At 64.6% G+C, this 47,048-nt stretch carries 47 protein-coding genes and 1 pseudogene; 16 read left to right on the plus strand and 32 right to left on the minus strand.

Annotated features, from left to right (window positions below; all coding sequences use genetic code 11):
* Together GSQ89_RS11630 and GSQ89_RS11635 are read right to left on the minus strand one after the other, a co-directional pair.
* Nucleotides 1-486, minus strand: a 486-nt coding sequence (locus GSQ89_RS11630; RefSeq protein ID WP_158925176.1) for a hypothetical protein, incomplete at its 3' end; no start/stop codon positions are given.
* A gap of 1 nt (nt 487) precedes the next feature.
* Nucleotides 488-760 carry a hypothetical protein gene (locus GSQ89_RS11635; RefSeq protein ID WP_158925178.1) on the minus strand — a complete coding sequence of 91 codons (273 nt, stop codon included), beginning with the start codon at nt 758-760 and terminating at the stop codon, nt 488-490.
* Between the two features lie 348 nt (nt 761-1,108).
* Here GSQ89_RS11635 and GSQ89_RS11640 point away from each other — a divergent pair, with 348 nt between their 5' ends.
* The 6 genes from GSQ89_RS11640 to GSQ89_RS11665 all read left to right on the plus strand — a co-directional run bounded on the left by GSQ89_RS11640 (nt 1,109) and on the right by GSQ89_RS11665 (nt 7,666).
* On the plus strand, nt 1,109-1,885 hold the full coding sequence (locus GSQ89_RS11640) for an OmpA family protein (protein WP_158925180.1): 777 nt from the start codon (nt 1,109-1,111) through the stop codon (nt 1,883-1,885).
* Nucleotides 1,882-3,024 (plus strand): flagellar motor protein MotA, encoded by a 1,143-nt coding sequence (locus GSQ89_RS11645; RefSeq protein WP_158925182.1) that lies wholly within the window; start codon nt 1,882-1,884, stop codon nt 3,022-3,024. Before GSQ89_RS11640 ends, GSQ89_RS11645 begins: the two co-directional genes overlap by 4 nt.
* A 6-nt stretch (nt 3,025-3,030) precedes the next feature.
* A complete protein-coding gene (locus GSQ89_RS11650) occupies nt 3,031-4,332 on the plus strand; it encodes a peptidoglycan -binding protein (protein WP_158925184.1) in 1,302 nt (433 codons plus the stop codon).
* Nucleotides 4,333-4,768: 436 nt separating this feature from the next.
* Nucleotides 4,769-4,999, plus strand: coding sequence for a helix-turn-helix domain-containing protein (locus GSQ89_RS11655; RefSeq protein ID WP_158925186.1), 231 nt, complete (start codon nt 4,769-4,771; stop codon nt 4,997-4,999).
* An 84-nt stretch (nt 5,000-5,083) separates the two neighbouring features.
* Entirely contained in the window at nt 5,084-6,253 is a 1,170-nt protein-coding gene (locus GSQ89_RS11660; protein ID WP_158925188.1) for an iron-containing alcohol dehydrogenase, read from the plus strand.
* Between the two features lie 42 nt (nt 6,254-6,295).
* Nucleotides 6,296-7,666 carry an aminotransferase gene (locus tag GSQ89_RS11665; protein ID WP_158925190.1) on the plus strand — a complete coding sequence of 457 codons (1,371 nt, stop codon included), beginning with the start codon at nt 6,296-6,298 and terminating at the stop codon, nt 7,664-7,666.
* On the opposite strand, the gene GSQ89_RS11670 is transcribed toward GSQ89_RS11665, so the two are convergent.
* The 3 genes from GSQ89_RS11670 to GSQ89_RS11680 form a co-directional block, all read right to left on the minus strand.
* Complete coding sequence (locus GSQ89_RS11670) at nt 7,659-8,996, minus strand: ParA family protein (protein ID WP_158925192.1); 1,338 nt, start codon at nt 8,994-8,996, stop codon at nt 7,659-7,661. The two genes, GSQ89_RS11665 and GSQ89_RS11670, sit on opposite strands and share 8 nt — an antisense overlap.
* Nucleotides 8,993-9,331: a hypothetical protein gene (locus GSQ89_RS11675; protein WP_158925194.1), complete on the minus strand. Its 339-nt coding sequence runs from the start codon at nt 9,329-9,331 to the stop codon at nt 8,993-8,995. The genes GSQ89_RS11670 and GSQ89_RS11675 overlap by 4 nt, the downstream gene beginning before the upstream one ends.
* A gap of 179 nt (nt 9,332-9,510) precedes the next feature.
* Entirely contained in the window at nt 9,511-10,428 is a 918-nt protein-coding gene (locus GSQ89_RS11680; protein ID WP_158925196.1) for a retroviral-like aspartic protease family protein, read from the minus strand.
* Nucleotides 10,429-10,533: 105 nt separating this feature from the next.
* Here GSQ89_RS11680 and GSQ89_RS11685 point away from each other — a divergent pair, with 105 nt between their 5' ends.
* Together GSQ89_RS11685 and GSQ89_RS11690 are read left to right on the plus strand one after the other, a co-directional pair.
* Nucleotides 10,534-11,097, plus strand: coding sequence for a chromate transporter (locus GSQ89_RS11685; protein ID WP_158925198.1), 564 nt, complete (start codon nt 10,534-10,536; stop codon nt 11,095-11,097).
* Complete coding sequence (locus tag GSQ89_RS11690) at nt 11,094-11,618, plus strand: chromate transporter (protein WP_158925200.1); 525 nt, start codon at nt 11,094-11,096, stop codon at nt 11,616-11,618. Before GSQ89_RS11685 ends, GSQ89_RS11690 begins: the two co-directional genes overlap by 4 nt.
* On the opposite strand, the gene GSQ89_RS11695 is transcribed toward GSQ89_RS11690, so the two are convergent.
* The 7 genes from GSQ89_RS11695 to GSQ89_RS11725 form a co-directional block, all read right to left on the minus strand.
* Nucleotides 11,619-12,464 carry a DUF2189 domain-containing protein gene (locus tag GSQ89_RS11695; protein ID WP_158925202.1) on the minus strand — a complete coding sequence of 282 codons (846 nt, stop codon included), beginning with the start codon at nt 12,462-12,464 and terminating at the stop codon, nt 11,619-11,621.
* A gap of 186 nt (nt 12,465-12,650) precedes the next feature.
* Nucleotides 12,651-13,193, minus strand: coding sequence for a MerR family transcriptional regulator (locus GSQ89_RS11700; RefSeq protein ID WP_371734243.1), 543 nt, complete (start codon nt 13,191-13,193; stop codon nt 12,651-12,653).
* A 36-nt stretch (nt 13,194-13,229) separates the two neighbouring features.
* Nucleotides 13,230-13,541 carry an integration host factor subunit alpha gene (locus tag GSQ89_RS11705; protein WP_158925204.1) on the minus strand — a complete coding sequence of 104 codons (312 nt, stop codon included), beginning with the start codon at nt 13,539-13,541 and terminating at the stop codon, nt 13,230-13,232.
* A gap of 94 nt (nt 13,542-13,635) precedes the next feature.
* The gene (locus tag GSQ89_RS11710; RefSeq protein ID WP_158925206.1) at nt 13,636-14,607 is read right to left on the minus strand and encodes a beta-ketoacyl-ACP synthase III; all 972 of its coding nucleotides are present in this window, start codon (nt 14,605-14,607) and stop codon (nt 13,636-13,638) included.
* A gap of 12 nt (nt 14,608-14,619) precedes the next feature.
* On the minus strand, nt 14,620-15,720 hold the full coding sequence (gene plsX, locus GSQ89_RS11715) for a phosphate acyltransferase PlsX (protein ID WP_158925309.1): 1,101 nt from the start codon (nt 15,718-15,720) through the stop codon (nt 14,620-14,622).
* A gap of 64 nt (nt 15,721-15,784) precedes the next feature.
* Nucleotides 15,785-15,988: a 50S ribosomal protein L32 gene (rpmF, locus tag GSQ89_RS11720; RefSeq protein WP_158925208.1), complete on the minus strand. Its 204-nt coding sequence runs from the start codon at nt 15,986-15,988 to the stop codon at nt 15,785-15,787.
* A gap of 162 nt (nt 15,989-16,150) precedes the next feature.
* A complete protein-coding gene (locus GSQ89_RS11725; RefSeq protein WP_158925210.1) occupies nt 16,151-16,426 on the minus strand; it encodes a type II toxin-antitoxin system RelE/ParE family toxin in 276 nt (91 codons plus the stop codon).
* Between the two features lie 334 nt (nt 16,427-16,760).
* On the opposite strand from GSQ89_RS11725, the gene GSQ89_RS11730 reads away from it, so the two are divergent.
* A complete protein-coding gene (locus GSQ89_RS11730; protein WP_158925212.1) occupies nt 16,761-17,072 on the plus strand; it encodes a type II toxin-antitoxin system PrlF family antitoxin in 312 nt (103 codons plus the stop codon).
* Between the two features lie 10 nt (nt 17,073-17,082).
* Nucleotides 17,083-17,568: a type II toxin-antitoxin system YhaV family toxin gene (locus GSQ89_RS11735; RefSeq protein ID WP_158925311.1), complete on the plus strand. Its 486-nt coding sequence runs from the start codon at nt 17,083-17,085 to the stop codon at nt 17,566-17,568.
* Nucleotides 17,569-17,605: 37 nt separating this feature from the next.
* Here the strand turns inward: GSQ89_RS11735 and GSQ89_RS11740 are convergent, their stop codons facing one another.
* The gene (locus GSQ89_RS11740) at nt 17,606-19,309 is read right to left on the minus strand and encodes a long-chain fatty acid--CoA ligase (RefSeq protein WP_254073174.1); all 1,704 of its coding nucleotides are present in this window, start codon (nt 19,307-19,309) and stop codon (nt 17,606-17,608) included.
* 107 nt (nt 19,310-19,416) lie between these two features.
* Between GSQ89_RS11740 and GSQ89_RS11745 the strand changes: the two genes are divergently transcribed.
* Nucleotides 19,417-21,198, plus strand: a complete 1,782-nt coding sequence (locus GSQ89_RS11745; protein ID WP_254073175.1) for a M3 family oligoendopeptidase — start codon at nt 19,417-19,419, stop codon at nt 21,196-21,198.
* A gap of 114 nt (nt 21,199-21,312) precedes the next feature.
* On the opposite strand, the pseudogene GSQ89_RS11750 reads toward GSQ89_RS11745, so the two are convergent.
* The 3 genes and pseudogenes from GSQ89_RS11750 to GSQ89_RS11760 all read right to left on the minus strand — a co-directional run.
* Nucleotides 21,313-21,576 (minus strand): annotated as a pseudogene (locus GSQ89_RS11750) (GxxExxY protein); the annotation flags it as partial.
* 368 nt (nt 21,577-21,944) lie between these two features.
* On the minus strand, nt 21,945-22,178 hold the full coding sequence (locus GSQ89_RS11755; protein ID WP_158925216.1) for a hypothetical protein: 234 nt from the start codon (nt 22,176-22,178) through the stop codon (nt 21,945-21,947).
* On the minus strand, nt 22,175-22,762 hold the full coding sequence (locus GSQ89_RS11760; protein ID WP_216856120.1) for an RNA polymerase sigma factor: 588 nt from the start codon (nt 22,760-22,762) through the stop codon (nt 22,175-22,177). The genes GSQ89_RS11755 and GSQ89_RS11760 overlap by 4 nt, the downstream gene beginning before the upstream one ends.
* Before the next feature lie 113 nt (nt 22,763-22,875).
* Between GSQ89_RS11760 and GSQ89_RS11765 the strand changes: the two genes are divergently transcribed.
* On the plus strand, nt 22,876-23,709 hold the full coding sequence (locus GSQ89_RS11765; protein ID WP_158925218.1) for a protein-L-isoaspartate O-methyltransferase: 834 nt from the start codon (nt 22,876-22,878) through the stop codon (nt 23,707-23,709).
* A 313-nt stretch (nt 23,710-24,022) separates the two neighbouring features.
* On the opposite strand, the gene GSQ89_RS11770 is transcribed toward GSQ89_RS11765, so the two are convergent.
* Nucleotides 24,023-24,223, minus strand: a complete 201-nt coding sequence (locus GSQ89_RS11770) for a hypothetical protein (protein ID WP_158925220.1) — start codon at nt 24,221-24,223, stop codon at nt 24,023-24,025.
* 585 nt (nt 24,224-24,808) lie between these two features.
* The gene (locus GSQ89_RS11775) at nt 24,809-24,973 is read right to left on the minus strand and encodes a hypothetical protein (RefSeq protein WP_158925222.1); all 165 of its coding nucleotides are present in this window, start codon (nt 24,971-24,973) and stop codon (nt 24,809-24,811) included.
* A gap of 258 nt (nt 24,974-25,231) precedes the next feature.
* Here GSQ89_RS11775 and GSQ89_RS11780 point away from each other — a divergent pair, with 258 nt between their 5' ends.
* Complete coding sequence (locus GSQ89_RS11780) at nt 25,232-25,933, plus strand: IS630 family transposase (protein ID WP_158925224.1); 702 nt, start codon at nt 25,232-25,234, stop codon at nt 25,931-25,933.
* A 36-nt stretch (nt 25,934-25,969) separates the two neighbouring features.
* Here GSQ89_RS11780 and GSQ89_RS11785 read toward each other — a convergent pair whose 3' ends face one another.
* The 3 genes from GSQ89_RS11785 to GSQ89_RS11795 form a co-directional block, all read right to left on the minus strand.
* Entirely contained in the window at nt 25,970-27,040 is a 1,071-nt protein-coding gene (locus tag GSQ89_RS11785) for an acyltransferase (protein WP_158925226.1), read from the minus strand.
* Between the two features lie 547 nt (nt 27,041-27,587).
* Entirely contained in the window at nt 27,588-28,004 is a 417-nt protein-coding gene (locus GSQ89_RS11790; protein ID WP_158925228.1) for a hypothetical protein, read from the minus strand.
* A gap of 276 nt (nt 28,005-28,280) precedes the next feature.
* Nucleotides 28,281-29,480, minus strand: coding sequence for a multidrug effflux MFS transporter (locus tag GSQ89_RS11795; RefSeq protein ID WP_158925230.1), 1,200 nt, complete (start codon nt 29,478-29,480; stop codon nt 28,281-28,283).
* 711 nt (nt 29,481-30,191) lie between these two features.
* Between GSQ89_RS11795 and GSQ89_RS11800 the strand changes: the two genes are divergently transcribed.
* Nucleotides 30,192-31,637: a L,D-transpeptidase family protein gene (locus GSQ89_RS11800; protein ID WP_158925232.1), complete on the plus strand. Its 1,446-nt coding sequence runs from the start codon at nt 30,192-30,194 to the stop codon at nt 31,635-31,637.
* 315 nt (nt 31,638-31,952) lie between these two features.
* Here GSQ89_RS11800 and GSQ89_RS11805 read toward each other — a convergent pair whose 3' ends face one another.
* From GSQ89_RS11805 to GSQ89_RS11825, 5 genes are all read right to left on the minus strand, one after another.
* A complete protein-coding gene (locus GSQ89_RS11805; protein ID WP_158925234.1) occupies nt 31,953-32,330 on the minus strand; it encodes a hypothetical protein in 378 nt (125 codons plus the stop codon).
* 140 nt (nt 32,331-32,470) lie between these two features.
* Nucleotides 32,471-33,496 (minus strand): DNA polymerase III subunit delta, encoded by a 1,026-nt coding sequence (gene holA / locus GSQ89_RS11810; RefSeq protein ID WP_158925236.1) that lies wholly within the window; start codon nt 33,494-33,496, stop codon nt 32,471-32,473.
* Nucleotides 33,496-34,035: an LPS assembly lipoprotein LptE gene (gene lptE / locus GSQ89_RS11815; RefSeq protein ID WP_158925238.1), complete on the minus strand. Its 540-nt coding sequence runs from the start codon at nt 34,033-34,035 to the stop codon at nt 33,496-33,498. Before lptE ends, holA begins: the two co-directional genes overlap by 1 nt.
* Entirely contained in the window at nt 34,032-36,665 is a 2,634-nt protein-coding gene (leuS, locus tag GSQ89_RS11820; RefSeq protein ID WP_158925240.1) for a leucine--tRNA ligase, read from the minus strand. The genes lptE and leuS overlap by 4 nt, the downstream gene beginning before the upstream one ends.
* 200 nt (nt 36,666-36,865) lie before the next feature.
* Nucleotides 36,866-37,558, minus strand: a complete 693-nt coding sequence (locus tag GSQ89_RS11825; RefSeq protein WP_158925242.1) for a hypothetical protein — start codon at nt 37,556-37,558, stop codon at nt 36,866-36,868.
* Nucleotides 37,559-37,747: 189 nt separating this feature from the next.
* Here GSQ89_RS11825 and GSQ89_RS11830 point away from each other — a divergent pair, with 189 nt between their 5' ends.
* Nucleotides 37,748-38,503, plus strand: a complete 756-nt coding sequence (locus GSQ89_RS11830; protein WP_158925244.1) for an MBL fold metallo-hydrolase — start codon at nt 37,748-37,750, stop codon at nt 38,501-38,503.
* Between the two features lie 99 nt (nt 38,504-38,602).
* On the opposite strand, the gene GSQ89_RS11835 is transcribed toward GSQ89_RS11830, so the two are convergent.
* Both GSQ89_RS11835 and GSQ89_RS11840 read right to left on the minus strand, forming a co-directional pair.
* Complete coding sequence (locus GSQ89_RS11835) at nt 38,603-39,517, minus strand: alpha/beta fold hydrolase (RefSeq protein ID WP_158925246.1); 915 nt, start codon at nt 39,515-39,517, stop codon at nt 38,603-38,605.
* Between the two features lie 82 nt (nt 39,518-39,599).
* Nucleotides 39,600-40,901 (minus strand): reverse transcriptase family protein, encoded by a 1,302-nt coding sequence (locus GSQ89_RS11840; RefSeq protein ID WP_158925248.1) that lies wholly within the window; start codon nt 40,899-40,901, stop codon nt 39,600-39,602.
* A 445-nt stretch (nt 40,902-41,346) separates the two neighbouring features.
* On the opposite strand from GSQ89_RS11840, the gene GSQ89_RS11845 reads away from it, so the two are divergent.
* Entirely contained in the window at nt 41,347-42,336 is a 990-nt protein-coding gene (locus tag GSQ89_RS11845) for a hypothetical protein (protein ID WP_158925250.1), read from the plus strand.
* Here the strand turns inward: GSQ89_RS11845 and GSQ89_RS11850 are convergent.
* The 4 genes from GSQ89_RS11850 to GSQ89_RS11865 all read right to left on the minus strand — a co-directional run bounded on the left by GSQ89_RS11850 (nt 42,267) and on the right by GSQ89_RS11865 (nt 46,722).
* Entirely contained in the window at nt 42,267-42,785 is a 519-nt protein-coding gene (locus GSQ89_RS11850) for a transcriptional repressor (protein WP_158925252.1), read from the minus strand. The two genes, GSQ89_RS11845 and GSQ89_RS11850, sit on opposite strands and share 70 nt — an antisense overlap.
* 115 nt (nt 42,786-42,900) lie before the next feature.
* Entirely contained in the window at nt 42,901-45,090 is a 2,190-nt protein-coding gene (gene katG, locus GSQ89_RS11855) for a catalase/peroxidase HPI (RefSeq protein ID WP_158925254.1), read from the minus strand.
* A 397-nt stretch (nt 45,091-45,487) separates the two neighbouring features.
* Entirely contained in the window at nt 45,488-45,856 is a 369-nt protein-coding gene (locus tag GSQ89_RS11860) for a nuclear transport factor 2 family protein (protein ID WP_158925256.1), read from the minus strand.
* Nucleotides 45,857-45,930: 74 nt separating this feature from the next.
* Nucleotides 45,931-46,722, minus strand: coding sequence for a squalene/phytoene synthase family protein (locus GSQ89_RS11865; RefSeq protein WP_158925258.1), 792 nt, complete (start codon nt 46,720-46,722; stop codon nt 45,931-45,933).
* Nucleotides 46,723-47,048: the final 326 nt, after the last annotated feature.

Below are 47,048 nucleotides of genomic sequence, written 5' to 3' on the forward strand. Positions count from 1 at the left end.
ATCCGGAAGGTCGGGCGACTGATCGGTCTGCTTGAGCCACGCCGCCCTGGCCGCGGGGTCATCCGGATCGAAGTGGATGTCCACCCGGACCCCATCGACCTTCCTGGTGAGTATGTTCAGGTACGAGTACAGCGGCACGGTGACGTGCAGCACGTTTGACGCCGACCACGCGACGAGGGGACGCTCGTCCACATAGCCTCCAGTGTCGACGCCGACCACCTGGATGTCTCGAAGTGGGGGTTTTGTTGCAATAAGCCGAACGCCAACCACGACGTCGGATCCCGCTAAAAACCCCACGTCGCACGTGGACTCCTCGTTGACCGCGAGCCACGCGCCACCTGGAGAGGGCAATCGATTGAGCACAACAGTCGTGCAACCCGGTTTCACCGCATCCCACAACATCGACAGACCATAAGCGACCGCCGTGAGTAGTCCGAGGGCCACCAGGCAGCCCGGGCGACGGTAGAAGCGCGGCGGCGATTTCATTTCAGGGCTTCGATTTCGCGATGAACTCGCCGGACTGATGGAGTTGATAACCAAGGTCGATGTTCTGAACGTTGCTTACTGGAAGATGGGTGTATACATTGTCCATCCGCCCGCTGTCTTTGAAATTACTGGTCATCGCCACCAGGTTTTCAGTCTCTAGAATTTCCTCTTTGGGTATCCCATTCGCAGCGGCGTCCTCACCTTCATGCACCAGCACCGCTCGGATCGATATCCGATTGTGCGCCGGTATTTTGTCCAATGGGTTATCGCTCATGACGCTACGTTTGGATGTTCCTCATACGTTCTTATCGTGCTTCATCGCTTCGGGCAAGCAATATTGCCATGGTTCGGGGTAATCGGGTGAACCCGAGCCCCTGCCAGCGGCCCTTGTCGCAGACTCCGGCCGATCGCCATCGGGCTGGTGTCTCCAGGCCAACCGTTCCAGCAATTGCCGTGGCAGGTGGCCCGGACTGCCGTCCATCCGCCTTCATCCGCTCCGGGTGCCATTCCTGGCTGGCAAAGCCACACAGTCTGGCGGGTCAGCGCGCGGCGGCCGCTTCATCCGATTGCTTACAGGATGGTTCATTGAACGGAACAGCGGGTTCCGCTACCAATCGTTTCCATGCGCCCATTGCCGATCCTAAGTGCCATTTTGCTGACCGCGGCAACCCCCGTATTCGCCCAGGTCACGGTCGATCTGCATGCCCTGCAGGCGCTGCCGGACCATCCGGCGGCCAGCCGTCCAGCCCGACCCATGCCCGCACCGGTTGTCCCGAAACACCCCACCGTCGCGACCCGGCAGGCACCCGCGACACCGGCGCCGCAGCCCGCAAAGCCGGAAAGCGCCCCGAAAACGGCTTCCGTCGCACCGGCCGCCCCGGCACCGCAGCCCACGATGCCGGAAAACGTCCCCAATACCGCCTCCATCGCACCGATCGCACCGCCACCGCCGGTCGCCGGCGCGAAACCGCCGACCCCACCGCCGGTTTCCGCCAAAGCCGCGACCGAGGCCGCGCCGACCACCACCGGTCTGCGCCTGACGTTCGCGCCGGGCGAATCCGACCTCAGCCCCGAGAGCAGCGCGTCGATCAAGCAACTGACCGCGGGCGGTCCACTGGGAGATATGACAACGTTCAACGTCCTGGCCTACGCGCCCGGCAAGGCGGACGATCCGTCCACCGCGCGCCGGGTTTCACTGTCCCGGGCGATGGCGGTGCGCAGCGCGCTGGTCGCCGATGGCGTGCCATCCGCCCGCATCTTCGTTCGCGCGCTGGGTGAGCAATTTGGAAGCGGCCCGCCCGACCGGGTGGACATCAGCGTGATGGGCGCCAACGCGCCCACCAGCACCAGTTCGGCCAGCACCAGTTCGGCCAGCACCCCCACGGCGGCTGCGCGATGACCCGCCCGTCCGGCTACCTGATCCGGATGCTGGTTTTCCTTTTGGCGGTCGGCACCGTCGCCGGGCTGTTGTCGCCCGTGCTGATCACCGCGTTCTACCATAATCCCGAGCTGAACAGCTTCATCCTGCTGGTCCTGTTGCTGGGGATCTGCTGGAACCTGCGTCAGGTGCTGCGCTTGCGGCCGGAAGTGACCTGGCTGGAAACCTACCAGACCGCGCGCAGCCGGCTGGCCGCCCTGCCCTCACCCAAGCTGCTGGCACCGATGGCCAGCATGCTGGCGATGCGCGAAGGCCGAACCAGCAACGAAACGCGGCACTTCACCCTGTCCGCGACCGCCATGCGCAGCCTGCTGGACAGCATCGCCTCCCGCCTCGACGAAAGCCGCGAGTTGTCGCGCTACATGACCGGTCTGCTGATCTTCCTCGGTCTGCTCGGGACGTTCTGGGGACTGCTGAACACGGTGACCTCGGTGTCGGACGTCATCGGCGGCATGACGCTGGGCAACGGCGACATGAACCTGATGTTCGACCAGTTGAAGACTGGCCTTGCCCGGCCGCTCGCCGGCATGGGAACGGCGTTTTCGGCCAGCATGTATGGCCTGTCCGGCGCGCTGGTGCTGGGCTTCCTGGATCTGACCGCCGGCCAGGCACAGAACCGATTCTTCAATGAACTGGAGGAATGGCTCGCCGGCCTGACGCGGCTGTCGTCCGGCATCCTGTCGGAAGGCGAAGGGTCCGTCCCGGTCTATGTCCAGGCCCTGCTGGAGCAGACCGCCGAGAACATGGAGAGCATGCAGCGCGTACTGGTGCAGGACGGGGAAAACCGATCCCAGGCCAACCAGGCCGTCAACACGTTGAACGAACGGCTGGGGGCGTTGGCCGACACCATGCGCGCCAATCAGCACCTGATGCTGCGGATCGCCGAGACGCAAACCGTGCTGGGACCGGCGTTGCAACGGCTGGGGGATCTGCAAGGCGGTGACGAGGTCAGCCGCGGCCATCTGCGCAATATCGAGATGGCTTTGCAGCGGCTGCTGGCGGAGAGCGAGCAAGGGCGGTCGCGGGCCACCACGGATTTGCGCAACGATTTGCGGCTGTTGACCCGCACGGTCGCCGCCCTGGCCGAACCGCCGCGGTAGCCGGACATGCCAGCGCGCATCCGCAGGCACGGCGGCAACGGACTGGATGCATGGCCCGGCTATGTGGACGCGCTGTCCACGCTGCTGATGGTCATCATCTTCGTCCTGCTGGTCTTCGTGCTGGCACAGGCCTTCCTGACCGTGGCGCTGTCCGGCCGCAGCCACGAACTGGACAAGGCCAACCAGCAACTCTCCGCGCTTGCCGACGAGTTGTCGCTGGAACGTGGAAAATCGTCGGAATTGCAGGTTTCCGTATCGCAACTCAGCCAGCAATTGGCGGCGAGCGCGGCGGCGCGTGACAAGCTGACATCGCAAGTCGCGGACGCGAACCTGCGGGTGCAGGCTGCGACCGTGGCCAACACGCGGCTGCAATCGCAGGTGACCACGGCCAATGGCCAGGCCAACGCTGCCCAGGCGCAACTGGCCGATGCGCAAAACCAGCTCGCCGAGATGAAAAAACAGATTGCCGACCTCGATCGGACGGTCTCGGTCGACAAGGACACGTTGCAAGCGAAACTGTCGGATCTGGCAACGCTGACGAACGAGGCCAAGGCGCTGGCGGCCCTGCGGGACGAACTGGAGAAGCAGGCCCAGGATGCCGCCGCCAATGCAATGACCGAGCAGCAACGGCGGCAGGCGGTCGAGTTGCAACTGGGCGATGAAAAGAAGTTCGGTGACAGCGCCCGCGCGCAGATCGCGCTGCTGAACCAGCAGATCGAGCAGTTGAAGAACCAGCTTTCGTCGATTGCGGCCACCCTGGATGTGACGCAGAAGCAGAGCAAGGACAAGGACGTTCAGATCGCCAACCTGGGCCAGAAACTGAACGTCGCGCTGGCGGCGAAGGTGGAGGAATTGCAGCAATACCGCAGCGAGTTCTTCGGCAAGCTGCGGACGCTTCTGGCCAACCGCTCCGGCATCACCATCGTCGGCGATCGCTTCGTGTTCCAGAGCGAGGTGCTGTTCCCCGTGGGCAGCGCCGACCTGAGCCAGGCCGGCGTGGCGCAGATGACGACACTGGCCGTGACGATCAAGGACATCGCGACGGAGATTCCACCCGATTTGCACTGGGTGCTGCGGGTGGACGGGCACACCGATCCACAACCGGTGAAGGGGGGACAATTTGCCTCCAACTGGGAACTATCGGCCGAACGTGCGATCACAGTGGTGAAGCTGCTGATCGCCGATGGCGTGCCGGCGGAGCACCTGGCAGCGACGGCGTTCGGTGAATACCAACCGTTCGGGACGGGGGATACGCCGGACGCCTATGCCAAGGACCGGCGTATCGAGCTGCGGCTGACGGACCGGTAAAAGGCCGCGGCCAGCCTCATTAAATCGGCCATTGTCGGCGGGGAATTGTCTGTGCCGCCGTCCTGCCGCATCGCATACCAGCGGCCGCTAAAATCAAAGGCGTGGATGGTGGGCCTTCGCCCACCATGACGGTTGCACGGCGGCTGGTATCATGGCCCAGAAAAGCTGAAGGCCCCGGACATAAGCCCGGGGCCTCCACATTGTTGTGACTGTCCGTTGCCGGACCGGAGTATTCTAAGCCGACGTCTTCGCGCCGGCGATCCAGGTCATGGCAAGGGTTGCCACCAAACAATGAGACACAGGATCACCTCCTTTCAGTTGTTGCTACGACCCCGGTAGTGTGCGCCCGATTCGCGCGATCTGGCAAGAAAATCAGGCAACACCTCAAAACCCGCCGTGCGGCGATCACGGGATCAGACCCGCATGACGCCCCAGAATGCTGGCGACCATCCCCGAGCCCAGCATCCACAATGGATTGCGTCCGGTGGCAAAAATGGACACCGCCGTGCCCGAGGAAATGACAACCGTCAGCAGGCTGGCGGATGAATCGGTGACGACCGTGGCGTTGGACCTGGACTACGGCAGTCCGGCGACGTTCACCGCCATGTTCAAGCGCATTCTCGGTGCCGCCCCGAGTCACTATCTATCGCCGATCGGCGTGGGATAACGTCGCCGATCCGGCGCGGGACGATGTTGTTCGGCGGCGTGGTTTCTGCTGGACTGCCGGCCAACGTTGAAGGAGGGAACACCGATGATCCGCGGCACCCATCGCTATCCGCCCATGGACCGGGTGATCTATGGCATCCCGCTGGCCGAGGCGTTGGCCGAGGAGGTCGCCCGTCTTGACGCCCGTGCGGTCTATGTCATGGCGAGCGGCACGCTCAATCGCGAGACGGATGTGATCGACGGCGTGCGCCGGGTGCTGGGCAACCGGCTGGCCGGGGTGTGCGCGAAAATTGGCGCCCACACGCCGCGCGTCGATGTGGTGGCGGCGGCGAATGAAGCTCGGGCCGCGCGCGCCGACCTGATCGTGACCGTGGGCGGCGGGTCGGTGACCGATGCGGCGAAGATGGTGGGGTTGTGCCTGGGCAACGACGTCAGCGCGCCGGAGCAGCTCGACCGGTTCCGCGCGATCATTACGGCGGATGGAAAAACCGAGCGGCCGCCGATCAAGGCGCCGGCGGTGCGGTCGGTGGATGTGCCGACGACGCTGTCGGCGGGCGAGTTCACACCGTTCGCCGGCTGCACCGATACCGTACGGCATGTGAAGGAAAGTTTCGGGCATGCGCTGATGATGCCGCAGGCGGTGATCCTCGATCCGGCGGTGACGGTCCACACGCCGGAATGGCTGTTCCTGTCGACAGGAATACGCGCGGTGGATCATGCGGTGGAGAGTTTGTGCTCGATCGCGCCGACGCCGTTCTCCGATGGGACTTCGTTGCAGGCGTTACGATTGCTGTCCGCCGGGCTGTCCGCGGTAAAGGCCAACCCGCAGGACCTGGAGGCTCGGTTGAACTGCCAGATGGGTGCGTGGATGTCGATCATGGGGTCGCATAACGGCGTGCCGATGGGAGCGAGCCACGGCATCGGGCACGTGCTGGGTGGCACGGCCAATGTGCCGCATGGGTATACGTCGTGCGTGATGCTGCCGCATGTGCTGCGGTTCAATGTGACCGCGAATGCGGACCGGCAGAAATGGGTCAGTGAGGCGTTGGGGCGGCCGGGGGACAGTGCCGGCGATGCGGTGGCGGCGCTGATCGCCGGGCTGGGATTGCCGGGGACTCTGCGTGATGTCGGGGTGAATCCGGAGCAGTTGGACGGGATCGCGGTTGGATCGATGCATGACCGCTGGGTGCATACCAACCCCAGAAAGATCGACGGACCGCCGGCGGTGCGGGCACTGCTGGACGCCGCCTGGTAGTTATATCAGCATGGCGGCTCACCCGACCGGGAGAGTCGCAGCATGACCTACCTCGCCCCCAATTCCGTCCAGGCGCGTGACATCGCGACCATCGTCCATCCGCAGACGAACCTGGTTCGCCATATCGCGGAGGGGCCGATGGTCATCGGATCGGGCCACGGCTGCTACGTCTACGACGACAACGGCACGCAGTATCTGGATACGGCGGCGGGGTTGTGGTGCGCATCCCTGGGCTATGCGTCGGAGCGGCTGGCCAAGGTCGCGTATGAGCAGATGCGCAAGCTGGGCTACTACCATCTGTATCGCGGCACGACACACGATGTGGCCGTCGACCTGGCGGAGAAACTGCTGTCCATCGCCCCGGTGCCGATGAGCAAGGTGCTGTTCCAGTGTTCGGGGTCGGAGGCGAACGATACGGCGCTGAAACTGGTGTGGTATTACCATCACGCCATTGGGAAACCGGAGAAGCGGAAGATCATCGGGCGGCGGATGGCGTATCATGGCAGCACGTCGGCCTCGATCAGCGCGTCGGGCAAGCCCGATATGCATGCGGATTTCGGGCTGCCGTTTCCGGGTTTCCTGCATACCGAATATCCGCACTACTACCGTCACCACAATGAGGGCGAGTCGGAGGAGCAGTTCGCGACGCGCATGGCCGATGCGCTGGAGCAACTGATCCTGCGCGAGGGTCCGGAGACGTGCGCGGCGTTTATTGGCGAGCCGGTGATGGGGGCGGGTGGCGGGCTGACGCCGCCCGCGACGTATTGGGAGAAGATCCAGGCGGTCATTCGGCGGTACGACATGCTGTTCATTGCCGATGAGGTGATCTGCGGGTTTGGCCGGACCGGCAATATGTGGGGCAGCCAGACTTATGATTTGCAGCCCGACATGATCTCCTGCGCCAAAGCGCTGTCGGCGGGGATGCAGCCGATCTCGGCGCTGATGATCAATGAGCGTGTGTTCGAGGCGATGCTGGATGAGAGCCGGAAGCTGGGGAATTTCGCGCACGGCTTCACCTACGCCGGGCACCCGGTAACGACGGCGGTGGCGATGGAGACGCTGCGTATCTACGAGGATATGGATATGCTGGGGCACGTCCAGCGGGTCGGGCCGTATCTGCAGGAGAAGCTGGGGACACTGGCCGATCATCCGCTGGTGGGCGAGGTTCGCGGTGTCGGGCTGCTGACGGGGATCGAGATGGTGGCCGACAAAGCGACGCGGGCGCAGTTCGATCCGGGGCGCCAGGTTGGGGCGACGGTGGACAAGCATGCTCGTAAGCATGGGCTGATCACGCGGTTCGTCGGCGATCGGGTGGCATTTTCTCCGCCGCTGATCATCACCGAGGCGGAAATCGATGAGGCGGTGACACGGATTACCCGGGCGATGGATGATACGTGGGCGGAGGTCAGGTAGAGAACGCCGTGATACCGAATGTCGCGGTTGCGGCCGCGGTCAATGCCATACGAAAGCCGCCTTCCAGATAGCGTCGATCATCTTTGATATTCAACCAGCCTCGCCGGGCGTAAAGGTAGAGCGGCAAGATCAACAGCACGCCATAAAGGTTGGATAAATATCCAGAAGATCCTGCGATAGCGGTACCGCCAAGGCACAGCATGGCTAAGGTAACACAGCCAACCGCCGCGACCCAGTACGAACCGCTGCGCAGACTGTAGGTCAGAAAGATGTCAAGGTCCTTTAACCAGTTAAGGATCGCCGCAACGAAGAGCCAGAGTACGAGAATTGCCGTAATGAAGAAGAACTGTGCAGAGTCCAACATTCCCGACAGCAGGTTTTGTTCGCGGTACGTTCGCGCGACAAGACCGATCGCCGCAAAGCCGATCAGCCGGAAAATGAAATTCTGATCGAGGATGCGCGGCCAGCGTCCCATGTAGTATCGACTGATCAGGCTGCCAACACGACCAACACGCATAGCCTTTGGCGGAAGGTACGATGCGTCCCTCGCCGCCAACAGATCGTGTAGCAGGAAGTTGGTTTTGATCGCCAACTGGGACGTGGGGTAGACCGTGGTCAGGAATGGTGTTTTCTCGAAACCTTTGGTCAGGTGCGGTTCGAACGGGTAGATCGCCAGCAGGTCGTTGCCGCCAAACTGATCACGCAGCAGGTCGTCGTAGAATTTCTGCAGAAATCGCGCACTGAATGCCGGAATGACCTTATTGAACACCAGCCGGATGTCGGGCTTTTTATCGGGCAGTTCGGCTGCCATCTGGCGGACGAAATTCAGTGTGCCGTACAGCGTTATCTTATCGGGTTCGGATACAAGAATACTGTGGGTGGCGATCGCACAGGCGGCGAAGGATGTGTTGTCGGGTCCCCCATGACAATCCAGGACGGCGATTTCACAGCCGCTTTGTTCGCAGAGACACATTATGAATGTGCCAAGGGCGTTTGACAGGGCCTGTACGTCCATGGCTTCGAGCGCGGCGGCAGAAGATTTTTCGATGTCGCCATACTCGACAGTGAACAGGTTTGCACCGACCGCGACGAGGTACCAGTCGCCAGCGGGCTGACAGCCCGTGAAAAGTTCGGGTGGCCGCACCTGTTCACGCCGCACCTTGGCCGCCGCCGAAGCAAACAGGCCGGTCAGGCCACGGTTGAAAAAATCCAGGTCGAGCAGCAGCGTTTTCCGACCCTGTGCCAGTTCGTTGGCGATTGCGACCGAGAGCATGGTCTTGCCGACCCCGCCCTTGCCGCTGACCACGGCAATGATGAGAGGCTTTGTCATCCTTCGTCGGCCTCGGCTTTATTGTTCTTGAGCCTCGGCCGTTTCGACGCTTTGCGATGATGATCGATCGCACCCTTGGCTTCCTGCAGGAAAACGGCTTCCTGTGTCGAGGATGGCAATCGAAGAAACGCGTAGACATAAAATGCAATTCCGAAAAGGAATACAGCGACCGATGATAGATACACGATGGCACCGATGACAGCCGCGAGTAAGACGCTGCTGGTTAACAGGTCATGTGAATAATATAACATTACCGTTGAAAATGAAGTCGAAGTCAGCAACACCGGATTTTTCACGGTACCCAATTGGGAAACGATTTGGCGTGGATTGTCCAACCTTCTTCATCCATAAAGGGGAGCAGTCGGTCAACAAGTCAAACCGATCTTCTTACTTTAAAGGGCGACGCCGAATGTGTATGTTACACTGCGTCGGGCGGGCAGGCAAGTTTATCCGCCAACCCGAGGGCCCGGCGTGGGATGAGGCGTGCGCTGTCTTGAAACCAAGCGCCTCGGCGCTACGGCACCGCCACGAACAACTGCCGCGTCGCGTAGGAAATCCAGACCCGCCGCTGTGCCAGCCAATCGGCGCCCAGCAGCATGTCGACGATCGGTGTCAGGTGGACCCCTGGGCCGGCCCAGATCACCGGCGCGCTGGTCGCCTGGCCGCCCACCTGAAGTGAGCGGAACGTATGGCGGTGCATCGTCACCACATGGGACCCAATACCACTGACCTGGTCTGCCGGATCATGCGCGAAGCCGCCCGGCTGCAACCCAAGCCGGAAGATACCGGGCGCGGCGACGAGACTCGCACTGGCGCCGGTATCCAGCAGGGCACGCAACGGCACGGCATCCAGCCTCACCGGCACGATCAGCGCATCCTGGTCCAGCAGACTGACCGGCACGGCGCTATAGCCACCCTGCCACGGCAGGAAGCGCCCGGCGCAGTCCTGCACCCGATAAAGCGTCACCTGCCGGTCGGGCAAATCCAGGTCCAGGTCGAACGACGCCAGAAAATCGCGCCCCAACGCGCCATCGATCACAAGGTCGCCGATGCGCGTCTGCGGGATAATGCCGACCGTCAGGCTGGTGTCGTGGTTCAACGTCCGGCGGACCAGGGGGACACCGCCCAATGTCAGGGTACGAGGATCGGCGTTCGGGCGGCTCTCGATCCCGCCGATGCCGCGCATGGTGGTACCCACCCATTCGTCACGTGCCACGTTCAGGCGGAGAGCCGCGGCCGCGGTGATGATCGACCGTTGGGCACCGGTGTCCAGGATCATGGTCGCGATGGTGCCGTTGACCGCCACCGGCACGGTGATCGTTCCGCCGACAACGTCCAACGCGACCGTGGCCTTGTTGTCCACCACACAGGCGGGCCGAGCGGCAACAGGCAGCAGCAGGCTGGCCAGCAGCAGAAGAATGCCTGTTTTCACGCCGATCTCCCCCGGGGTCTGCCGGACCATATGACGGTGGCGGCCAATCGGCCAACGCCATCGCGGGAATTGTCGAATCCTCACGGTATCGCTATCCATCGTCGCATGTCTGAAACGTCCTCCGATGTGCCGGCACGGCCCAACCCGACCGTGTTCGATCTGTTTGCCGGGTTTTTCATGGTGGGCATCTGCGGCTTCGGCGGAGTCCTGCCCTGGGCTCGGCGCATGATCGTGGAGCAGCGCAAGTGGCTGACCCAGCCCGAATTCACCGACATGCTGGGTCTGTGTCAGTTCCTGCCGGGCGGCAACATCATGAACGTGACCATCGCCCTGGGATCGCGATTCCGCGGCGTCGCCGGCGCGGCGGCCTGTTTCCTCGGGCTGATGACCGCGCCGGTGGCGATCGTGATCGGACTGGGCGTGGTGTATGACCGGTATGCCGATTTCCCGCCGGTGCATCGGGCGTTCGTCGCACTGTCGGCCGCCGCCGCGGCCTATCTGCTGGCGACCGCCTGGAAAATCGCCTCGCCGTTGCGCGGACGCCCGCTGGCCATCGGTGTCGCCGCCTTGACCTTCGTGGTCATCGCCGTGCTGCGGTTGCCGATGTTGGCGGCGATGCCGCTGCTGGCGATCGGGTCCACCCTGCTGCTGCGGCGGTTCCGGGCATGAGCACCCTGGCGCAACTGGCAGCGGTCTATGGACAGTTGTCTCTGCTGGCGTTCGGCGGTGCGAACGCGGTGATCCCGGAGATGCAGCGGCAGGTCGTCGATGTGCATCACTGGATGACGGGGCACGAGTTCGCGGCGCTGTACGCCCTGGCGCAGGCCGCACCGGGCCCGAACATGATGGTCGTCAGCCTGGTGGGATGGCAGGTCGGCGGCATCTTGGGTGCCTTGGTGACGACCTTATCGGTCGCAGTGCCGTCCTCCACACTGACGCTGGTGGTCAGCGGCGTGTGGTTCCGGTTCAAGGACGCGCCGTGGCGCAAAGCCATGCAGGCGGGGCTGCAACCGGTGACGGCCGGGCTGATCATGGCCAGCGCCGGGCTGCTGATCGAAAGCACCACCGTGGATTGGACAGCGGCGGCGGTCACCGTGGTAACCGCCTGCCTGTTCATTTTCACCAAGCTGCACCCGATGCTGATCCTGGCCGCCGCCGCGGTCGCGGGGGCGATCGGGCTGGCCGGCTGATCAGCCCACGGCCCGCCTGTACAGATGCCACGTGGCATGCCCCAGCACCGGCATGACCAGGATCAGGCCAAGCAACAGCGGGATCGAGCCGACCACCAGGCTGGCGACGATAATCAGTCCCCAGGCCATCATCGTCAGCGGGTTACGCATGACGACCCCGATCGACGTACGGATCGCGGTTTCCAGCGAAACATTCCGGTCCAGCAGGATGGGGAACGACACCACGCTGATCGTCCCTGCAATCACGGCCAGCACGAATCCCACGCCGATACCGACAATCGCCATTACCCAGCCCGCTCGGGTATAGAGCACGCTGTGCGCGAAGGCCGCCAGCGACACCGGGGGTTTCGGCCCCAGGGTCAGGTTGTAAACGGAGTTCGACAGCACCAGCCAGAACAGGAACATCACGATCAGCGTCGCGCCCAGCAACAGGATGCCGCCGATCGCGGGTGAGCGGAACACGCTGAACGCATCGGTCAAACCGGCGCTGAGCCCCAGTTCGCGCCGGCGGCTCATTTCGTTCAGGCCGACGGCGGCGAACGGCCCGACCAGGGCAAAACCGGAGGCCAACGGGAACACCAGCGGTAGCATGTCGTATCCCGCCGCCACGCGGGCCATCAACAAGCCGATCAGCGGATAGATCACGCAGAGGAAAATCACGTCGGTGCGGGATTCGCGGAAATCCTCCATGCCGCGGGCCAGTGCCCATCGCAGGTCGACGATGTGGATCCGCCGCACGACGGGCGGCGTCGACATGCGGACCGTTTCATCGGGGTGAACCGTGGTGATGGAATGGTAGGCATGGGCCAACACGTCGTAGCCCCAGCCTGGCGGCGTCTTGATCATGGTGGACTCTCCTCCGAACGCTCATTCGCGAGGTCGCGAGTCCGTCACGCGCTGCTTGTCCGATCGCCTGACGAACCTGGTCGCAGCCATCGCGCAATGGAATGATGGGCACGTTTCGAGGCGGTCGGCGATCACGAATCCGCGACTGATCGACACTGTCCGGCGGCGTCACGGCCACCCAAACGATCAGCCCAACCGAGCGCGCAACGCTTCGAGTTCCTCAAGCGCCTCCACCAACAGCGTCCGCAGCCGTTCGTGTTCCAGGTCCGGCTTCGGACGCGGCGCGGTGCGGGCCATATGCGTGACCGACGGCGGCGGCGCGACCAGTTCCAGGCCCGGGATCAGCGGTAATTCCTCCGGCGCCCGAGCCGCCCGTTCCGCCTCGGCGGCAGCGCGTTCGTCGGCCGTCGGCGGCGGGATATCGTCGGACAACTGCCCGCCGCCTTCCCGCAGCAGGCGCTGCACACCCTTGATCGTATAACCCTGGGTGTACAGCAGGTCGGCGATCCGCCGCAGCAGCACGATGTCGTCCGGCCGGTAATACCGCCGCCCACCGCCACGCTTCAGCGGCCTGACCTGCGGAAACTTCGTCTCCCAGAACCGCAGGACATGCTGCGGGATGTGAAGATCGTCCGCTACCTCACTGATTGTACGAAAAGCATTCGGCGCTTTCTTCGGCCGCTGCCGCATCCCATCGTCGTTCGGATCGTCGCTCATCTGGGAGTCCATGGGCCGGCCTCCCGCTCAATCTCTATGCGGGTTGCGTCATTCATCATCTTCCGTACCAGGTGTCGTGCCGTTGACATGAGCCTTCAACACATGGCTCGGCCTGAACACGAGAACGCGGCGCGGCAGGATGGGCACTTCTTCGCCAGTCTTCGGGTTCCGGCCGATGCGGCGCCCCTTTTGTCTGACAGAAAAAGTCCCGAACCCACTGATTTTAACGGATTCACCTTTTTCCAGATGCGTGGCAACACGCTCCAGCACATCTTCCAGCAGATCGGCTGACTCATTCCGAGACAGCCCGACCTGCGTGTAGATCATTTCAGCGATGTGAGCACGGGTGATCGTCAGCATGGCCGGACGCTATGCAGATCGTCCCGCTACGTCAAGGTTCGAAATGAAAAAATCTTACCGGATCAGGGGTTTGCAGCGGGTCTTGGCGACAATGTCACAGCCGGACAAGGGCCGACCCCCAGGTCAGGCCGCCGCCCAGTGCCTCCAGCACCACCAGATCGCCGGACTTGATGCGTCCGTCGGCACGCGCCTCGGCCAGGGCCAGGGGAACGGACGCGGCGGACGTGTTGGCATGGCGGTCCACCGTCACCACCACGCGTTCCGGCGGCAATCCCAGTTTCTTCCCCATCGCATTGATAATGCGGCTGTTTGCCTGGTGCGGCACCAGCCAGTCGATGTCGGCGTGGCCCAGGCCGTTGGCGGCCAGCGCTTCGTCCACCGCCTCGGCCAGCCGGGTGACCGCGTGGCGGAACACCTCCCGCCCATGCATCACCAGATGGCCGGGCTTGTCGGGCTGGCCGACCGCGCCGTCGACATACAGGATGTCGCCGAGGGTGCCCTGCGCGTGGATATGGGTGGACAGGACGCCGCGCCGGTCGTCGTCGACGCCGGTGCTGGCACGCAGGAAGACGGCGCCGGCACCGTCACCGAACAACACGCAGGTGCCGCGGTCCTGCCAATTGAGAATGCGCGAGTAGACCTCACTGCCGATCACCAGCACGCCACGTACCTGCCCTGCCCGGATCATCCCGTCGGCGACGGACAGGGCGTAGATGAAGCCGGCACAGGCGGCCGATAGGTCGAAGCCGAAGCCCCGCGTCACCCCCAGCGCCGCCTGCACCCGCAACGCGGACGCGGGAAACGCCTGGTCCGGGGTGCTGGTGGCCAGGATGATCGCATCGACATCCGCCGCGTGGGCCCCGGCATCGGCCAAAGCGGCGGCGGCGGCGGCGGTGCCCATGAACGCGGTCGTCTCATGCGCGGCGGCGAAATGCCGCTGGCGGATTCCCGTGCGCTCCCGGATCCATTCATCCGACGTATCGATGGTACGCGACAATTCGTCGTTGGTGACGATCCGTTCGGGCAGGTAGCCCCCACAGCCGGCGAGGATGGAACGAGGCGGCATCACTGATCCTGGTCAGGCGGTGGCGAGATGGGGACCGTCGCCCGAACCCGGCTTTGAAACATTGGACGGCGAATCGCCGGCGGGCATGTCGGTCTTGCGATCACGCTCGTTTTTCTCCGCCGTGGCGGTTTTGTCCAGGGCAATACGCGCGAGGTCCTCGCGAATGCGGTCGTTGAACCGATGGGTGACCATGTCCATGGCGACGTCGACAGCGTGAGCAAAGCCTTGCGCGTCGGTCCCACCATGCGACTTCACCACCACGCCGTTCAGGCCGACCATCACCGCCCCGTTGTAGCGCCGCGGATCGAGCCATTCCCGCAGCCGGTCCAGGCCGGGACGAACCATCAGATAGGCCAGCTTGCCGGCGATACCGCTGGTGAACACCTGCCGGAGGAACTCGCCGATCAGTTTCAGCGCCCCTTCCCCTGTCTTCAGGGCGACGTTGCCGGTGAACCCGTCGGTCACGATCACATCGGTGGTGCCGGCGGCAATATCGTGGCCCTCGACGAAGCCATGGAACTGCGGGCCGATATGGCTGGCACGCAGGATCTCCGCCGCCTCACGCACCGTGTCGTCGCCTTTCAGCTCCTCCGACCCGACGTTCAGCAGACCGATTGTGGGCGCCGTCAGGCCCAGCACGGTGCGGGCGAACACATCGCCCATCACGGCGAATTCCACCAGATTGCGCACGTCGCACTGCACGTTGGCGCCGAGGTCGAGCATGACGACGTCGCCTCGGGCGGATGGCGCGATTCCGGCCATGGCCGGGCGATCGATCCCCGGCAGGGATTTGATGTAGACTTTTGATAATGCCAGCAGCGCGCCGGTGTTGCCGGCAGATATCAGGCCCGACGCCTCCCGCTGGGCGACCGCGTCGACCGCGAGGCGCATGGAGGACTGCCGGCTGCGCAATGCTGCGGTCGGCTTCATGTCACTGCTGATAACGTCGGGCGCATGCCGCACGGTGCAGGCGGTCCGAGCACGCTTGTTGCGGCTGAGCAGCGCCGTCAGCGCGGGCTCATCACCGATCAGCAGGAACCGCGCCGACGGATGACGTTCGGCGGCAATCTCCAGGCCCTGCACAACCATGTCGGGGGCTTTGTCGCCCCCCATGGCATCCACGGCCAGGGTAAACAGACCGGTCACGGGCGAACCAGGGGCACGCCGCGACCCGGCCTCAGACCCGGACAGCGCCCCGCAGCGGCTTCCCTGCTGCGATCACTTCGCGTCCGTCGTAGTGGCCGCAATGGCTGCACACATGATGGGGCCGCTTCAGTTCACCACAGTTCTTGCACTCCGCGTGCGCTTCATGCGGCAGCGCCTGGTGGCTGCGGCGCATGCCGGCACGGGAGGGGGACGTCTTTCTCTTCGGTACAGCCATGGGACGATGCCCCTTCTCTAACGACGCTTGCCCCGCGAGTTCTGCGAGGCATTCCAGAATCCACGATTGGACGTAAACGCGAGCGGCGCCGTCTAGCAGAGGGGCCGCACTGTCGCAATGGGTTATGCAATCGACTGCGTGTTTGTGTGCGCCGATGCGGCTTCAGGGGCGGTCCTGGGCCGCATGCCAGACGCGCAGGATCGTCACCAGGTCCGAACCGGAGACCCGATAGACGATAAGATAGGGAGGCATGACCACCAACTCACGCGTACCGGCCTGGCGCCCGGGCCGGCCACGGTGGGGAAATATCGTCAGACTGTCACCAGCGAGCAGAAGTTCGCGACCCACGCGCTTGGCTGCAACCGGATTGTCGGCCGCGATGTGGCGAATGATTCGGCCGACATCGGTCAGCGCCCTGGCACGCCAGACGACAGGCAATGGTCAGTGCGGTTGGGGAGGCGGGACGTCGAACTCGCCCTGGGCGAGCCGCAGAAGCCAGATTCGGACCTCCTCATGCTGCACCGTTCGTGGATCAGCGTCCGACTCGGCTATCGCCGCCGCGAGAACGCGGGCCTCCGCTTCGTCATCTTCGATCAGGGGGGCTGGCGTTGTCATGCCAGTAGAATAGCACACAGGCGACCGGGTTGCATCCCTGCGATCCCGAGACGCTGCCAACTGCCACTGACGCTGATCGCCCGGGCCAAATCAGTTGCAGCAGAAGATGTGGTAAAAGTAAGGATATAACCTTACGTTCGGACTGAGGAGGCCCGCTATGTCCGTGATCGAAGCAGTCTGTACCATTACCGCCAAGGGACAAACAACCGTGCCCAAGGCGGTCCGCCAGGCGCTCGGGGTCAGCTACGGCGGACGCGTTACCTTCCGGGTGGAGGACGGCACTGTCAGCGTTCACGCCGCCGCCGAAGCTGACGAAGACCCATTCCTGGCCTTGCTGGAGCGTGACATCGCAGCCCGGCCGGAGGCACTCGTCCCGCTCACGCCGGAACTGGCGGCCCGCATGACGGCCGCGACGCAGGGCGTGGCAGCCGATCCCGACGCACCGATCGAGGGCGACGTGGCCCTGTAGTCCGACCATGCTGCAATGCCACGGCTGGCGGCTGGCCGGCCATCCGCTGCTGCTGGATCAGCTCGACAGACTGATCACCGCGGCCGAACGCGCCCGCATATCCGACGCGGCTGGCTGGCAGGGCAACGCCAACGTGAAACTGCTGGCCACGCTACGCGACCTTATGCTCGACCGTGTGCCGCGCGACCCGCTCGCCACTGAGTTCCGTCAGGGTAACACGCTGGGTCCGGCGCACCGGCACTGGTTTCGCGCCAAGTTCGGCGCCAATCGGTTTCGGCTGTTCCTCCGAGCTGATTCCGCATCACGGATCATCGTCTACGCCTGGGTCAACGACCGCGACACACTGCGCAAGGCCAGTGCCGCGAGCGATCCTTATGCAGTGTTTGCCCGCATGCTCGCCCATGGCAATCCACCCGATACCTGGCCGGGTTTGCTCGCTGCGGCACAGGACCCGGCGACGCTGCAACGTTTCGCGGCGGTCGCACCCAAGCCCTGACCCGGCGGAGCCAGGCCCCCCGGGAGCCGGGGCATTCTCAGTGCAACCGTGCCACGACCTCAGCGTTGGCGCGCATCACCAGGACGCGGCGGATCTTGTGCGACGGTGTCAGCAGGCCGTTCTCGATGGTGAAGGGCGCCACCACCGCGTGCCTGCGGATGCGTTCTGTCACCGACAGCCGCAGGTTGGTCCGGTTGACCGCCAGGGCCACCGCCACGTCGTCGTAGCCCTCCGCCGGGACGACCAGGGCGCTGACGCCGCTGCGCCCTTCCCCGGTCACCACGGCCTGGGCGATCTCGGTTTCGGCCATCAGCATGCCCTCGATCTTGGCCGGTGAGACGTTTTCGCCGCCGGACAGGACGATCATGTCCTTCTTCCGGTCGGTGATCCGCAGATAACCCCGATCCAGTTCGCCGATATCGCCGGTGTGCAGCCAGCCGTCCTGGATCGCTGCGGCGGTGTCCGCCGGCCGGTTCCAGTAGCCGTCCATGACCAGGCCGCCGCGCACCAGAATCTCTCCATCGTCGGCGAGGCGCAGTTCGACCCCGTCCAGCGGCTTGCCGACGGTGTCTATCCGGATGGCGTCCGGCGGGTTGGCGCTGATGACGGGGCCGGCCTCGGTCTGGCCGTAGCCCTGCATGATCCGCAGCCCGAGCGCCTGGAAGAAACGGCCGACCTCCGGTTCCAGGCGCGCCCCGCCGGACATGGCGGCGACCAGCCGTCCGCCGAAGCGGGCGCGGACCTTGGCGCGCACCAGCCGGTCCAGCAGCGGATCGAGCGCCTGTTCCGCCAGCGTCAGCCGAACGCCGTCCAGCCGCTTCAGGCCAGCCGTCACCGCCATCTGGAACAGCCTGCGGCGGAATGGCTTTTCGCGGGCCACCTGGGTCAGCACGCGGGCGCGGATCACCTCCAGCACGCGCGGCACGGCGGTCAGGATGGTCGGGCGGACGGTCAGCATGTCGGCGGCAAGATGCTCGACGCCGCGGGCGTAGACGATTTCCGTTCCCAGGCTCAGAAAGAAGAATTGCCCCACCGTATGTTCGTAGCTGTGCGAGACCGGCAGGTAAGACAGGTATGTCTCGTCCTTCAGCCGCAGCGGCCGTACCAGCTCGAACGCGCCGGCGCAGTTGGACAGGATGCAGCGGTGCGGCAGCATCACCCCGCGCGGCGACCCGCCGGTGCCGGAGGTATAGATCAGGCACGCCAGCGCCGTCGCCGGGATGCCGGCAGCTTCCAGCGCGATGTCGTCCAGTGGGCTCTGGTCCTGGACCAGGCTGTCCCACGCGATGATCCGTGTGGCGCCATCGGCTGGCGGCGCGTCCATCACCACCAGCAAATCCAGACCGTCGACCTTGGCCGCCGCCGCCAGCAGCCGTTCGGCGAGCGCCGCCGAGGAGACGATCGCCACGCGGGCGCCCGAGTCGCGCAGCAGATGCGCGTGATCGTCGACCGTGTTCGTCGTGTAGGCCGGCACCGGAACCACCCTTGTGGCCATCAGCGCCGTCTCCGCGATCGGGAATTCCGGCCGGTTCTCCATGCACAGGACGACGCGGTCCCCCGCCGACACGCCCGCCGCACGCAAACCACGGGCAACCGAGGCTGCCATGCGGCCGAACTCGCCCCAGGTGGTGGACTGCCAGCGCCCATCGCGCCACGCCCGCAGCATTGGCTTGCCGGGCCAGCCGCGCGCCAGGGCAAACATCATGGAGGCCAGGTTCGGCCATGTCGGGTAGGTCTGCACGCATCCTCCGCTGCCGGCGGGCGGGTCATGCGGCCAGCCCTTTGACGTTCGCCTCTCCTAGCTTACATGTCCGAACGATGCAGCAGGCCAGGGACACGAAATCCGCCATGAACGATGCAACTGCCGCCCAAACCGAATCCCTCCCGGCCTGGGACCTGACCGATCTTTACCCGTCCCCCGACAGCAAGGAGGTCGCCGCCGACCTGACCTGGGCGGAACGGCAGGCGAAGGCCTTCGCCCAGGCGCATGCGGGGACGCTGGCCAGCCTGTCCGGCGCCGCGCTCGCCACGGTGATCGCCGAGTATGAACGCATCCAGGAACGGCTGGGCCGCGTCGCGTCCTATGCGCAACTGCTGTTCGCAGGTGATTCCAACGACGCCGCGATCGGCCGCTTCTACCAGACGGTGAACGAACGGGTGACCGCGATCGGCAGCGACCTGATCTTCTTCGCGCTGGAGATGAACCGCATCGACGACACGGTGCTGGAAAACAAGCTGGCCGATCCGGCGCTGGCCCGCTACCGGCCGTGGCTGCGCGACCTGCGGGTGTTCCGGCCGCACCAACTCAGCGACGACCTGGAAAAGCTGACGCATGAGCGCGACCTGACCGCCAGCGCCGCCTGGTCGCGGCTGTTCGACGAAACCATCGCCGCCATGCGGATCAAGTTCGATGGCGAGGATCTGACCGTCAGCGCCACGCTGAACAAACTGTCCGACCGTGACCGTTCCGTGCGGGAGGCCGCCGGCAAGGCCATCGGCTCCGCGTTTGGCGACAATATCAGGCTGTTCTCGCTGATCACCAACACCCTGGCGAAGGACAAGGAGATCGAGGACACGTGGCGCCGCTACCCTCGCCCCGGCAGCTACCGCAATCGTGCCAACATGGTGGAGGATGGAGTCGTCGACGCCCTGGCCACCGCGGTGCGCCAGTCGTACCCCCGGTTGTCGCACCGCTACTACCAGATGAAGGCCAAGTGGCTGGGCCTACCGAAGCTGCAGCACTGGGACCGCAACGCGCCGCTGCCGAACGACGATGACCGGCTGATCGAATGGCCGGACGCCACGCGGCAGGTGCTGGATGCGTATGGCGCGTTCAGTCCGGAACTGGCCTCCGTGGGGCGGCGGTTCTTCGACAATGCCTGGATCGATGCAAGGCTGACCCCGGGGAAGTCCGGTGGTGCCTTCGCCCATCCGACCGTACCCAGCGTGCATCCCTATTTGCTGCTGAACTATCACGGCAAGACGCGCGACGTGATGACGTTGGCCCACGAGCTCGGGCACGGCGTGCACCAGGTGCTGGCCGGCCCGCAGGGCGCGCTGATGTCCGGAACCCCGCTGACCCTGGCGGAAACCGCGAGCGTGTTCGGCGAGATGCTGACATTTCGTTCATTGCTGGATTCGGCCAAGCCGGCACAGCGCCGGCTGATGCTGGCGGCGAAGACCGAGGACATGCTGAACACCGTCGTCCGCCAGGTCGCGTTCTATCAGTTCGAAACCCTGTTGCACGACGAACGCCGCTCGGGAGAACTGCTGCCGGAACGGATCGGTGAGCTGTGGATGCAGGTGCAGACCGAAAGCCTGGGGCCAGCATTCGAGTTCACCCCGGAATACAGCGTGTTCTGGTCGTATGTGCCGCACTTCATTCACTCGCCGTTCTATGTGTATGCGTATGCGTTCGGGGATTGCCTGGTGAACGCGCTGTATTCGGTGTTCCAGGGCGGCCATCCGGGGTTCCAGGCGAAGTATCTGGACATGCTGCGGGCCGGCGGGACGAAGCGGCACAAGGAGCTGCTGGCGCCGTTCGGCCTGGACGCGTCCGATCCAGCGTTCTGGAACAAGGGGCTGGACGTGATCTCCGGGTTTATCGACGAACTTGAGGTGGGCGGCTGAGTCTTAAGACTCAGGCCCTTCTAAAATTCGGCCCGTGGGAGTCACGGCCATGGCATCGCTCTTTTAAGGCAGATTAAGCGGGATAAGGGGGGATGAGGGGGATGGCGCTCGCAATCAGGCCTGGGCGGTGATGCGGCGGATTTCGACTTTGGGTTGGCCGACGTTAATCAGTAGCCACAGGGACTTGCCGGTCGCCAGCAAGTAATTTCGGCATCGCGAGATATGCGTGTTGCTCAACGCGCCGACCACTTTGAGTTCGACGATGACCTGATCCTCGACAAGCAGGTCGGCTGCATATTTGCCAACAATCACGTCGTCGCAAAAGACCACGATTCCTCGCTGCTGCAGCCTGGACTTTCGCATCTCATGCGCAAGGGCATTCTCGTAGACTCAACGAACCCATGACCGAGCGGATCGGCAACCCGAAAAGCACACCCAACGATCCGTTCGGTGACCGACGCCCACAACCGCGCATCCCCTTCATCCCCTCCTTATCCCGCTAATCCGTCTTATAAAACCTGCCTTGGCGTCCGTGCCGACGCCTGAAGGGGGCGAGCATGGCGTTGCTCGGCGTTGGCCTGATAGGGCTGACGGGGACAAAACGACGCTGATTTGGCCACCTCTTGACTCGTCATGGCCCGGCATCAGCCAGCCTGGGCTGTCTGCCACGATAAAGTAACGGATCAGACTTCGCCGGCGCATGTTGGGCCAGCGCGGGATCAACCGTTGCGGAACGTTTCACCGCATCATTGGTTGCGCGTCACGTAGGCCCGCAGCCCGGGGGCGGTAAAGCGCGAGACCGGCAGAACAGCGAAGTCCGCATCGGCCGCAGCGATCAAACGGCGCACCAGTTGCGCCCCGTCATCGTCACCTGGTTCGCGCAGATAGGGCGTGACCTCGTGATCGGCGGCGGTCAGAAGTTCCGCCGTCAGCGCGTCCAGCAACGCCGCCAGATCGTGTTCCGGATTCCAGTCCGTCATGGTGTGCCTCCGCACAAGCCAGCCCGCAGAAGCGCCCGCCGCATGCGCCGGCGCGCGCTGTCATAGGCCAGCGACGACAGGCCGTGCTTGCCGCGGATGTCCTCGGCCGACAGTCCATCCGCCAGTCCCGAGACAATCTGCAAGGCGGTCTGATCGCCGGCGAACAGGCGATAGATCGCGGCGATCGCTTCTCCGGCGGCCAAAACCCGCTCCTGGTCCGGTGCCGGGCAGGCGATCGTCCGGGATACCGAACCGGGGTCATGCGCGGACAGGATCAGGTCGGCTTCGCGCCGCCGCTTGCGCCAGATCTCGTCGCAGATGCTGCGCATCACGCCGGCCAGGAACACCAGCAGCGGCACACCGGGCGGCCATTGCCGCGAGCCGTCCAGCGCGCGCGCCAGAGCCTCATGCAACAGATCGGACCAGGCGACGCCCTGCGGCAGGCCGCGTGCCCGCAGCCGAGCCAGGGCTTGCAGGCGCAGCAGGTCGGTGTCGGACAGCCCCGCCAGCGCACGCGAGACGGCCGCCGCCGAATCCGTTGCGTCGATCGCGGCGCATGGGTTGAACTCCGGCATCTCCATCACGGAGACTATGCGCGTCCCCGCCCCGCGCGCGGACACTGCTCCCCAAAAATATCGCCTGTCCGGACCTGCCGCACCCACGCGCCTTTCCCCACATCAACCGCGGGAGAAGCCGCATGGACATCGACACGATACGCGCCGCCTTTGCCCAGGAACTACGCTACGTGGCCCATATCCGGTCCGGCCGGATCGTCCAGGCCTTCGCGACGGTCCCGCGCGAACGTTTCCTCGGACCGCGGCCGTGGCTGGTCGCCGACTTCGCCGAGGGCCACTGGACCGCCCCCGACGACGATCCCGGCGCGGCCTGCCACAACGTGGTGTTTGCCATCGACGCCGCCCGCAACCTCAACAACGGTCATCCCGAGTTCTGGGCTCGTTTGCTCGACAAACTGGACATCCGCCCCGGCGACACGGTGTACCATATCGGCGCCGGCACCGGCTATTACACCGCCATCATGGCGGAACTGACCGGCCCCGAAGGCACCGTCATCGCCGCCGAGATCGACCCCGGCCTCGCCGAACGGGCACGCACCAACCTGGCGCCGGCGGCGAACGTCCATGTCGTCGCCGGCGACGGCACGTCGTACGATCCCGGCCAAGTCGATGTGATCGTGGTGAACGCCGGCGCGACCCATCCAATGCCGGCGTGGCTCGACGCGTTGATGCCCGGAGGACGGATGCTGCTGCCGCTGACCGCCGACACCCTGCTCGGCACCGTGTTCCGGATCGAGCGCCTGGCGAAACCGGGGGCCTACGCCGCCGCTGCCGTGTCCGGCGTTTCCATCTATCCGTGCGCCGGCGCACGGACGCCGCAAGCCGCGCGATCGCTGACCCGGGCACTCGGTGAGGGCGGACAGAACTTCGTGCGTTCGCTGCGACGGGATCCGCACACCCCTGACGCCACCTGCTGGCTGCATGGCGACACATGTTGCCTGTCGATACAGCCCTGACGGACGTGCACGAACCGTTCCCGCCCACTCCGCCGGCCGGAAGCGGCCGCTGCTTCAGCGTCTCCCGCTACTCGAGCGAAACGATCCTCGCCGCCGGCGTGGGCGGCAGCGGCAAATCGTTGGAGTCCACCACACAACGCCCGATCATTGCACCAGAGCCATCCACACGACCAGCAAACTGAAAGCCATCCCGACGACAGTGATATACAGGCGCATCGTACCGTCTCCTGTCTCAATGGAGACAAGGTGCCGGCCGAGGCGTTATCGCACCGTGAGCCGATCGAGAGGCGCCTTCAGGACCGCCGCTCCGCTGTCACCAGCCGCCGAACCAGATACCCACACCGTGTACAATGCCGATCGGGAAAAATGATGCGGCCGCGACCAAAAGCGACCAGCGATCGTTCGCGGCGCAAAAGACGATCGATGTAAGCCATGCCGAATATGCCAACGCAGCCGGCACGAGAAAGGAGACCGCGGTCGGGATGTCCATGGAGCCAAAGCGGGCGACGCGCATTTTAACCTCTATTGTCCACTGCCATTCCCGGCCTCACCTGCCGGCTACCCGCCCCCCTGCCCCGTCGCAGTTCGTTAACGCGGCATCGACGCACGCGGGTGCGGCACCCCATCAAGATAGCATCCCTTACACCAGAGACCCAAGACTCTGCTCGAACTGTCCGGATGGCTGAGCCGCGGGCATCCTGACACGCCCGCCAGCCATGCGGAACCGCCGCACAGCGGGATGCAAACGAAAAATCTACTGTCAGGTTCACAGCCGATGCCGCGGCCAAGACAGGCCCCCCCGAGCGCGTCCCGCGCGTTTTATCTTGAACGGATCCTCGAACGGATCCTCGCTCACAACGAGACCCGGATTGGCCTCGTCAGCCGTCAGATCAGCCGAATGGTTGCTAAAAATTAAACACCTGTCAGTCGCTCTCTCGTGCGGCGGGCGATCGAGCGATTTCGCAAAATCTTGAATAATGGCGCTTGAGTCAGCTCTGGGCAGCCAGTGATTGCCTCTCACGAAGGCGTCGAACGATGGCCAAGGCCGAGGCCGCCGCTGCCCCTCTCACGCCACAGCCGTCAGTTCCCCATCATCGACCTAGCGCGCGGTGCCGCCCAGATGGATGACCAGTTCAGATGGTCCTTGGAAGCCATCGAACATCGTCGCAGGCAGCATCGCGTCCCCATCCGTCCAGCGCAACCCGGTCTCCGGCTCGAACGCATGGAACCCTGCCGTCAACAGCGCATCGTCCCCCCGGACCACCCGGAACCGCGTCCCGTCGCCCAGTCCCGTGACGGCGGGCGACGGCCTGCCATCCGCGCCTTTTCCCAAGACCCACACAGCGAGGCGAGGATGGCGGGCCTACGCCCACCATGCCATGCGGTGCCGACGGCACCCGCCAAATGATTCGGTTTATTCGCTGCGAGCCCTTAGCGTGATCCGAGCTGATCGAATCGGGGGGGATTCCCGAATCGGCTGTAATCGGATTCAAGCTTCCTGCCGGAGCGGAAGCCGGCAGCGATGTCGAAAGCACTTTCGCTTGATTTACGGCAACGCGTTGTTGCTGCTGTGCGGGACGAGAGATTAAGCCATCGCGCCGCGGCGGCGCGCTTCCAGGTCAGCGCTGCCAGTATCAGCCACTGGCGGGCGCTGGAGCGGCAGTCGGGTCACCTGCGGCCTGGGCCGTTGGGCGGTGATCGGCGCAGTGCTGCGATCGAAGCGCATGCGAGCCTGATCCTGCGAATGTTCGAGGCACGACGCTACGGTCGCTGCCGGCGTGGCGAGCGACTACGGATGAGCGTGCCGCACGGACACTGGAAGACGACCACCTTCATCGCCGGCCTTCGCAACAGCGGCATCGTCGCCCCGTTTGTCATCGACCGCCCGGTCAACCGAACGATCTTTGAAACCTGGGTGCAGCGCGTTCTTGTCCCCAACCTTCGTCGAGGTGACATCGTGATCATGGACAATCTGTCCAGCCACAAAGGCCCACGCGTGCGGGCCCTGATCGAGGCTGCTGGCGCGACGTTGCGATACCTCCCGCCCTACAGTCCCGACTTCACCCCAACCGAGAAGGCCTTTGCCAAGCTCAAGGCCCTTCTACGCAAGGAGGCCGCACGCACGGTCGAGGCGCTTGGGTCCGCCGTCGGACGTATCATCGACCTCATCACACCCGCAGAGTGCGTCAACATGTTCGCATCAGCCGGCTATGATCCAGACTGATCGGACTCCGCTCTAGCGCAGATGTCACCACGTAAATCAGAAATCCTGCAACGCAGGGGCAGATCGGCCTCTGACCTTAAAATAATCCTGTAGTGGTTTATCATAAAATTTGAGGGCTAAGTAGGCGATCTCGGCAACAATGCCTGCCTCGGTGATGCCAAACAGCCAACAGCCGATCTGGCCGAAATGCCAATGCTTCAGCAGTTCTTCTCCGATCCGAAGCACCGGCCCCTGCAAGATGTAGAGGGGATATGAAAGTTCACCAGCGAAGCGGCAACCCCGGACGAGCCTTGGTCCTGGCTCAACCGCCGCTCCGATCGCAATGATCGCCGGAAAAAGCAGAATGACATAGAGGAGGCCGAAAAGGCCTGACATTTGCAACGGCACTAACAAGAGCGCTGCAAAACCCAAGATCAGGCTGAGGCCAATCCAGGAGGCAAAATGTTGGGATAATCTGAATCTGTAGAGTAAAACTCCCGCAAAAAATGGAAACATCACTCGACCGAATCCGTAGGCGAAATTTCCCTGGTTATTGCCGCCGTAAATACCATAGTTCATGAATGCCACCCACGCCAGCACGACGGCGCTGCAGGCGGTCAATATCACTAGCCGCCGCGATGTCAGATGTGGCACGATCGCAGCGTACACGGCGTTTACGAACAGCTCGAACGTGAGAGACCAACTTGCCATGTTGAATGGGTAAGCTGTTTCCCATTGCGGAAACACGTAGGAGGGCAAAAGCAAGAGCGCCAAGGTTCCGCTGAGTGCGATCTGCCGATAGGTGACGTCGAGTTTGAATGTTGCATCCAGGAACGCGAGGGCGATACCCATCGTCGTGCCTAACAGGATCAAGGGATATAAGCGTGCAATCCGTATCCGAGCGAAGGACGCCAGATCCATTGCTCCGGTCTGTAGCCGTCGCTCGTAGGCGAAAGAAACGACGAACCCACTGAGCAGGTAGAAGAAATCGACGGCTAAACCGGCAAACGGAAGGGCTGTCAGGTCATGTTGTTGTACTAGATGCAACATCAACACGACCAATGCTGCGACACCACGAAGGCCATCCAACACCGCAAAACGATGTGCTTTTGTTTGCAATTGAAGCATGAAAGCAGCCTTTGCTACCCAATGCCGAACAGACATGGGCATAATGGTCTTGAGGTCTGGATGCAAGGCGACCATAAGGGTTAGAGTCGAATCGGTTGAAGTTGCGCGCCGACGTCCTTTTAACCGACGTCCACAGCTTACTTTTTTGCATAAAAATGCATATGCGGAATGGCGCACCGCGACGCACCATTTCTACCGAAGTGGCTCTGATAGCGTTGTTCGTTGATTTGCTCCGGTTCCCATCGCGCCAGCACGCCATCGGCCTGGCTCGGTGATGTGTGCGAATGCCAGGGCCAGCACGTCGTATCCCCGGTGAACTCGGCTCCAAGCGCCTGGGGGACGGCCGGAAGCTGGTCGTCCCCCAGGTGCTCAAGCCACCCTTCGCCGGCAAAGGCTTAGCACGCTTTTGACGCTGTAGAGCGTCGAGCCGAGGATTTCGGCAGCCTCCTCACGCGTCACCTCGCCCTGCCCCCGCTCCGTCAGTGTTAAAATTAGCTTTGCCCGGATTGGAGGAGGTGAGCACAGTCCATAAATCGACACGGCAATCTCACGAATGGCCATTCATGCCAAATCCTACCTGCGAATGCGCGGCGAACACCGCAGAGTGGGGCGTGTCGATTACCATAGAATGGTGCACGTCTGACCCCATTTGGGAGAACGTTCCCCTGAATGTCGTTGGCTCCGGAGTCGATCGGCCGTGGGTCATCACATCGGAAAGCCCCAGCACGCCAAATGCGTGATGAGTCACGTTGTTGTTGGCGAGAACGCTTACCAAAAACGTGGACGTTCCTGCCGGTGCGGGTGTTGTGGTTTCAGCGAAGGATTGCACAGATGTAGGTAAGCCTAGTCCGGCGCTGATTGCGGCATGACTGACTAAAGCGGCGTCATCATCGTCGCTGCCCAGGGGGCTTGTCTCTCCGCTTCCACCTGTGAGGATGACAGAACCGCCGTCGATGGCCGACATTCCGCGCGCCCACCCGGCAACAAATCAAAACATCGGGCAGCACCGAGTCAGTCTCTTCTCAGTGTAACTCCGTGCAAACTCAGTGCAACTCGGTGTGCGCTTGATGACTTTCCTGATGACGGCACCCAACGATCGTTCGTGGTCCACAAAGGCGAAACGCGCAAATGGCGCCGCAACCCAGAATAACGCCAAACCATCGGCCCAACCCGCAAACAAAATCATAACGCTAAAAATACATTCCAAACCCCTGACCGTAAGCTCCGCCCCCTCCCAGCGCTAGGACCGCCGCCGCTCGGCCCGAACCGCCATCGACATCGCCGCCTGCCCCAACAGCGCCGATCCCAGCAACACGGTCACCACCGGATAAACCGCACCCGGATGCCAGGTCTCCGCCACCACGGTGCACAGCATCCCGTAGCCCATCTGGATGAACCCGTACATCCCCGAAGCAGCCCCGATCGCCTGAGGATTGACGCTGACCGACCCCGCCAGCGCGAACGGGCTCGCCATCCCCGCCCCCACCATGAACAGGCAAACCGGAGCCACCACTGTCGCCACCGACAGGATCCCACCCATATCCGCCAGCGCGAAAAGTGCCGCGCCGGCGATCCCCACCCCGTTGGCGATCCGCAGCGCCGTCTGCACCGGCAACCGCCCGGCCAGCCGATTGGCACCGAAACTACCGGCCGCCACGCCCCCCATCAGCAGCAGGTAATACAACCCCACCCGCTGGGTCGGCTGATGCAGCAGGCCCTCGAAAATGAACGGCGAGGCTGACATGAACCCATAGAACGACGTGGTCGAGCACGCACCGCCAACCGCGTAGCCGAGGAAGCGCGGCGAACGCAGCAACCGTGCATAAGCCATCGACCGCCGCGACGCCCCCTGCGGCGAAGCCGTCTCCGGCATCAGCAGGCCGCAGGCGACCAATGTCACGCCACCGAATACCGCGAGCAGCACGTAACTCGCCCGCCAGTCGATATACGCTGTCAGAAACCCGCCGATTGCCGGCGCGATGGCGGGAACCATCGCCATCACCAGCGTCAGCAGCGCGAGTTGCCCCGCCGCCCTGTCCGCCGTCGCCCCGTCGCGCACCGCCGCCCGCCCGAGCACCAACCCGGCGCACCCGCCGAGCGATTGCAGGATGCGCGCCCCGATCAGCACCGCGGCGTTCGGTGCCACGGCCGTCACGATGCTGGCGGCGGTGAACAGCGACAACCCCACCAGCAGCACCGGCCGGCGCCCGAACCGGTCGGAGACCGGGCCATACAGCAACTGCCCGATCGCCAGCCCGATCAGATACAGCGTGATGGTCAACTGCGCGGTGCCGATCGACATGCCCAGCGCACGCGCCGTGGCTGGCAGTGCGGGTATGATGACATGCATCCCCAGCGTGCCGCAGGCGGTCATCGCGACCAGCAGAAGAAAAGGTGCCCGCGCGCGACCGCGAAGCGGCGGGTTGGTCAGAAAGCGCATGGTCTGTCCCGATGTCCGAGGCCAGCTTGCCCGGGGGATGGGCGGGGGGCAACTCGGGTTGGGACGAGGGGTCGCCAGATGCGTCAAGAGCGCGACCTTGGCCGGACTTATCCGATTCACGTGGCGAATCGTGGTCGTGTCGCGACCCAGGCTTCCCTGCTATCGGATACCGGGCGATCATGGGTGGCGGGACGGTTTGAGTATCCGCTTCCAACCGGTGTGCCCTCGGCTGAAGCCGGCGTACGGATCCTCGATCCCGCAATCGAGGCCTATCCCGCGGCCCAAAGATCTCCGCCCATGCGCACCGGCACGGCTTCTCGCTTTAGGACGTGGGACACCGACCCAATAGCGGCCAGCTATTGGATCGGTGATTCAACAATCACATGGACGGGTTACCGCCCCTGCCGACTATCCCCGTGCCGGCGGAACCGGAGCCGGCGGCGGGGCCGCGGGCGGCGGGGCTGCTTCGACCGGCGCCGGCGCGGGTGCGGGCTGCGGCTGAGAGCACGCCGCTAGGAGTGCCACGGGAACGACGACGGCGGCCGCGACCGCACTGCGAAACAACCAGTGGCGTGCCACTGTCTCGGAAACGGCGAACATCCGTGCCTCCCTCATTGATTTGCTCGTGGACAAGGTTGAATTTAAGGGCAACTCTTTGCAGAGAGTCAAACCACCAGTTGCGTAGGCCGGCAGAGGTCGAGGAGTGGCATAGTGCGTGCGCCATGGCACAAAATCGACTTTGGCCGTCAAAAGCCATTGACGTCCGTTCGGGGTCATGTGTCCCGGCGGGCCACACTAACCGGCGGCACGATCGCTCTCGCCGCGGCATGCGCGCTTGCCGGATGCGCTGCCGATCCGGAGCCGGATGCGGCGTCAGTGGATGCGCCGCATGCTGATACCGACATCGGAAATCTGATCGGCGGCGCGCCGAATCTGGCGATCGCCGGTCAACACCTGAATGTCGCGTTGCTACGGCGCTTCTACGCGCGACATGACTTCGAGCCGGTATGGACGACCCGGCAAGATCAGGCGAATTCACTGCTGAATGGCGTGCTGCATGCCGGCGACCAAGGTCTCGACCCTGCCCTGTTCCACACTGACCTGCTGCGGCACGAAGCGGCATTGCAGCCGCTTGATCGCGAATTGTTGTTGTCGGACGCCTTCCTTTCGTATGCCGATGCGCTGGCCCGCGGCGCCGTGCCGGTCGAACGCCGAAGAGATGACGAGACCCTGGCACCCAAGCCGATCAATGTGGCTGCCGCGCTCGATGCCGCTATCGACAGCCCCAATCCGGCGGCGGTCATCGAGGCGCTGGCGCCGACGACGCCAACCTACCGGGCACTGCGCGAGGCCTTGCACAAGTATCGCTCGGGCGCCCCGGCGGGCGGCAAGGGCGCGACGAACCGCTTGCGCACGATTGCGGTTAACCTTGAACGCCAGCGCTGGCTGCCGCGGCCGCTGCCGGCGGACCGCGCCTGGGTCAATGTTGCCGACGAGCGGCTGGTGCTTTATCGCGCCGATCGGCCGGTTTTCTCGACGCGGGTGGTTGTCGGCGAGGATATCGAGCGGAATCAGAGCCCAGAGTTCCGCGCCGTAATCGACGCGAGTTTCTACAACCCCCCCTGGGTCGTTCCCAGCGATATCGCCGCGCGGGAGATCCTGCCGAGGGTCAGTCATGACCCCAGTTATTTGACGCGGAACAAGATGATCCTGCTGGCAAATGGCGAGGTAGAGCAACTGCCGGGGCCCGACGCAGGGCTTGGACTGATCATGTTCGATATGCCGAACCGGTTCGACGTCTATCTGCACGACACCCCGGATCAATATATCTTCAACCGCGATGACCGCCGCATCAGCCATGGATGCATCCGGGTGCAGAACCCGCGCGAATTTGCCGCCCTGCTGATGCGCCAGCCGATCGACGCGATCGATCAGGGGATCGCGATGGGCGGCACGACCCGAAACGACCTGCCCACGCCCGTGCCGGTCTTCGTGGTCTACCAGACCGCGTTTGTCGACACCGACGGGACGTTGCGATTTTGCGCGGATTTCTACAATCGTGACGCCGAGATCTGGCGGCAGTTGCAGAGACGCCCTGAAGGGCGAGGTCCCGCGGCAATGGCGGATAAACGCCCGCTGTCACCCGGCCCCATCTAGAGCGTTCTCACCCTGACTGTGCAGGGAGAAAACGCTCTAGCGCTTTGTTTGATCGCATGATTCACGCGCTCTGGACGTTCCGCCCAGCGCGATCATGCTCTAAGGGCTCGCAGCGAATAAACCGGATCATTTGGCGGGCGCCGTCGGCACCGTATGGCATGGTGGGCGTAGGCCCGCCATCGACGCGTCGCTGTGCAGGTCTCGGAAAAGGCATGGATGGCAGGCCTGCGCCTGCCATGACGGAATCGGGCAGCGGTGCGAACACGGCCATGACGCGGGCGCCTGGGTCAGCGATGCGCGGCCCAGCGGGCGGATTTAGTGAACCGTCATCGACGCCGGTATCGCCATGCCGGGGAAAAACGCCAGCCGCGCGCCCAGCGCGGTCACGACGTCGTCCAGTGACGCGAACACGCCAAACTCCGTCAGCACATCCCAATGCACCTGGTCGAGGCGAAAACCATAGGTTTCCCGGCTGATCATGAAGCTGGGGCCCATCGCGTCGTCGCCGCCTTCCGGCAGCAGAACCAGCGTGGCTTCGTCCACGCAGATGCCGTGCAATTCCACCGACCATTCGGGCGCGATGTCCTCCATCGCGTTCTGCACCAGCATCAGATCGGCATTGCCAAGCGGCCGGACCGGTACCGAAAACGTCGAACCAAGGCTGGGAAGATGGCCGAGCCGCTTGATGGACATTGCAATCTCCAGATGTGCCGCGCGCCGCATTGACTCCACAGCAACGAGAACCTCCGCCTTCTGACACACTGGAAAGGTAAAATAAAGTATCTTTTTACGTAAAATTGTCCAAAAATAATACAGTCATTCTCAACCAACCACTACCGTCGCGCCGACCGGGACGCCGCCGCCGATCGGCGTGCCAGCGTCAAAACCGCGTTCCGGCACAGCGCCTGGTCCGGCCAGCCCGTCCGCTTGCAGCCCCGTTCGGCCTCCGCCAGCGCCACCAGCGCCGCGCTCAACGTCGCCGCCGGCCACAACCCCAGCGAGCGGGTAAATGCACCGACCTTCTGGTAGAACACCGGCGGCCGAATACCCTTCACCGCATCGGAGGCCGTCAGTCCCTGCTCATCCATCGCCAGCCGAGCGCGGTGCAGCTTCTGCAAATGCCCCAGCGCGGCGCGCAGGACCTGGACCGGTCCCGCCCCTTCCGCGACCGCGGCCTCCAACGCCCGATCGGCGGTCGCGACGTCGCCGGTAGTCGCGGCAAACAGCGCGTCGTCCAGCGACAGACCCGCCAGATCGCCCACGCAGGTCATCGCCGCATCCAGATCGACCCGGTTCCCCGGCCCGGCAAACAGCGCCAGCTTCTCCAACTCCGACCGCGTGGACGCCCGGTCCGCCCCGAGTTGCTGCGACAACCACGACAACGCATCCGGCTCGACACCGGCACCGTTGGCACGCAGGGTTTCCCGGATCGTTTCTTCCAGCGCACGCCCTTCCTCGGGGTAGCAGGCGATCGCGGCCCCCTCGGGCGCGGCCTCCAACGCCGTCCGCAGCTTCGTCCGAGACGCCAATGCCGGCCCCTCCAGCACCACCAGCGCCGGTGCTCGGCTTTTCAGCACCGCCAGTACCGGTTCGGTCGCCGCGTCGGTCACGTCCCGTACCCGGATCACCCGCCTTCCGCCGATCAGCGACAGCCCCGCCGCCTCGCCGGCCAACTGGCGGATGTCCTCACGCGCCAGGTCCGTCACCAGGAACGGATCGTCCAACGAACCGGCAACCGAGCGTACCAGCGTCTCCGCCCGATCGCGGATCATGCCGGCGTCCTCGCCGAACAACAGCACCACCCGGCAGTCGCCCGGATCGCGCAGGAACGCCTGGATGCGAGCCGGGAGAAGCTTCATCAGCCCGCTTTGGCCTCTTTCGCCGCCTGTTGGCGGAACCAGACGGCAAGCTGGGTCGCGATCTGCGTGGCGATATTGTCGGCGATGCGCTTCGCCTCCGCCTCGGTCTCCAGGTCGGCGGCAAAATACTGCGAGTCGAAGACATTCACAGCGTCCAGCGCCCGGGCACTGCCGGTCATCAGTTTCGTGTGCTTTTCGTCATGACCAGTCAGCGTCCAGGTCGCGGAACCAGTCAGGCGCACCCGGGTGGCGATGTCGTTCGTCTCGATCGCGATGCCTTCGCCGGAAATCCCGAACGTGACGTGCAGGTCATAGCTGGACGGCGTGCCGGAATCGTCGCCGAACCGCTCCTGCAGCGCCTGGCGGAGAAGCTGCCCTGGCCGGTCCGGAATCAGTTCGACATAGACGCTGGACAACCCCCGCGCCGCCGGGCCGGCGTTGTCGGAGGCCGTGGGCATGTAGACCGGCTGAAACCCGCAACCGGCCAAGGCCGTCAGCGAACCCAGGCAGACCCAGCGGCGGCCGATCCCGGCGGTCATCCGGCGACCACGAAGTTGACGATGCGGTTGGGGACATGCACTCGCTTGACGATCCGCTTGCCCTCCAGCGCCTTGGCCACGTTCGGATCGGCTTCCGCCGCCGCCAGCACGATGTCGGCGGCCGCGTTCGGCGCGACCTCGATCGTGCCGCGCAGCTTGCCCATCACCTGCACGGCGATGGTGACGCTTTCGGCCACCAACAGCGCCGGATCGGCCTCCGGCCAGCTCAGTTCCGCCACCAGATGACCGTTGCCGGGAAACAGGCGGGCGTAAATCTCCTCGGCCAGATGTGGCATCATCGGGCTGCTAAGACGTGCCAGCGTCTCCATGGCTTCCCGGCGCGCCCAAGCCAGGCCGGCTTCAGGGGCGGCCCGTTCCGCGTCGGTGACGGCGTTGGCCAGTTCGTACAGACGAGCGACGGCGACGTTGAACGCGAAGGTTTCCAGTGCGTCGGTCACCGCCGCGATGCAGCGATGCGTCGTCCGGCGCAGCGTGCGGCCGGCAGGACCGAACGCATCCGGCATTATCTCGGCGCGCAGTCCGTCCAGCGCCTCGGCGAGGCGGAAGATGCGCTGGGTGAAGCGGAACGCGCCGGCGGCACCGGATTCGGTCCACTCCATGTCGCGTTCGGGTGGGTTGTCGGACAGGATGAACCAGCGGGCGGTATCGGCGCCGTAGCGGGCGATGATGGCACCCGGATCGATGGTGTTGCGCTTGGACTTGCTCATCGCCTCGACGCGGCCGACGGTGACCGGTTCGCCGGTTTCGCGCAGGACCGCGGTGCCGTCGGGTCGCTTCTCGATCTCCTCCGGGTATAGCCAGCGGTTGTCGGCGGAGCGGTAGGATTCGTGGTTCACCATGCCCTGGGTGAACAACCCGGTGAACGGCTCATTCACCGAGACATGGCCGGTGTCCTGCATGCCCCGGGTGAAGAAGCGCGCGTAGAGCAGGTGCAGGATCGCATGTTCGATGCCGCCGATATACTGGTCGACCGGCATCCAGTGATCGACTGCCGCCTTGGTCACCGGTTCGGCGGCGGCGGGACTGCAGAAACGGGCGAAGTACCAGGAACTGTCGACAAAGGTGTCGCAGGTATCGGTTTCCCGCCGAGCCGGCTTGCCGCATTGCGGGCAATCGACATGCTTCCAGGTCGGATGATGGTCCAGCGGGTTGCCGGGCCGGTCGAACGTGACGTCATCCGGCAGGCGAACCGGCAACTGGTCGTCCGGCACCGGCACGATACCGCAGGTTCCGCAATGGATGACCGGGATCGGACAGCCCCAATAGCGCTGCCGCGACATCCCCCAGTCGCGCAGCCGCCAGTTCGTGACCCCCTTGCCCACGCCCTGCTTTTCCAGCGCCTCGATCGCACCGCGCTTGGCGGCATCGACATCCAGCCCGTCCAGGAACCCCGAGTTGAACGCCGTCCCGGGACCGACATAGGCCTCCTTGCCGACGGCGAAGCTGGCCGGATCGGCGGCCGGCGGCAGCACGACAGGGGTGACGTCCAGCCCGTATTTGCGGGCGAAATCCAGGTCGCGCTGATCGTGCGCCGGGCAGCCGAAGATCGCGCCGGTGCCGTATTCCATCAGCACGAAGTTGGCGATCCAGACCGGATAGGTGGCGCCCTCGATGAAGGGATGCCTGACCCGCAGGCCGGTGTCGTAGCCCAGCTTCTCCCCGGTCTCGATCGAGACTTCGGAGGTGCCCCGGCTGCGGCATTCCGCCACGAACGCCGCGGCCTTCGGATCACGGGTGGCCGAAGCGGCGGCCAAAGGATGCTCCGGCGCGACCGCGAGGAACGACATGCCGAACAGCGTGTCCGGCCGGGTGGTGTAGACCTCCACCGTGTCCGCGGATTCGTCCAGGCTGAACGACAGACGGGCGCCCTCGCTGCGGCCGATCCAGTTCGCCTGCATCAGCCGCACCCGCTCCGGCCAACGGTCCATGCCGTCCAGCGCGTCGAGCAACTGCGGCGCATACTTGGTGATGCTGAAAAACCACTGGTTGAGCTGCTTCTTCTCCACCGGCGCGCCGGAGCGCCAGCCCTTGCCGTCGATCACCTGCTCATTGGCCAGCACGGTGCCGTCGACGGGGTCCCAGTTGACCCAGCTCTCCTTGCGCTCGACCAGGCCGGCCTTGAGGAAATCGAGGAACAGCTTCTGCTGGTGGCTGTAGTATTCCGGCTGGCAGGTGGCGAATTCCCGTTCCCACTCCAGCGACAACCCCATGCGCTGCAGTTCGGCGCGCATGTTGGCGATGTTTTCATAGGTCCATTTGGCGGGGTGGATGCCGCGTTCGCGGGCGGCGTTCTCGGCGGGCAGGCCGAAGGCGTCCCAACCCATCGGGTGCATGACCGAGTGGCCGCGGGCGCGCTTGTAGCGGGCGACGACGTCGCCGAGCGTATAATTGCGGACGTGGCCCATATGGATTTTCCCCGACGGGTAGGGAAACATCTCCAGCACGTAGTATTTCGGCTTGCCGTCGGTCGGGACATCGGCAACGCGGAAGCAGGCGCGATCCGCCCAGGCCTGCTGCCATTTGGGTTCGGCGGCGGCGAAGTCGTAGCGCGGGCCGGCGTCCGGGGCCACTTGCTCCTGCCGGGGTTGGGTTAGGCTTGTGTCGCTCATGGGGGAATGTATCGGGCGCGGCAGCGTCACTTGCAAGTCTTCATGGATGGTATCGTTGACGGATAGGGATGAAGCCTGTCCGCCATACGGGGTGATGCCGCGCGCCCCTCGCCCGCGGCCAGCCCGGACCGCCGGTTCAGGCCGCGTTCACGAGGTGTGCCAGCTCGCCGGATGGCTGCCAGTCGGTGCCGAGTTCCTCCTCAATGCGCTTGCACGCCAGGTCCACGATCGACGACCAGTCGTCCGCCACAAGGTGGGATGCGGAAGAACCGCAGCAGCAGGTTTTGCACCAGCCAATCCGGCTCCATGCGCGGACTGCCGGCGTAGGGGTCGGTCACGGTGTTCTGCGACGCGGCATTGCCGAACAGCACCACCTCGGTCCAGTCGTGGGTCAGGTCGTAGCCGCCCTCGGTGCGGCAGGCCTCGGTGGCGTCGATCAGTTCGGCGGACTGGCCATTGGCAACAGGCACACGAAGGCGGCCGTAGATACCGTCGCGCTGGCAGAGGATCACCTGGCTGACCGTTCCGTCCTTGCAGGACCGGTAGCACAACCCGTGCTTGTTCGACGGCAGCGAGGCCACCTTGGCGCCCATGCCGAAATTGGTGTCGAGGCTGTTCTGTTTGTACAACGAGGGCGCCAGGTCGCAGATCCGGTCGGGTTCGACGGCCGACATGCCCTGGCCGGGGTTGCGGATGCACGGTTTCGGGATGCCATCGATCGTGACGGCTGTTATGTCTACACGTTTGTCGGTCACGGCGTGGCCGGCGGCCTCTATGGCGTTGACCAGAAGCTCGTGGATCATCGTTGTCTTCGGGAAACGGTCTATCGTGCTGGACACAAGGAACGCTTCGTTGGCGACACGCAATGCGGTTACGGGAGCGTGATCGGACATGGGAATTCCGGCTGGTGGCGTTCCAGCGTACCGTATTGCATAGACAATTACACTTATAGTTTCATTCCTTGTTTGGAATATGGTGGCGCGCCATCGGGTTGCCAGCCGAACAGGTCAGGCGGCTGGGGATATTGCCGGCTTGGTGCATCCGTTCTATCGGCTGGAAACAACGCGGTGGAGAGAACGGGCATGGCGATTCAGGACTACCAGTTGGATATCCTGGTGCAGGGCTATCCGGGCAAATCGGTGTGCCATGGCGGGCTGGGGTGGAGCACGATCGTGCTGCTGCGCGGCAACGGCCGGGTGGCGCTGGTCGATTGCGGGACGTTCAGCCATCGTTCCAACCTGATCAACGGGTTGGCGCGGCATGGGCTGACGCCGGCGGATGTGACGGATGTGGTGCTGACGCACTCGCATCATGATCATGCGATCAACTGGGTGCTGTTTCCGAAGGCGACGATCTGGATCGGGTCGGAGGAGCTGGACTGGTCGGTGAAAGAGCCCTGGGGCAGCACGCCGGTGCCGGAGCTTTACGTGCGGGAGCTGGCGGGGTCGCCTCAGTTGAAGCGGATCGGGCATGGCGGGACGGTGCTGCCGGGCATGGTCGCCTATGACGCGCCCGGGCATACGCCGGGGCACCTGATTTTCTACCTGTCCGGCAACGAACGCGACGTGCTGTTCACCGGCGATGCGGCGAAGAACCGGATCGAGCTGCTGACGCGGGCAGCGGATATGACGTACGATCCGTCGGTCACCGCGGCGTCGATCGAGAGCATGTGGGTTTTGTGGCGGCAGCGTCCGGGCACGCTGCTGGTGCCGGGGCACGATCTGCCGATGCTGCTGGAGGACGGACAGCCGGTGTTTGTCGGCAAGCGGCAGGCGGCGATCGAGTCGTGGTTCGAGGACTCGTTGGAGAAGACGACGCGGTTCGAGCTGGTGCTGTAGGGGCGCTGTATTTCGGACGGAAAGTCGTGGGTCACCGGGCCAAGCCCGGTGATGACACGAGGGGCCGGTGATGACACGAGGGGGGAGATGTCAGTGCCGTTAGTGCAGCATCCCCAGGAAGGTTTGCAGGGCGGGGATGACGATTTCCGGGGCGTCTTCCTGGATGTAGTGGCCGGCGTCGGGCACCCGGATAATGGGGGCGTTTGGCCATAGGCCGGCGAAGTCGGCGATGGCGAGTGCCGGGGGGATGGCTCGGTCCAGCATGCCCTCGATCATCAGGGCGGGTTTGTCGCGCAGGGATGCGACGCCGGGGGCGCCTTCTTTCACGAAATCTCGGATGCGGCCCAAAGCGAGGTCCAGGGGGAATTCGATCGCGCCTTTGCAGTCGGCTGGGGTGGGGAATGGGGCTCCGTAGGCTTTTATGAAGGTGGGGTCGACGCGGTCCAGGCGTTGCAGGCCGACGATCTGCAGGACCGACAGGATAGTGGAACCGAGCTGAGAGAGGACGGCCTCGGTGCGGCCGGTGGGCAGACCGTCGCGTATCCAGCGGAACCAGGGGGTTTCCACCGGGTTGGGCAGGTCTCGGCGGCCGGCGGTGCCATAGCCGACGACGGTGTTCATCAGCACCAGGCTGTGGATGCGTTCGGGATGGCGGACGGCGTAGCCGACGCCGATCGGGCCGCCCCAATCCTGCATTACCAGGGTGATGTCGCGCAGGTCGAGGGCGTCGATCAGCGCAGTGAGGTTCTCGACGTGGGTGCGGAGGGTGTAAGCGCGGTCGGGCGGGGTCTGGCTTTTGCCGAAACCCATGTGGTCGGGGACGATCACCCGGTGCGTGACCGCGAGGGGCGGGATGAATTTACGGTAGATGTAGCCCCAGGTGGGCTGGCCGTGCAGCAGGATGATGGGACGGCCTTTGCCTTCGTCGGCGTAGTGCTGGCGGAAGCCGGCGGCTTCGGTGAAATGCGGGGCGAAGGGCCAGGTGTTGTCGAAGGTCTCGTCGGCCGGAATCATGGGTGCTGCCTCCCGTTGCGGCGGGGGAGTGTGCCGCTCCGGGTTGGGTGTGGGAAGGGACGGTTCGGCGGGATCGGAGTCGCTACGGCGGCGGGGTCCAGTCGATCTGGTCGAACAGGCGGCGCAGTTTCAGGCCGCGGGGGAAATTGACCTGCTCGACCCAGGCGATGCGGCCGTCGAGATGGGTTCGGAAGTCGGGGATCGCCTCGCGGTTCTGGGCGGCGGGGCCGGTGCGGGTGCAGTTGTGCAGGATTGCCTTCAGCGTATCGAACTCGGCGCGTCCGATATTGCAATGTTCGTTGACCACGATGCCGGTGACGCGCTGGCGGGTACTGCGTGGCATGATTCGTGTCTTTGCCGTGTTGAGGGCGAATCCTTCCTCTTCCAGGATCGTTTCGACCGTCCGGCGGAAGCGATCGATACGGGCTACGAATGCTTCGTCGCCGGAGAAGGCGAGGTCGTCGGCATAGCGGGTGTAGTTGGCCTCGGCGGATCGGGCCAGTCCGTCCAGGCGGCGGTCGAGCGTCCAGGCCAGGAGGTTGGCGAGCGCGGGTGAGGTCGGTGCGCCCTGCGGCAGATGCGGCACGCGGTACAGGGCGTGGTCGGGGTGCTGGGGGTCGGGGAACACGCCGGAGGGCGTGGTTGTCGTGCAGAGGCCGGTCAAACGCCGAGCGACGGCCCATGGATAGCCGAGGGAGCGGAACAGGCCGTGGATGCGGGGCAGGCCGATCGAGGGGAAGAACTGTGTCAGGTCGAAGGTGGCGACGATGGCCTCGCCGGCGTGGATCTGGGCGCCGGTGAGGCAGGAGCGGCCGGCGACGAAGCCGTGGATTCGGGGGTGCGTTGGGACGGGGGAGAGGATTTCGCGCAGGATGCGGCGCTGGATGGCTTTCAGGCGCGGTTTGGGGGCTTCGATCAGGCGGGGTGCGCCGGTGCGTTTGCTGGCGAACGTGTAGTGGTAGTGCCGAAGTGGGGGGCGGGTTACACGGCTGTGGCGCCGGCGTTCGTCGGCCAGCCAGTCGAGTTGTTCGGGGGATTGGCCTAGCCACGCGGCCAGGTCTCCCTGGGTTGCCAGTGCGGGAATGGGGAGGCCGGCGAAGGGTGGCGTTGGGGCGAAGCGCGGCGGGGCGAGGACGGCGGGGATCGGGCGTTCGGGGTGGGGTTTGAACGATCTCGATCTGACCAGATAGGTGGTCAGGGCTTGGGGTGTGGGGGGATAGGTAGCCTCGGCCAGTGCGGCCACGTCTGTGATCAGATCGGCGCGTGCCCGTAGGTCGACGGGTCCCAGTACGGCGTCGATGACGATCGCGATGGCCTCTTGTGTCCACGGTCCGGCCAGCAGGCGCGCGGCGAGGTTGTTGGCCGCCCAGTGTCTCGTTGGCATACAGGTCCGATCCGGCAGCAGGACGGGCGTGACGATTCTTCCAACCCAACCCGTCCGGCATGGCCGACCGTAGGCGGAAGCCTACCCACGTCCATGCAACGTTCTGCCTTGGAAACGCGACTAACCCCGGGGTTGCCCCGAAGATCCCTGATTCGGTGTCAGGGATTGCTTGGAAGCACCGCCAGCCCGGGGGGATGGTAGGGGGTGGGTGGGGGGTTGTAAATTCGGAATGCTGTGTTCGGTTACGAGTGCGTCTCCGGCGTGTGGCGAGCCCGTTGCGATACCGGGAAGACATCCGCGATGGCGTCGAAGCCTGTCCTGGCGTAATCGGATCACTCTATCGCGCCGAAAACGTAGGTAGACCGCTGATTGGACTCTGGGCTGATCGTGGATCCGCACGTAGAGTCCAAGGCGACACCGTGTTGCGAACTGGTGGAGAAAGCTTATGGCGCGAATAATACTCGGGATCGGCACCTCTCATTCACCGCTTCTGACGTTGCATCCCTCGGAGTGGCACAACCGGGCGAAGGCGGATTACGCGAACCCTGCCCTGACGCTTTCGGACGGCCGCTCCGTGTCCTACCAACAACTCGTTGCATTGCGCGGCGAGCCTTACGCCGACGTTACGACCCCTGACATGTTCGCGACCCTGGCGACCCGTTGCCAGGGCCATCTGGACCATCTGGCCGCTGAAATCGCACAGGCCAAGCCTGATCTCGTGATGATCGTCGGGGACGACCACGCGGAATTCTATCGCCGCGGCAACATGCCCGCGTTCGCCGTCTACTGCGGGGATGAGATCGTTACCCATGCTTATGGCGGCTCGCTGCCCGATTGGCGCAAGCCGGTGGCCGAGGGCTATGCGATGGATAAGGTCCACCGGTTCCTGGGCGCGGCGGATTTCGCGCGCAGGATTGTCGAGGGCCTCATCGAGCAATCGATCGACGTGGCGATCGCCAGTGACGTACCAGAACCTGAGAAACTAGGATTCGGGCATGCTTTTGGCTTCCCGATCAAACGGCTCTTCGGCGGGCGGCCGATCCCCACGCTTCCCGTCATGCTCAACACCTACTTCCCGCCCAACGTTCCGACCTCGGCGCGATGCCTGGAAATCGGGCGGGCGCTTCGCATCGCGATCGAAGCCGCACCGGACGACCTGAAAGTGGCGATCCTGGCGTCCGGCGGATTGAGCCACTTCGTCGTCGAGGAAGTGCTCGACCGCATGGTGATCGACAATCTCGGTCAGGATGAAGGCAGGGCCCTCGGTTCGATCCCCCGAGCGGCCTTGCTGGAGGGTTCATCGGAAATCCTCAATTGGGTCCTCGCCGTGGGGGCCGTCTCACACTTGCCGCTTCGCTACGCCGCCTACGAACCGCTTCGGCGCACCCCGGCGGGCACTGGCATCGGCGCCGCCTTCGCCGTGTGGAGGCACTGAATGACCGCCCGGAATGGTCCTCGGCCGGACCGGCCCGCCGTTCGGCGAAACCGAACCAAAATCTCCACCTCATCCGGCCGATCGGCCAGGGCCTGGCGCAGGATTTCCAGCAGCGTGCCGGAGGAGACGTGAAGATCGACGATCTGCGCGGTTTCGTCATAGACCAGATGGGAATGCGGTTCTGTCACCGTATCGAAGACGGGTTCGGCGGCGGTGCTGAACAGCCGGACCAGCAACCCGTGGTCGGCGAGCGTTTCCAGCTGGCGGGCGAGGTCGGCGTGCGTCGTGTTGAAGCCGGCCTCGGCGGCCATGCGCAGAACCTCGGCCAGGCCGAGATGTGTCTCGGGTGCGGTGCGCAGCAGGGTCAGCAGGCGCAGTAAGCCCCCCTGCCCTGACAGGCCAGCGCGGCGCAGTTCCTCCCGACAGGCAGCCTCCACAGCCTGTGGCATGCAATCCTCCCTCCCCGGTGTTCCGGGTGATCGCGGGCGGGCATGGTATCGAACCCGACACGGTGTCCGGGCGCGGCTGTGGGTCAGCCGCGTCCGGACATCGGTTCCGCCGGGTTTAGGCTACGTCGTAACGGTCGAGGTTCATCACCTTGGTCCAGGCAGCCACGAAGTCCTTCACGAATGCCGCCTTCGCGTCATTGGAGGCATAGACTTCTGCCACCGCCCGCAGTTGCGAGTCCGAACCGAAAATCAGATCGACACGGGTGCCGGTCCATTTGTGGGCTTTCGTTGCTCGGTCGTGGCCTTCGAACACGCCCTCGGCCGCGGCGGCGGGCTGCCATTCCGTGCCCATGTCCAGCAGGTTGACGAAGAAGTCGTTGGTCAACGCGCCGGATTGGCTGGTGAACGCGCCGCGTTCGGACGCCCCGGTATTGGCACCCAGCACGCGCAGGCCACCGACGAGGACCGTCATCTCAGGCGCGGTCAGCGTCAGCAAATTCGCCCGATCCACCAGCAGTTCCTCGGCCGACCGGCGATGTCCGCTTTGGAGATAGTTGCGGAAGCCGTCCGCGGTGGGTTCCAGCACGGCGAACGATTCCACGTCGGTCTGGTCCTGCGACGCGTCCGCCCGACCGGGCGTGAACGGCACCGTCACGTCGTGGCCGGCCTTCTTCGCCGCTGCCTCGACGGCCGCGCAACCGCCCAGGACGATCAGATCGGCGAGCGAAACCTGCTTGCCGCCGGCCTGGAACGCCTTCTGGACCTCCTCCAGCTTGCCGAGGACAGTTGCCAGTTGCGCCGGCTGGTTGACCTCCCAATCCTTCTGCGGTGCCAATCGAATGCGCGCGCCGTTCGCTCCGCCGCGCTTGTCGGAGCCACGGAAGGTCGAGGCCGACGCCCAGGCGGTGGAGACCAGTTGGGAAATGGACAGGCCGGATGCGAGGATTTTTGCTTTCAGCGACGCAATATCCTGCGCGCCGATCGGTTCATGCCGCACCTCGGGGATGGGATCCTGCCACAGCAGCGTCTCGGACGGCACCAATGCGCCGAGGTAACGAGCGCGCGGCCCCATGTCGCGATGGGTCAGCTTGTACCAGGCCCGGGCGAAGGCGTCGGCAAACGCCTGCGGGTTTTCGTGGAAGCGCTTTGAAATCGGCGCGTAGATCGGGTCCAACCGCAGCGCGAGGTCCGACGTCAGCATCATCGGGGCATGCCGCTTCGCCGGATCGTGGGCGTCGGGCACGGTACCCTTCGCGGAGGCGTCCTTGGGGGTCCACTGGAACGCACCGGCCGGGCTCTTCGTCAGTTCCCACTCGTAACCAAACAGGGTGTCGAAGAACTTGTTGTCCCACTGCGTCGGGGTGGCGGTCCAGGCGCCTTCCAACCCGCTGCTGATGGTGTGGACGCCGCTGCCGCTGCCAAACGTGCTTTTCCAGCCGAGGCCTTGCTGCTCGATCGGCGCGCCCTCGGGTTCGGGACCGACATACTGGCCGGGGTCGGCGGCGCCGTGGGCTTTGCCGAATGTGTGGCCGCCGGCGATCAGCGCGACGGTTTCCTCATCATTCATCGCCATGCGCGCGAATGTTTCGCGAATGTCCCGTGCCGAGGCGAGCGGATCGGGCTTGCCGTTCGGACCTTCCGGATTGACGTAGATCAGACCCATCTGAACGGCGCCGAGGGGACCCTGCAGCTCACGGTCGCCGCTGTAGCGCTCGTCGCCGAGCCACTTGTGTTCGGGACCCCAGTTGATGTCTTCCTCCGGCTCCCAGATGTCCTCGCGTCCGCCGGCGAAACCGAAGGTCTTGAAGCCCATCGACTCAAGGGCAACGTTGCCGGTGAGAACCATCAGGTCGGCCCAGGAGATTTTCCGGCCGTATTTCTGCTTGATCGGCCAGAGTAGCCGGCGCGCCTTGTCGAGGCTGACGTTGTCCGGCCAACTGTTGAGGGGGGCGAAACGTTGCGTGCCGGAGCCGGCACCGCCGCGGCCATCGCCGATGCGGTAGGTGCCCGCGCTGTGCCATGCCATGCGGATGAAAAACGCGCCGTAGTGGCCATAGTCGGCGGGCCACCAATCCTGCGAGTCCGTCATCAACGCATGCAGGTCCTTGACCACGGCGTTCAGGTCGAGGCTCTTGAATTCCTTGGCGTAGTCGAATGCCTGGCCCATCGGATCGCACAAAGGCGAATTCTGGTGGAGAACATGAAGATTCAGCTTATGCGGCCACCAGTCACGGTTCACCCTGGCCAGAACCGTCTGATGTCCGCTAGCCCCGCCCGACACCGGGCACTTGTTTTCTGTTGACATGTTTCCTCATTGCCTCAGTTAGCGATGTACGCAGTCGACGGTAGCATTTCGGCACCTGCCGGCCCAATCGATTTTATTGGAGTGTTCCATTGAGCGTCTCTTTGCAAGGGGGGCCTCAAGGATGGCCAGCCGCCCTGTTTCGCAACGATTCCGACCAGACTTTCAGGGACCGCGGACGCAGGCCGATAACGGGATGCGGCACGGTCATTTTGGCCTGGTCCCCGTGGGCAATTAACTTTTGATGTCGCGGTTCCTGACCCCGTGTTTGGGGCAGCGAACCGGTTCCTGGGGGGGGCGCTCGTCCCTGGCGCGCGCACCGGGGCGTAAGCCCGCGAGGGGCCGTTATGGATCGGAATCGATCCCTTCCATCGGGTGCCGAAGGAAGGGATCTGTCCGGTTACGCGGCCCCTGGCATCTGATCCAGGAACCCGGTGACCTGCGCCAGGCGCCCGTCCGGGGCGACCGCCGCGAAGTCGGTGCCTCGGGCGATGACCTGGCCGTCGGCGGGGGCCAGAGTCCAGGAGAAGCGGGCATAGGGGCCGTGGCCGTCCGGCTGGCCGGTCAGAGCGAAGCGGTAGCCGGGGAACTTGCCGTGGACACCGCCGATCAGGGCGGAGATTCCGGCCTGGCCCTCGGCTTTCATCATTGGGTCGGCGTAACAGGCATCCTCGGTCCACAGGGTGTCGATCAGGCGACGCCGAGCGGCAGGGTCGGTTTCGTTCCAGGTGGCGATGTAACGTTGGGCTAGGGTTTGGGCGTCGGTCATTGCGTTTTCCTTGCGAGCCACCGGCATGATTGCCGGTGTGGGGCAAGGATGCGGATCGCGCGGCATGGAAGCGATTAAGCGCGAGGTAAAATTCGCCCCGACAGAGCGGCGGCCGTGACCGCCAGGCGGTCACCCAGGCGCCTGGGGGTTACGATCGACGGCCAGCGCGCCAGGTCTCGCCGGGCGAGGACGGCTGGAAGGGCGGCGGCGAGGGCGGTGCGGGGGATGGGGGTCTTGGCGGCGTTGGCCAGCAGGTTTTGGCCTTCGCGGATCATGTCTTGCTGGACGGCGCGTGCGGCGGGGGAGCCGGGGTTGTCGATGAAGGCCTCGGGAGACAGGTCGTGGGTGGCCAGCAGGTCTCGGGGCAGCAGGCAGGTGCCTTGCGCCGCCAGCGTCCCGGTCGTTCGGGTCAGACCGGCGATCCCGTAGGCGGCACCGAACGGGCGGAAGATGTCCGGGTTGGCGGCACCCAGCGCAGCGGCGGCGGCGGCGGCGAGGCCCCCTGCCCCGGCCAGCAGCCAGGCGCGCCAGTCGGCGAGGGTCTCGAAGTCGGCGTAGGCCTCGGTTTCGCGGGCTTCGATAATGGTCAGCAGGCGGGTTGCGTCCAGGGCGCCTGTGGCGATGGCCTCGGACAGGGGAGAGGCGATTTCGTGGCGCTTGGCTTCGCCTTCTACGACTTCGCGCCACCATTGCAGGCGGATCAGGGCGAGTGTCGGTTCGCTGGCGACTTCGCGTGCTCGTGCCAGTTCGTGGTTGAAGGCGTAGAGGGTCAGCAGGGCGTCTCGCCGCTGGGATGGGGCGAACAGCGCGGTCAGGAACCGGTCGGGGTCGTGGCGGCGCACCAGGGCGGCGATCGCTTCGTTCATGGCGGCGTGGTGGCGTGGTTCGGGCGCGGTGGCAAGGGTGTGGTGGGGAGGGGATTGGGTCGCCGAGGCAGCCCCATAGACGTCGAGATAGCGATGGCTTGGCCGGCCGGCACGCTTTCTTCGTCATGTCCGGGCGCGTCCCGGCCATCTTCGCACCGACTGGCGAAGCGCGGATGGCCGGGACACGCCCACGGTTGTCTGGCACGTTTCTTGATATGATACGGTATCAAACTGTCTCATATCAGGACACCCTGTCCGGGCACGCCCTTGACGCTTTGCGGCGGTTTGAGAAGTTGGCAGAAGCCGCGCAGATGCATGAGATTGGC

This window comes from Acidisphaera sp. S103, assembly GCF_009765975.1.
GTDB lineage: Bacteria > Pseudomonadota > Alphaproteobacteria > Acetobacterales > Acetobacteraceae > Rhodopila.

Excerpts from the sequence above, each read along its gene's own strand:
- GSQ89_RS11635 (WP_158925178.1), bottom strand. The coding sequence starts at position 760 with ATGAGCGATAACCCATTGGACAAAATACCGGCGCACAATCGGATATCG.
- GSQ89_RS11640 (WP_158925180.1), top strand. The coding sequence starts at position 1,109 with ATGCGCCCATTGCCGATCCTAAGTGCCATTTTGCTGACCGCGGCAACC.
- GSQ89_RS11645 (WP_158925182.1), top strand. The coding sequence starts at position 1,882 with ATGACCCGCCCGTCCGGCTACCTGATCCGGATGCTGGTTTTCCTTTTG.
- GSQ89_RS11650 (WP_158925184.1), top strand. The coding sequence starts at position 3,031 with ATGCCAGCGCGCATCCGCAGGCACGGCGGCAACGGACTGGATGCATGG.
- GSQ89_RS11655 (WP_158925186.1), top strand. The coding sequence starts at position 4,769 with ATGCTGGCGACCATCCCCGAGCCCAGCATCCACAATGGATTGCGTCCG.
- GSQ89_RS11660 (WP_158925188.1), top strand. The coding sequence starts at position 5,084 with ATGATCCGCGGCACCCATCGCTATCCGCCCATGGACCGGGTGATCTAT.
- GSQ89_RS11665 (WP_158925190.1), top strand. The coding sequence starts at position 6,296 with ATGACCTACCTCGCCCCCAATTCCGTCCAGGCGCGTGACATCGCGACC.
- GSQ89_RS11670 (WP_158925192.1), bottom strand. The coding sequence starts at position 8,996 with ATGACAAAGCCTCTCATCATTGCCGTGGTCAGCGGCAAGGGCGGGGTC.
- GSQ89_RS11685 (WP_158925198.1), top strand. The coding sequence starts at position 10,534 with ATGTCTGAAACGTCCTCCGATGTGCCGGCACGGCCCAACCCGACCGTG.
- GSQ89_RS11690 (WP_158925200.1), top strand. The coding sequence starts at position 11,094 with ATGAGCACCCTGGCGCAACTGGCAGCGGTCTATGGACAGTTGTCTCTG.
- GSQ89_RS11695 (WP_158925202.1), bottom strand. The coding sequence starts at position 12,464 with ATGATCAAGACGCCGCCAGGCTGGGGCTACGACGTGTTGGCCCATGCC.
- GSQ89_RS11700 (WP_371734243.1), bottom strand. The coding sequence starts at position 13,193 with ATGGACTCCCAGATGAGCGACGATCCGAACGACGATGGGATGCGGCAG.
- GSQ89_RS11705 (WP_158925204.1), bottom strand. The coding sequence starts at position 13,541 with ATGCTGACGATCACCCGTGCTCACATCGCTGAAATGATCTACACGCAG.
- GSQ89_RS11710 (WP_158925206.1), bottom strand. The coding sequence starts at position 14,607 with ATGCCGCCTCGTTCCATCCTCGCCGGCTGTGGGGGCTACCTGCCCGAA.
- plsX (WP_158925309.1), bottom strand. The coding sequence starts at position 15,720 with ATGGGGGGCGACAAAGCCCCCGACATGGTTGTGCAGGGCCTGGAGATT.
- rpmF (WP_158925208.1), bottom strand. The coding sequence starts at position 15,988 with ATGGCTGTACCGAAGAGAAAGACGTCCCCCTCCCGTGCCGGCATGCGC.
- GSQ89_RS11730 (WP_158925212.1), top strand. The coding sequence starts at position 16,761 with ATGTCCGTGATCGAAGCAGTCTGTACCATTACCGCCAAGGGACAAACA.
- GSQ89_RS11745 (WP_254073175.1), top strand. The coding sequence starts at position 19,417 with ATGAACGATGCAACTGCCGCCCAAACCGAATCCCTCCCGGCCTGGGAC.
- GSQ89_RS11755 (WP_158925216.1), bottom strand. The coding sequence starts at position 22,178 with ATGACGGACTGGAATCCGGAACACGATCTGGCGGCGTTGCTGGACGCG.
- GSQ89_RS11765 (WP_158925218.1), top strand. The coding sequence starts at position 22,876 with ATGGACATCGACACGATACGCGCCGCCTTTGCCCAGGAACTACGCTAC.
- GSQ89_RS11770 (WP_158925220.1), bottom strand. The coding sequence starts at position 24,223 with ATGCGCGTCGCCCGCTTTGGCTCCATGGACATCCCGACCGCGGTCTCC.
- GSQ89_RS11780 (WP_158925224.1), top strand. The coding sequence starts at position 25,232 with ATGTCGAAAGCACTTTCGCTTGATTTACGGCAACGCGTTGTTGCTGCT.
- GSQ89_RS11785 (WP_158925226.1), bottom strand. The coding sequence starts at position 27,040 with ATGCTTCAATTGCAAACAAAAGCACATCGTTTTGCGGTGTTGGATGGC.
- GSQ89_RS11790 (WP_158925228.1), bottom strand. The coding sequence starts at position 28,004 with ATGTCGGCCATCGACGGCGGTTCTGTCATCCTCACAGGTGGAAGCGGA.
- GSQ89_RS11795 (WP_158925230.1), bottom strand. The coding sequence starts at position 29,480 with ATGCGCTTTCTGACCAACCCGCCGCTTCGCGGTCGCGCGCGGGCACCT.
- GSQ89_RS11805 (WP_158925234.1), bottom strand. The coding sequence starts at position 32,330 with ATGTCCATCAAGCGGCTCGGCCATCTTCCCAGCCTTGGTTCGACGTTT.
- holA (WP_158925236.1), bottom strand. The coding sequence starts at position 33,496 with ATGAAGCTTCTCCCGGCTCGCATCCAGGCGTTCCTGCGCGATCCGGGC.
- lptE (WP_158925238.1), bottom strand. The coding sequence starts at position 34,035 with ATGACCGCCGGGATCGGCCGCCGCTGGGTCTGCCTGGGTTCGCTGACG.
- leuS (WP_158925240.1), bottom strand. The coding sequence starts at position 36,665 with ATGAGCGACACAAGCCTAACCCAACCCCGGCAGGAGCAAGTGGCCCCG.
- GSQ89_RS11825 (WP_158925242.1), bottom strand. The coding sequence starts at position 37,558 with ATGTCCGATCACGCTCCCGTAACCGCATTGCGTGTCGCCAACGAAGCG.
- GSQ89_RS11830 (WP_158925244.1), top strand. The coding sequence starts at position 37,748 with ATGGCGATTCAGGACTACCAGTTGGATATCCTGGTGCAGGGCTATCCG.
- GSQ89_RS11835 (WP_158925246.1), bottom strand. The coding sequence starts at position 39,517 with ATGATTCCGGCCGACGAGACCTTCGACAACACCTGGCCCTTCGCCCCG.
- GSQ89_RS11840 (WP_158925248.1), bottom strand. The coding sequence starts at position 40,901 with ATGCCAACGAGACACTGGGCGGCCAACAACCTCGCCGCGCGCCTGCTG.
- GSQ89_RS11845 (WP_158925250.1), top strand. The coding sequence starts at position 41,347 with ATGGCGCGAATAATACTCGGGATCGGCACCTCTCATTCACCGCTTCTG.
- GSQ89_RS11850 (WP_158925252.1), bottom strand. The coding sequence starts at position 42,785 with ATGCCACAGGCTGTGGAGGCTGCCTGTCGGGAGGAACTGCGCCGCGCT.
- katG (WP_158925254.1), bottom strand. The coding sequence starts at position 45,090 with ATGTCAACAGAAAACAAGTGCCCGGTGTCGGGCGGGGCTAGCGGACAT.
- GSQ89_RS11860 (WP_158925256.1), bottom strand. The coding sequence starts at position 45,856 with ATGACCGACGCCCAAACCCTAGCCCAACGTTACATCGCCACCTGGAAC.
- GSQ89_RS11865 (WP_158925258.1), bottom strand. The coding sequence starts at position 46,722 with ATGAACGAAGCGATCGCCGCCCTGGTGCGCCGCCACGACCCCGACCGG.